Below are 57,469 nucleotides of genomic sequence, written 5' to 3'. Positions count from 1 at the left end.
ATGAAGACCGCCATGTCGCGCGCGACGGGGGCAATCGCATTCGAGCCGCAGACGATGGCCGTGGTGAGCAGGATCGACGAGGTGTTGACCACGGTGGAGGGCAGCGCCACGCCCGCCGCGATGAACAGTTCCTCGATGCGCCGGCGCAGAAGGGTGCCGGCCGGCTGGAACACCCAGTCGTAATGCGGCAGGTCGGCGAGGCCGACGACGGGTTTTTCCAGCAGGGGATGGCCCTTGCGCACGATGAGACAGGCCTTTTCGATGCCGATCTCGGTGACGTTGAAGAGGCGCGGATTGAGATCGTCCGGCACGCGGGCGATGATGAAATCCTGCCTTGCTGCCAGCAACTCCCGGGCGAGCACGTTGCTCGTCTCGACGCGCACATTCACCTCGATGCCGGGATAGGCCGCACTCACCTGCTGGATCGCCGGCACGGCAAGGCTGATCGCCGGCGCCGTCACCGAACCGAGGAAGACCGAGCCGCCGGTGCCGGATTTCAGCGCGGAAAGCTCGCGGTCCACCTCGCGCAGTTCGAGCAGAATGGTGCGTGCCCGGCGCGCGAAGGCGCGGCCGAAGGCCGTGAGCGCCACGCCGCGCGAGACGCGCTCGCACAACTGGGCCTTGAGGATCGTCTCCATTTCCGTCAGCATGCGCGAGGCCGCGGGTTGCGAAATATTCAGCGCATCGGCTGCGGCGCTCACCTGCTTGTGCTCCTCGATCGCGACGATCATGCGCAGATGGCTGAGCTTCAGGCCGCTGCGCAGCAGGCCGACGCCCTGCAGGTTGTCGGCGCTGTCATCGGAAAAGAGGCGTTCGTCGATATCGTCCTCCAAACGCATGGTTACTCCAATCCATAAAATAGTATATTTGCCCCATAATATATCAGTTCTGATATCGATTTAGAAGCTTATTGCATTTGACAGTTATGGCAATTCGTACGACCTTGCGCCAATGTGCGCTGGGGTCCTTGGGAGTGGGGACCGGCGGGTCTTGCGCCCGGCCAGTCTGGACCGTCGTCTGAATGCGACCCCGTCGCGCACAGAACAATGCCTGGCCGCAATATCGGCCAGTGCGCACAAGGGAGAGACCTTTCAATGAAAATGATCACTTCGCTTCTCGCCGCCGCCGCCATCAGCGTCGCGTCGTTCGTGGCGCCGTCCTTCGCCCAGGACAAGGGCATGGTCGGCATTTCCATGCCCACCAAGACCTCGACCCGCTGGATTTCCGACGGCGAGACGATGGAAAAGCTCTTCAAGGAAGCCGGCTACACGCCGGACCTGCAGTTTGCTGACGACGATATCCCGAACCAGCTCGCCCAGATCGAAAACATGGTCACCAAGGGTGCCAAGGTTCTCGTCATCGGCGCCATCGACGGCACGACGCTCTCCGACATTCTCCAGAAGTCGGCCGATGCCGGCGTGAAGGTCATCGCCTATGACCGCCTGATCCGCGATTCGGGCAATGTCGACTACTACGCCACCTTCGACAACTTCCAGGTCGGCGTTCTCCAGGCCACCAGCCTCGTCGACGGCCTCAAGGCGAAATTCCCGGACACCAAGCCGTGGAACGTCGAGCTCTTCGGCGGTTCGCCGGACGACAACAACGCCTTCTTCTTCTATGACGGCGCAATGTCGGTCATCCAGCCGCTGATCGACAGCGGCGACATCGTCATCAAGTCCGGCCAGACCGGCATGGAAACCGTCGGCACGCTGCGTTGGGACGGTGCCGTGGCCCAGGCCCGCATGGAAAACCTGCTGTCCTCGACCTACACCGATGGCCGCGTCGATGGCGTTCTGTCGCCCTATGACGGTCTTTCGATCGGTATCCTGTCGGCCCTGAAGGGCGTCGGCTACGGCTCGGGCGACCAGCCGATGGCGATCGTCACCGGCCAGGACGCCGAACTGCCGTCCGTCAAGTCGATCCTCGCCGACGAACAGTATTCGACGGTCTTCAAGGACACGCGCGAACTGGCCAAGGTCACCGTCAGCATGGTCAACGCGATCCTCGAAGGCAAGGAGCCGGAAGTGAACGACACCAAGACCTATGACAATGGCGTCAAGGTCGTTCCGTCCTACCTGCTGAAGCCGGTTGCCGTCGACAAGTCCAATGCCGAGAAGATCCTCGTCACGGACTCGGCCTACTACACGGCCGACCAGCTGAAGAACTGATCGTTCTCCATTCTCCGGGGTTCGCGCCAGCGTGCGCGAACCCTCTTTTCTCCGGATCGCAGAGCGAATAGGCTCGGTTTACCGCCGCATGGTGGAGGACCGGCTGCTGGAAACTGATAAATGAGCAAGACCCTTCTCGAAATGCGTGGCATCACGAAGACGTTTCCGGGCGTAAAGGCGCTCGACAACGTCAACCTGAAAGTCCGCGAAGGCGAGATTCACGCCCTTGTCGGCGAAAACGGCGCCGGCAAATCCACCCTCATGAAAGTGTTGAGCGGCGTCTATCCGGCCGGCTCCTATGAGGGCGAAATCCATTTCGACGGCGAAGTCCGCCGTTTCTCCACGATCTCCGACAGCGAGCATCTGGGCATCATCATCATCCACCAGGAGCTGGCGCTGGTGCCGCTCCTGTCGATCGCCGAAAACATCTTCCTCGGCAACGAGGTGGCGACCAACGGCATCATCGACTGGAAGCTCGCTTTCCGCCGCACGCAGGAACTGTTGAACAAGGTCGGCCTCAGGGAGCCGCCGGGCACGCTGATCACCGATATCGGCGTCGGCAAGCAGCAGCTCGTCGAGATCGCCAAGGCGCTCTCCAAGAAGGTGCGCCTGCTCATCCTCGACGAGCCGACCGCCTCGCTCAACGAGAAGGATTCCGATGCGCTGCTGAAGCTGCTCGTGGAGTTCCGCGCGCAGGGCATGACGTCCATCATCATCTCGCACAAGCTGAACGAGATCAAAAAGGTCGCCGACCAGATCACCATCCTGCGCGACGGTGGCACGGTGGAGACGCTCGACTGTCATCACGAGGATATTTCCGAAGACCGCATCATCAAGGGTATGGTCGGCCGCGAGATGGAAGACCGTTATCCGGCGCGCGAGCCGAAGATCGGCGAGACGCTGCTGGAAGTGAAGAACTGGAACGTCTTCCACCAGCACCACCGCGACCGCCAGTTCCTGCACAATATCAGCTTCAACGTGCGCGCCGGCGAGGTGGTCGGCATTGCCGGGCTGATGGGGGCAGGGCGCACCGAGACGGCGATGAGCATCTTCGGCAAGTCCTGGGGCCACAAGATCACCGGCGAGGTCGCGATGCGCGGCAAGCCGGTCGATGTCAGCACGATCCCCAAGGCGATCGATGCGGGTCTTGCCTATGTGACGGAAGACCGCAAGCATCTCGGTCTCGTGCTGATCGACAACATCATGCACAACACGACGCTCGCCAACCTCAAGGGCGTCTCCAAGGCGGCGGTGATCGACAATCACCAAGAGACCAAAGTCGCCTCCGGCTACCGCTCGCGGCTGCGCATCCGGTCCCACTCGATCTATCAGGAAGCGGTCAATCTTTCGGGCGGCAACCAGCAGAAGGTGGTGCTGTCGAAGTGGCTGTTCACCGATCCGCAGGTGCTGATCCTCGACGAGCCGACGCGCGGCATCGATGTCGGCGCGAAGTTCGAAATCTATACAATCATCAACCAGCTTGCCGCCGAGGGCAAGGGCATCCTCATGATCTCGTCGGAGATGCCGGAACTGCTCGGGACCTGCGATCGCATCTATGTCATGAACGAAGGACGCATCGTGGCCGAGCTCTCCAAGGCGGAAGCAAGCCAGGAATCCATCATGCGCGCCATCATGCGCTCCGGGGAGAAACACTGATGTCCACCGACACCGCGACAAAGACGACCCAGCCTTCGGTGGGGGAATACCTCAAGAAGAACATCCGCGAATATGGCCTCCTGGTCGCGCTCGTCGTGATCATGATCTTCTTCCAGGTCATCACCAACGGCGTGCTCTTCCGCCCGGTCAACATCACCAACCTGGTGCTGCAGAACTCGTTCATCGTCATCATGGCGCTCGGCATGCTGCTGATCATCGTGGCGGGGCATATCGACCTGTCGGTCGGCTCCATCGTCGCCTTCATCGGGGCGATATCGGCGATCATGCTGGTAAAATGGGGCGTGCCGGCGATCATCGTCGTGCCGGCCTGCATTCTCGTCGGCGCTCTCATGGGCGCGGCACAGGGCTATTGGGTCGCCTACCAGAAGATCCCGTCCTTCATCGTCACGCTCGCCGGCATGCTGGTCTTCCGCGGCATGACCTATGTCGTGCTCGGCGGCCGCCCGGTCGGCCCGTTCCCCAAGGATTTCCAGATCCTCTCCACCGGTTTCGTGCCGGACTTCCTGTCGATCACCGATCCCGCAACCAGCCTCATCAAGAACTATTTCGCGCTCGTCGTGGTCATCCTGCTCGTCGGCTACGCCATCTATGCGGGCCTTCGCGAGCGCAGCCAGAACGCGCTGCATGAGACCGAGAACGAGCCCTTCGCCTTCTTCGCCGGGCAGATGGTGATCATCAGCGCGGTCGCGATCTTCCTCGGCTTCCAGCTTTCCACCTATCGCGGCCTGCCGAACGTGCTCGTCATCATGGGCCTGCTCATCGTGCTCTACACGTTCGTCACGACCCGCACGACGATCGGCCGGCGCATCTATGCGATGGGCGGCAACGAGAAGGCGGCGAAGCTTTCCGGCATCAACACCGAGCGGCTGACCTTCTACACCTTCGTCAACATGGGCGCGCTTGCGGCACTCGCCGGCATGATCATCGCCGCCCGTCTCAACTCCGCGACCCCCAAGGCCGGCGTCGGCTTCGAGCTCGACGTCATCGCGGCCTGCTTCATCGGCGGCGCGTCGGCATCCGGCGGCGTCGGCAAGATCACCGGCGCGGTCATCGGCGCCTTCATCATGGGCGTCATGAACAACGGCATGTCGATCATGGGCATCGGCATCGATTACCAGCAGCTCATCAAGGGCCTGGTGCTGCTCGCTGCCGTGTTCTTCGACGTCTACAACAAGAACAAGGGCTGACCGGAAACCGGCCAACCCTCCGCATTGCATGTGTATCTGACGAGCCGCCGAGGCGGCCAGTGTGGTGGCGTCCGTCCACCGCAGGTGCGGAGCCTTGGCCAGAGCCGGCTCCAGGAAGGAAATGGAAATGCTGATTTCGCAGGTCGGAAATGCCGACGGTTCGATCACGGTCGTCGTGCGGGAAGAGGGCGGCCAGGGCCGCGCGGTCAAGGGTGCGGCAAGCGTCTATGCGCTCGCCATGGAAGCGGCCAATAGCGGCCGGTCGCTGAAGGCCGTCATCGATGCCAAGGGGCTGGGTGACGAGGTCGATCTGGAAGAGGCCTATGCCGATGGCCGGCTGCTTTCGCCGATCACCCATCCGGATGCCGCACACCTGCACTTGACCGGCACGGGACTTACCCATCTCGGCTCCGCCGCGACGCGCGATTCCATGCACAAGAAGACGACGGAAGCCGCCGAAGAAACGCTGACGGATTCCATGAAGATGTTCCGCATGGGCCTCGAAAACGGCAAGCCGAAAGCCGGCGAGAAGGGCGTGCAGCCGGAATGGTTCTACAAGGGCAACGGCTCGCAGGCCGTCGCACCCGGTGCTGCGCTCACTTCGCCCTCCTTCGCGCTCGATGGCGGCGAGGAACCGGAAATGGCGGGCATCTACATCATCGCCGCCGATGGCTCGCCCTTCCGCATCGGCTTTGCCGTCTCGAACGAATTCTCCGACCATGTGACGGAGCGCATCAACTATCTCTACCTCGCCCATTCCAAGCTGCGGCAGGCGAGTTTCGGCCCGGAAATTCGCGTCGGCGCAGCGCCGGACGATATCCGCGGCTTCTCGCGCATCCTGCGTGGCGGCACGGTCTTGTGGGAAAAGCCGTTCGTCTCCGGCGAGGCGAACATGTCCCACACTTTCGCCAACCTCGAATATCACCACTTCAAATACGGCCTGTTCCGCGCCCCGGGTGACGTGCATGTCCACATGTTCGGCACGGCGACGCTGTCCTTCGGCGACGGCATCCGCACGCAAGAGGGCGACGTGTTCGAGATCGGCGCCGACGGTTTTGGCCTGCCGCTGCGCAATCCGCTGGCGATCGCCAGGGAAGATGAGATCGAAATCCGCCAATTGTAATCGATGCGACGGCCGCTCGGCCGCCATGACACACAGGAGGCTCGACAGCCCATGACCATCCACCAGAACCTGATTGCCGGCGAATGGGTCGGCTCGGACGCGATCCGCAACATCAACCCGTCGAACACCGACGACGTGGTGGGCGAATATGCCCGCGCCTCTGTTGAGGACACCAAGGCGGCGATCGCGGCGGCGAAGGCAGCGTTTCCAGCCTGGTCGCGTTCCGGCATCCTTGAGCGCCACGCCATCCTGCGCAAGACCGCCGACGAGATCCTCGCCCGCAAGGACGAACTCGGCCGGCTGCTGTCGCGCGAGGAGGGCAAGACGCTGGCCGAAGGCATTGGCGAGACGGTGCGCGCCGGCCAGATCTTCGACTTTTTCGCAGGCGAAGCCTTGCGCCTTGCCGGCGAGGTGCTGCCCTCGGTGCGTCCGAATATCGGCGTCGAGATCACCCGCGAGCCGGTGGGCGTCGTCGGCATCATCACGCCGTGGAATTTCCCGATCGCCATCCCGGCCTGGAAGATCGCGCCGGCGCTCTGCTACGGCAACACCGTCGTCTTCAAGCCGGCCGAACTGGTGCCGGGCTGCTCCTGGGCGATCGTCGATATCCTTGTGCGCGCCGGCCTGCCGAAGGGTGTCTTGAACCTCGTCATGGGCAAGGGTTCCGTCGTCGGCCAGACCATGCTCGACAGTCCGGACGTGCACGCCATTACCTTCACTGGCTCGACCGGCACGGGCAAGCGCGTCGCTTCCGCCTCCGTAGAGCATAACCGCAAATACCAGCTTGAAATGGGCGGCAAGAACCCGTTCGTCGTGCTCGACGATGCGGACCTCACCGTCGCCGTCGAAGCCGCCGTCAACTCGGCCTTCTTCTCGACCGGCCAGCGCTGCACGGCCTCCTCGCGCGTCATCGTCACCGAAGGTATCCACGACCGCTTCGTCGCCGCCGTCGGTGAGCGTCTGAAGAGCGTCGTCGTTGACGATGCGCTGAAGGCCGGGACGCATATCGGCCCGGTGGTCGACGAGAGCCAGTTGAAGCAAGACACCGACTATATCGAGATCGGCCAGAAGGAAGGCGCAAAGCTCGCCTTCGGCGGCGAACTGCTGAAGCGCGACACGCCCGGCTTCTATCTCGCGCCCGCCCTCTTCACCGAGGCGACGAATGACATGCGCATTTCGCGCGAAGAAATCTTCGGCCCCGTCGCTGCGGTCATCCGCGTGAAGGACTACGAGGAAGCATTGGCCGTCGCGAATGACACGCCGTTCGGCCTCTCCTCCGGCATCGCCACGACGAGCCTCAAGCATGCGACGCATTTCAAGCGCAATGCGGAGGCCGGCATGGTGATGGTCAACCTGCCGACGGCGGGCGTCGATTTCCATGTGCCGTTCGGCGGCCGCAAGGGCTCGTCGCACGGCTCGCGCGAGCAGGGCAAATACGCCAACGAATTCTACACAACCGTCAAGACCGCCTACACCCTGGCGTGAGGCAAAGGTCGCCCGGCTTTTCGGGGCAGGCCCTTCAAGGACTGAGAGACATGAAGAAGAAAGCGGAATGGCCGCGCAGGCTGAGATCGCAGGAATGGTACGGCGGCACCAGCCGTGACGTGATCTACCACCGCGGCTGGATGAAGAACCAGGGCTATCCGCACGACCTGTTCGACGGTCGCCCGGTGATCGGCATCCTCAACACCTGGTCGGACATGACGCCGTGCAACGGCCACCTGCGCGAGCTCGCCGAGAAGGTGAAGGCGGGCATCTGGGAGGCCGGCGGCTTCCCGATGGAGGTGCCGGTGTTCTCGGCCTCCGAAAACACCTTCCGCCCGACCGCGATGATGTACCGCAACCTCGCAGCACTCGCGATCGAGGAAACGATCCGCGGCCAGCCGATGGACGGTTGCGTGCTGATGGTCGGCTGCGACAAGACCACGCCGTCGCTGATCATGGCGGCAGCCTCTGTCGATCTGCCGTCGATCGTCGTCACCGGCGGTCCGATGCTGAACGGTTATTTCCGCGGCGAGCGCGTCGGCTCCGGCACGCATCTTTGGAAGTTCTCCGAAATGGTGAAGGCCGGGGAGATGACGCAGGAAGAGTTCCTGGAGGCGGAAGCCTCGATGAGCCGCTCGTCGGGAACCTGCAACACCATGGGCACGGCGTCCACCATGGCCTCCATGGCGGAAGCGCTCGGCATGGCTTTGTCAGGCAATGCCGCCATTCCGGGCGTCGATTCCCGCCGCAAGGTCATGGCGCAAATCACCGGCCGGCGTATCGTGCAGATGGTCAAGGACGACCTGAAGCCCTCCGACATCATGACGAAGCAGGCCTTCGAGAACGCCATCCGCACCAATGCGGCGATTGGCGGATCGACCAATGCCGTCATCCACCTGCTCGCCATGGCCGGCCGCGTCGGCATCGACCTGACGCTGGACGACTGGGATCGCTGTGGCCGCGACGTGCCGACCATCGTCAACCTGATGCCGTCGGGCAAATACCTCATGGAAGAGTTCTTCTATGCCGGCGGCCTGCCGGTCGTTCTCAAGCGCCTCGGCGAGGCCGGCCTCCTGCACAAGGATGCGATCACGGTCTCGGGTGAAACGGTCTGGGACGAGGTCAAGGATGTCGTCAACTGGAACGAGGACGTCATCCTTCCGGCCGAAAAGGCGCTGACGCAATCGGGCGGCATCGTCGTCGTGCGCGGAAATCTTGCGCCCAAAGGTGCCGTGCTGAAGCCGTCGGCCGCCTCGCCGCATCTTCTGACGCATCGGGGCAGGGCGGTCGTGTTCGAGGATATCGACGACTACAAGGCCAAGATCAACGACGACGCTCTCGACATCGACGAAACCTGCGTCATGGTCATGAAGAACTGTGGGCCGAAGGGTTATCCGGGCATGGCCGAGGTCGGCAATATGGGCCTTCCTCCGAAAGTGCTGAAGAAGGGCATCACCGACATGGTGCGCATCTCCGATGCGCGCATGTCGGGCACAGCCTACGGCACCGTCGTGCTGCACACCTCGCCGGAAGCCGCCGTCGGCGGGCCGCTTGCGGTGGTGAAGAACGGCGACATGATCGAGCTGGACGTGCCGAACCGCCGCCTGCACCTCGACATTTCCGAGGAGGAGCTGGCGCGCCGGCTTGCCGCCTGGACGCCGAACCATGACCTGCCCGCGTCGGGATATGCCTGGCTGCACCAGCAGCATGTCCAGGGGGCCGATACCGGCGCCGATCTCGACTTCCTGAAAGGGTGTCGCGGCAGCGCGGTCGGCAAGGACAGCCACTAAGCTTTTTCGGGCGCGCCTTTCAAGGTCGCGCCCGATCTGTGCCGTTCCGGCACGGATTGGCCCACTTCGCTGGCCGAATGCAACCTTTCCTTTTCCTTTGCAGCCACCTGCCGTCCTGCGCGAGGAACCGCGGAGGTCGTCTTCCCCTTCCATTTCACGATACCGGTCCACTCCCGGGTCGGTCGCTGAATGGGAGGTTTCCATGTTCAGAGCATCAGACGGTGTATCGATTCCAAAACTCTCTGCGGCTGTGCTGGTCGCGGCGGTTCTTGCCGTGCCGGTTCACGCGGCCGATCGCGGCAATCGGGGCGGCCTCGGCGTGGGTGTTGGCGTGAGCCTCGGTAGCGTCCGGGCCGGCGTCGATGCCCGGGTCGGCGGTAGCAAGGGTCTTGCCGATGCCAATGTCGGCGCGCGGGTCGGTGGCAGGAATGGCCTGAAGGCCGATGCCAAGGCGAATGTCGGCGGTGCCCGCGGGCTTGCCGATGCGGATGTGAAGGCCGGCCTCGGCGGGCGCGATGGCGTGAATGCCGGCGTCAGGGCCAATGTCGGCGGATCGCGCGGCCTTGCGGATGCGGACGTGCGGGCGACCGTTGGCGGGCGGGATGGCCTTGCGGCGGATGTCGGTGCCACGGTCGGCGGCCGCGGCCTGCTGGATGCCGATGTGGATGTCAGCCTCGGCGACGACGACGTGCTCGGCCGGCCGGACCGCCGCGAGCCGCGCTCGCTCGGCGATGACGACCGGCGCGGCGACCCGGATGACCGCACGGTCGTTCGCGAATTCTCACGGCTTTCCGGCAACGATCGCATGCAGCTCATCAAGCGCTGTCGCGGCGTTGACAGCGGCGGTTATGATGCCGCCCTCGTGAAACTCTGCCGCCTGCTCGAAACGGCGTCGCGTTAAAGCGATTGCACAAGCCCTTAAAGCGGATTCGATTTGAGGGCTTGTGCAGCAGATTCAGGGCGTTACGGCGCCCTTTGGGAATCCTGATTCAACTGCCGTCAGCTCTGGCTTTGCGATTGGCTCTGGCCGGACGTTTCCACCGTGATGGCAACGCTCATCGTTTCCGCCGCCGTGCCCACCACCATGCCGGAAATGGGGGCGGCGTCGGTATAGTCGAGGCCGCTGGACAGGCGGACATAGCGTGCGTCCGGGCAGATCTTGTTGGCGGCATCGAAGCCGACCCAGCCGAGCCCCTGCAGGTGCACCTCCGCCCAGGCGTGGCTCGCTGTCTGCTCGGGCGTTTCCATCAGCAGGTAGCCGGAAATATAGCGGGCCGGCAGGCCGAGCGAACGCGCGGCGGAGATGAAGATATGCGCGTGGTCCTGGCAGACACCCTGCTTCTTCTCCAGCGCCTCTTCGGCCGTGGTGTCGGAGGCGGTTTCGCCCGGCTTGTAGGCGACGGCCTCGTGGATCGCTTCCATGAGCGCGTGCATGCGCGCCAGTTCGTTTTCGCCGCTGGCGGCCTTGGCCAGTTCATGGATCAGCGCGCCGGGCTTGGTCAGCGGCGTTTCGCGCAGATACAGCCAGAGCGGCACGAACCCTTGGTGCGGGCCGAAGACGCCGGCGCGGTCCTCCGTCTCCACCTCGCCCTCGGCGACGATGCGGATCGTCACCTGCTCGGCATTGGTGCTGACGAGGTCGACATGGTTGCCGAAGTGATCGGTGTAGCCGGCCTCCAGGCGGGCGCCGTGCACCGTCGTCTTCCAGTCGCGCACGCGTTGGCCGGGCTGGGTCTTGGGCGTCAGCCGCAGCCGTTGCAGCGAATACTGCACCGGGTCGTCATAGTGATATTCCGTCGTGTGGCTGATCTTCAGTCGCATTGGTTGCCCCGTCAGCCTATCGGTAGAAGCGGTAGCCTTCGGAGATTTCCTCTCCGAGGCGGTTGTTGTGCACGATGAACTCCTCGATGAATTCATGGAGACCCTGTTCCATGATGTCGTCGATGTTGCGGCTCCTGAGAAGCATCAGCGTGGCGGAGGCCGTCTCGTGCGCCGCGTGGTTGTCGCCGTACAGCTTCGCGAGATAACCGAGATTGCTGACGATCTTGTCGTAGCTATAGGCGAGCGAGCGCGGCATGCGGTCGTTGAGGATCAGGAAATCCGAGATGTTGGTCGCGGAATAGTCGCCGTCATAGACCCAGCTGTAGGAGCGGTGCGCCGAGACCGAGCGCAGGATCGATTCCCACTGCATGTTGTCGAGCGAGGAACCGACCTTGGCGATCGCCGGCAGGAGCACGTAATACTTCACGTCGAGGATGCGCGCGGTGTTGTCCGCCCGCTCGATGAATGTGCCGATGCGCGAGAAATTGTAGATGTCGTCGCGCAGCATGGTGCCGTGGAAGGCACCGCGGATGAGGGCGGTGCACCGCTTGATCGTACCGATCACCTCCGGCATGTCGGCGGGCTTTACGCGTTTGGAGAGCGCCAGCTTCAGCTCGATCCAGCACTCGTTGGTTGCTTCCCAGGTTTCCCGCGTCAGCGCCGTCCGCACCATGCGGGCATTGTTGCGCGCCGATTCAATGCAGGACATCACGCTCGACGGGTTGGCGGGGTCGCGCAGCAGGTAGTCGATGGCGTCGGCGCCCGTGAGCTTGCCGTGCACCTCGTCGAAATCCTCGCGCACGCCGGCACTTTGCAGCACGCCGTCCCAGTCCTCGTCGCTGGAGCCGCTGCGCGTCAGCGCCATGCGCAGGCCCGCATCGATGAGGCGGGCAATGTTTTCGCCCCGCTCGATGTAGCGGAACATCCAGTATAGGCCGTTTGCAGTTCTTCCCAGCATCGGCGTCAGTCCTCCAGTACCCAGGTGTCCTTCGTGCCGCCGCCCTGGCTGGAGTTCACCACCAGCGAGCCTTCTTTCAGCGCCACGCGGGTCAACCCGCCCGGAATGATCTTCACCTTGTCGGAAACGAGCACGTAGGGCCGGAGGTCGACGTGCCGGGGCGCGATGCCCTTGTTGACGAGGATGGGGACTGTGGAGAGCGACAGCGTCGGCTGCGCGATGTAGTTGGACGGCCGGGCCTTCAGCTTTTCGGCAAAGGCCGCGCATTCCTTCTTCGAGGCGGTCGGGCCGACGAGCATGCCGTAGCCGCCCGAGCCGTGCACCTCCTTGACGACGAGCTCTTCGAGATGTTCGAGCACGTATTTCAGGCTGTCTTCTTCCGAGCAGCGCCAGGTCGGCACGTTTTCGAGCAGCGCCTTGCGGCCCGTGTAGAACTCCACGATCTCCGGCATGTAGGAATAGATGGCCTTGTCGTCGCAAATTCCGGTGCCCGGCGCATTGGCGATCGTGATGTTGCCGGCCTTGTAGACGTCCATGATGCCGGGGATGCCGAGTGCGGAATCCGGCCGGAAGGTGAGGGGGTCGAGGAAATCGTCGTCGACGCGGCGGTAGAGCACGTCGATCGCTTCGTAGCCGCGGGTCGTGCGCATCTTCACCGTGCCATCGACGACGCGCAGGTCCGAGCCCTCGACCAGCTCCACGCCCATCATGTCGGCGAGGAAGGAATGTTCGTAATAGGCGGAATTGAAGATGCCGGGGGTCAGCACGGCGATGCGCGGCTTGCCGGAACAGCCGGGCGGCGCGAGGGAAGCGAGGCTCTGGCGCAGGGTCTTCGGATAGTCTTCCACCGGGCGCACCTTGTTCAGGTGGAACAGCTCCGGGAACATCTGCATCATGGTTTCCCGGTTTTCCAGCATGTAGCTGACGCCGGAGGGCGTGCGGGCATTGTCTTCCAACACGTAGAACTGGTCTTCGCCGGTGCGCACGATATCGGTGCCGACGATGTGGGTATAGACGCCGCCCGGCGGCTTGAAGCCGATCATCTGCGGCAGGAAGGCGACGTTGCGCTCGATCAGCTCGCGCGGCACGCGGCCCGCCTTGATGATCTCCTGCTTGTGGTAAATATCGTCGAGGAAGGCGTTGAGGGCGATGACCCGCTGTTCGATGCCCTGGGCGAGCCTGCGCCATTCTCGGCCGGAAATGATGCGGGGGATGATGTCGAAGGGAATGAGTTTTTCAGAACTGTCTTCGTGTCCGTAGACCGCGAAGGTGATGCCGGTTTTTCGAAAGAGGTTTTCGGCGTCCCTCGATTTGGCAATCAGGCGAGCCCGATCCTGCCCCTCGTACCAGTCATGGTAGTTTTCATATGGCTGCCGCGGGTTGGAGTCCGCGCTCATCATTTCGTCAAATGCCAAAGGCGTGTTCCCTATTTTTCGCCATTTGAGTACAACATCAGGGGCAATGCAAGAACCATGCTCAATTAGCGCTGAAGAATTCTCACACCGCTTTGAGCAGGGCTAAACCGGCCGGCAGGACGGTTTTCCAGTGGGAACGAACCGGCCGATGCATTACCAGCGCCGGCGTCCTGCGTGCGATGTGCCGAAAACATGGGCAGATGCCGAAAAGCTGCACCGTCGCGCCTTTCGTTGAACCTAATCATCAAGGAAATTCCTTTGACCATCACGGGGGCGGCGCCTATCGCTCGCCCACCGATTGTCCTTCTGCCGGAAGTCCCATGTCCCTTGATCGCCTGGCTCCGGCCATCTTCGTCCTGCTCTGGTCGACCGGCTGGGTCGTCGCGAAGTTCGGCGCCATCGTTTCCGAGCCGCTGACATTTCTCAGCATCCGCTATATCGCCGCCGCAATTCTCTTCGGCGGGCTGTGCGTCATCTCCGGCGTCGCCTGGCCGCGCGACAGGCGCACCATCGTGCATGCCGTGGTCTCCGGCGCCTTCCTGCACGGACTCTATCTGGGGGCGGTCTGGTGGGCGATCGGGGAGGGCGTGCCGGCGGCGCTCTCCTCCATCATTGCCGCACTCCAGCCGCTGATGACGGCTTTGGCCGCGCCCTATTTCATCGGCGAGCGGCTGAGCGGCACGCAGAAGGCGGGCCTCTGTCTCGGCTTCCTCGGCGTCCTGCTCGCGGTGCTGCCGAAATTCTTCGGCCAGGGGGCCGCGGAAATCCCGGCTTTCGCGCTTGTCATCAACATGCTCGGCATGGCCGCCGTCACCTATGGCACCATCTACCAGAAGCAATATCTGCCAACGGGGGACATCCGGGCGATCGCAACCCTGCAATATGCCGGGGCCTTGATCGTCACCGTGCCGCTTGCGCTGGGCCTGGAAAGCCTGCATGTCGATTTCGGCTGGGCGTTCGTCGCGGCACTCGCCTGGTCGGTGCTCGGCATCTCGATGGGGGCGGTCCTGCTGCTGCTCTACCTGCTGCGCCGCGGCCAGGTTTCGCGCGCGGCGTCCCTCATCTATCTCGTGCCGCCGATCGCCGCCCTCCAGGCCGCCGCCATCTTCGGCGAGGAACTGACGATCCCGATGATCCTGGGCACGCTGATCGTCGTGGCGGGCGTCTACCTCACCAACCGCAAGGACCCCGCGCCCGCGGAGTGAACAAACGAAAACGGCGGGCCGAAGCCCGCCGTTTCCTCATTTCCTAACGCTGTAGCTTACGCCTGTTCGCGGCGCTGACCTTCCGAACGGCGCGGCTTGCCGCTCTGGTTCGGGCGGCCCTGGCCGTTGCCGGCGCCGTGGTTGCGGTTCTGGCGCTCGCCCTGCTTCTGCGGCGGGCGGTTGCCATGCGCGCGCTTGCCGGCTGCGGGTGCGCCACCGTCGGCCTGCGCACCTTCGCCGAACGGCTTGCGCGCCGGACGCTGGCCTGCACGACCCTGGCTGGCGCGATGGCCGCTGCCCGAGCGGGGCTTGCGCGACTTGCCGCCGGGACCTGCGGTGATGACGGCAGGCGCTTCACCGCTTGCGACGGTGATCTGGATGCCCATCAGCTTTTCGATATCGCGCAGCAGGTGCGCTTCGTCCGGCGTGCAGAAGGCGATGGCGATGCCGTCGCGGCCGTTGCGGGCCGTGCGGCCGATACGGTGGACATAGGCGTCCGGTACTTCCGGCAGGTCGTAGTTGTAGACGTGGGTGACGCCTGGAATGTCGATGCCGCGGGCAGCGACGTCGGTGGCGACCAGCACGCGGATCTCGCCGTCACGGAAGGCCTTGAGGGCGCGCTCGCGCTGGCCCTGGCTCTTGTTGCCGTGGATGGAGGCGGCCTTGAAGCCGATGTGGTCGAGATGCTTCATCAGCTTCTCGGCGCCATGCTTGGTGCGCGAGAAGACGAGCGACAGGCCGTCTGGATTGTCGGTGAGCGTCTTGCGCAGGATCTGCGCCTTCTGGTCCTTGCCCGGAACGTGGTGGACATACTGTTCCACCTTGTCGGCAGCTTTGCCGGGGGGCGTGACTTCGACCTTCTTCGGGTTGACGAGATATTCGCCGGCAAGTTCGCCGATCAGCTTCGGCATGGTGGCCGAGAAGAGCAGCGTCTGGCGGTTCTTCGGCACCATCTTGGAGATCTTGCGCAGATCATGGATGAAGCCGAGGTCGAGCATCTGGTCGGCTTCGTCGAGCACGAGGTAGCGCGCCTGGGTCAGCGTCACGGCCTTGCGGTTGACGAGATCGAGCAGGCGGCCGGGCGTGGCGACGAGGATGTCGGTGCCGCGGGAAAGCATTTCCGACTGCTTGTTGATGGAAGCGCCACCGACGACGGTGACGACGCGCAGCGGGGTCTTCTTAACGAAGTCGCGCAGGTTGTCGGCGATCTGGTTCACCAGCTCGCGAGTCGGCGCGAGAATGAGGGCGCGGATGTTGCGCGGGTCGGGACGACGGGTGTCGGCGAGAAGCTTTTCGATCATCGGCAGGCCGAAGGCGGCCGTCTTGCCGGTGCCGGTCTGGGCGAGGCCGATCAGGTCCGAGCCTTCCATGACGAGCGGGATGGCCTTTTCCTGGATCGGCGTCGCTTTTTCAAAACCGAGCGTGGTGAGCGTGTCGACGATGGTCTTCGAGAGGCCGAGGTCGTGGAAAGTGGTCAAGTCAAATACCTTTCGGGGCGCCAAACGACTTTTCCATAGGCAGTCCGGGACGCAAACCGCGTCACACTTTTGCTCGAACTGCTTTGGACCGGAATCGCACCATGCGCTTCCGGTTTCGTCTGGCGTCAAGAACCCCGCGTGAATTGGGAACTTGTGGGTTGGTTGGGTAGTCGTCTGCGCAGGCATCCGCAAATGGGAGGCGGATCGTTCTCTTGCGCTAGTCCTTCTCAGCATCCCGATATCGGGACATCTTTGGCTCGCTCACGCGGCGGCCGAAGGGCGACGCTGGGGCTCATGTCGTTGTTTTGCGTCGGAAAGTCAAGCCCTAGTTTTTCGCAGGTGCGAAAAGACCGGCCTCACGCCATGCGCAGATCGAAGTCGGCAGAGGCGCAGATCGCGCCGTTGATCAGGATCTCGATACGGTGCGCACCGGGGTAGTAGCGCCTGGTGGTGATCGCCCGGATCGCGTGGTCCTTGGCGATACTCTGGCTGCCTCCGGCCGGCAGGTCGAGCTGCTTCCACTTGAAGACCTTCGGCGCCAGCGTGCCGTTCGCCTTCACATGGTGGATCGCGTAGTCGATCATCAGCCGCTGCGGCGCGGCCTCGGCATTCGTCACGACGATCGAGAAGCCGAGCTTGTCGCCGAAGTCGACGACCGGTGTGGCGAGCGCCAGCGTGGCTTCTATGCCCTTGGCGGCTGCGAAACCGAAATTGGCGAGCGCCTTCGCGTCGCCCTTCTTGAGCAGGGTGCGCGAGGCATGGCGCAACAATTGCCGCCGCTCGGCCGAGGCGCCGGCGATATGCCGCTCGACGAAATCGGTGACGAGGGCAGGGTGGTCCTTGGCGATGTCGTTGAGGCTGTTGGCGACGGAGCGGCGCACATAGTCCTCCGGATCGTCCAGCAGGGCAACGAGGATCGGCAGGATCGGCTGCGGGTCCTTGACGAGTGCCGGCAGGCGCATCGCCCAGGGCAGGCGCGGGCGGGTGCCCTCGCTGGCAAGCCGGCGAACATGGTGGTTGGGATCGGTCGTCCAGCCGGAAATTTCCGCGAGCGCCCGGTCCTGTTCGGCATGGATGAAGCGGCGGATGCCGAACTCCGCGGTGAAATGCGGCGTCAGCGCCTTGAGGAGCGCGAGCGACAGGTCGAAATGCTGGAGACCATGCTGGGCGGCAAACTGGTTGACCGGCAGCAGCGCCCAGCCGCTCAGGCCGGGATTGCCATCCTGCGGCAGCGCCTTGCGCAGGATATCCGCCGCGGCGTCATAGTCCGTGGGCAGCGTCTCGGCCAGCGCATCCTTGATACGCTCCGCGCGCTGCATCAGCTCCAGCGCGGCCATGCCGTCGGTTGCCAGGCGCGTGAAGCGGGCGGCGTCGAAATCCGGCGCGTGGCGGGAAATGTGGCCCGCCATGTCCTTCACCAGGCCGGGATGCAGCAGGTTCTTCAGCGGTTCGGCCACGGTCTTCTCCTGTCGTTTCGGGCACCCTAGCGGGCCTCTAAGGCACGGCGATAGGGGTACCTTCGCCTTTCCAACAGCTTCGTGCCGCGAGCCACCCGGAACATGCGGCGGACCTCTTGCGTTGGGTCAATGCGCATCCTGGCCACAATCTTGCAGGATGCTTTCCTACGCAGATTCGTCTGCCTATCCATGAACCTCGCTACGGGAGTGAAACATGACCGCTACGACCTGGATTCTCGCCGCCGATGGCAATCAGGCCCGCTTGCTCAAGGGGGTAAACCTGCTGAAGGATGGCCAACAGAGCCCGGAGCAGGAAGTCTATCGCTCTGAGACGAAGAAGGCGCAGGACATCATGACCGACAAGCCCGGTCGCAGCCACTCGTCGGTCGGCCCCGGCCGCTCCGCCATGGAATATTCGAGCGACCCGGTGCGGGAAGAACAGCAGAAATTCACCGCCGAAGTCGCGGGCCGGATCGACGACTACGCCGCCGAAGGCGCCTTCGACCGTCTTGTCGTGTGCGCGGCACCGCAGACGCTGGGGGATTTGCGCAACAAGCTTTCGGATAAATCCCGCACGCTGACCATGGCCGAGATCGACAAGAACTTTTCCAACCTGCCGACGGAGAAACTGATCTCCTCCGTCCGCTCCATCATGTTCGACGCTTAAAAGTCGGTCGGAACGCCGCCCTCTTCCTTGCGCCTGGCGACGAACGCATCCAGTTCGTCCTCGATCGCCGGGTCGAGCGGCGGCCGTTCATAGGTGTTGAGCTTTTCCTTGAAAACCCGGTTGGCATGGTCGTAGGTGGTCGGCCGGCCGGCTTCCGTCCAGGTCTCGAAATTGCGCCAGTCCGACAGGATCGGCGCGTAGAAGGCGGTCTCGTAGCGCGCCAGCGTGTGCGGCGTGCCGAAGAAATGCCCGCCAGGGCCGACATCGCGCACGGCATCGAGGCCGAGCGCATCGTCGCTGACATCGAGCGGCTGGAGATATTCCGCCACCATTTGCAGCATGTCGACGTCGAGGATGAATTTTTCGAAGGAAGCCGTCAGGCCGCCCTCGCTCCAGCCCGCCGAATGCATGATGAAATTGCCGCCGCCCTGGGTCAGCGCCCAGAGCGAGAAGGCGGATTCATAGGCCGCCTGCGCATCGAGCGTATTCGAGGCATTGGTGTTCGAGGTGCGGTAGGGGATGTTGTATTTGCGGGCGAGCTGGCCGCCGGCCACCACCGCCTTCATATATTCCGGCGTGCCGAAGGCGGGCGCGCCCGTCTTCATGTCGACATTCGAGGTGAAGCCGCCATACATGACCGGCGCGCCGCGGCGCACCATCTGGGTGAAGGCGATGCCGGCCAGCGCTTCCGCATTCTGCTGCACGACAGCGCCCGCGATCGTCACGGGCGCCATGGCGCCCGCGAGCGTGAACGGCGTCACCACGACGACCTGGTTGCGCGAGGACATTTCGATGATGCCCTGCAACATCGGCCCGTCGAGGCGGAGCGGGGAAGAGGTGTTGATGATGGTGAACAGCGAGGGTTCGCGCTCCATCTGCTCCATGGAAATGCCGCGGCCGATGCGGGCGATCTCGATGCCGTCGAGGTTGCGCTGCTTGCCCAGCGAATAGACGTGGAACGCCTTGTCGGTCAGCTTCACCATGTCCGACAGGCAGTCGAGATGGCGGATCGAGGCGTGGATGTCGATCGGTTCGACAGGATAGCCGCCCGTCGTGTGGATGATGTCGTAGGACTGCGCGAGCTTCACCAGCTTGCGGAAATCCTCCTGGTTGCCGGCGCGCCTACCGCCGTCGCGATCGGCGACGAAGGGGGCGGAGGCGATCTGCGCGAAGACCAGATTGTTGCCGCCGATCTCGACGTTGCGGATCGGGTTGCGGGCATGCAGCGTGAAGGCCGGTGGCACGCTCGCCATCATGTCGAGGATGAGCCCGCGGTCGAAGCGCACGCGGTCGGTGCCTGGCGTTACGTCGGCGCCGGCCGCCTTCATGCGTTCGCGCGCTTCCGGCAGGATGACGTCCATGCCGATCTCTTCGAGGATGGTCAGCGAGGCCTGGTGCACGGCCTCCAGCGCATCCTCGGACAGCACGGTGGACTTGGCGGTCGTGTTGACGAGATTGAGATATTTCGAGCTGGCCGGCGCGCGCCGGCTGCGCTCGGCACCCCGTCCGCCGCTTCGGCGTCGGCGTTCGACGGGTGTTTCGGCGGCCTCGGCCTCCGGTTGTTCGAGGTGATTTTCGAGTTTGATCACGTCGCCCATGTGCAAGAGAACCCCGGTCTGGTTTGTCTTTTCTTCTTGTCGCATATCCCGCCGTGCGATGCCCCCGTCATTTGCGACAGGGAAATGCTCTCTTGGATAAGAGGGCGCTTGCAGCCGCCATGAGTGATTTCCGGCAACGAACGGTTAACCATCCGTTCAAGGATTGCTGGTACTCCCCAAGGGGTATGAATCTCTCCCTCCGTCCCGCTTCGGGGAGCGCTTGGCGTGGCTGAATCTCAAGACGAATTGCTGGTGGCGGCCTGTGAGCGCGTTCGCGAACACCCGCATCCGGCTTACGTCAAAAGCAGCGAGCTGCGCTACCTGGCGGTAAACGACGCCTATGCCCGCCTGTTCGGCCATACAGCCGCGGAGATGATCGGCCTTCGCAGCGACGAGATCGGCGAAGCGCTCGGCCACGGCGACCGGGACGATCCCGAACGCCGCTGCTTGATTTTCGGCAATCCCGAACGGGCCCGCTACATCCACCCCTTCGGTGGCGGCAGTTTCGAGATCGCGTTGAAACGCGAACGCATCTCTCCCACGCTGTCGATCCTCGTCGGCCTCTTCACGCCCTCGATCGAGGCGCTCGCCATGACGCTGCGCCCCGCTGCCAATGCGAACGCCGATGCCGTGCGGCCATCGAATGCTGCCGTCTACGACGATGACGGGCAGGAGCACCCGTCCGATCACGTTCAGGGCGCGCTCGATGCGCTCGGCGCGGGTGTTGCCGTCTTCGATGCCGACAACCGGCTGAGCTATGCCAACCGCAGCATGCGGGAATTCTACCGGGTGCTCGTCGGCGAGCTTGCGGATGGGCCGGTGAGCCTGACGACGCTCACCGAGGCGCTGCACGATATTGAAGTGGGGCGCACGCCCGCGGCGGAGCGCGAGCGCTGGGTTGCCGCGCGGCTCGCAAGCTACGACCTGCCGGTCTACGAATCCGTCGCGCGTCTTGCGGGCGGCTGGATGCGCCTCGTCACGCAGCGCCGCCCGGATGGAGCGCTCGTGGCGCTGCGGCTGGACGTGACGGCGCTCAAGGAGAGCGAAGGGCGGCTGAAGCAGCATTCGCAGGAGATCAGCCTCTACCGGGCGCTGCTCGACGAGCTCCCGGTCGCAAGCTTCATGCGCGACGAGAGCCAGCGCATGATCTTCGCCAACCGGGCCTATGTCGAGATGACCGGCAAGCAGCCGGAGCAGCTGCTCGGCCTGACGACGCTCGAAATGTACCCGGAACAGGGGCAAGAATTCCACGAGCAGAACCAGTTCGTGCTCGATACCGGCGAACTCGTCGAATCCGAGATCAATTATGTGCGTCCGGACGGCTCCACGCTGCCGACGATCTCCCGACTCTACCGTGTTACGACGCTCGACGAGAAGAGCTACCCGATCGGCTCGATCACCGACACGACGGTGCTGAAGAAGCGCGAGGACCAGCTGATCGAGGCGCAGCGCGCGGCGGAGGCGGCGCGCTCCGACCTCGAAAGCATCGTCGCCTCGCTTCCCGTCGGCATCGTCGTCGTGGATGAGACGGGCATCATCGAACTGGTGAACGGCGCTTTCGAAGACCTGTGGGACGGCGCGCTGCCGCCGGTCAGGGGCGAGGCGCTCGGCGTGCTCCTGCGCTTCCAGCAGGCGCAGGGCGGCACCTGCGAGGACGGCGATTGCGACCGGGGCTACGAACAGTGCCTGTCCGGCATCCGCTCCGGCGAGATGCCGGTGCGCGAAGTCGCCTATGCCAACGGCCGCACCGTGATCGAGGCGGGCTGTGCTATTTCCGGCGGCCGCTGCCTGCTCACCTATATCGACATCACCGAGCGGCGCGAGCGCGAACGCGAGGTGCTGGAAACCCGCGGCGCGCTGGAAGAGGTCGGCAGCCTCGTCAAGGATGCGGTCTCCTCCATGAGCCAGGGCCTGCTGATCATCGAGGAAGACCGGGTGGTGCTCTCCAACGAGGCGCTCGCCACGATGATCGCCATGCCGCGCGAGCTGTTGCAGCCGGGCGCACTGGTCAAGGACGTGCTGCAAAGCTGCATCGACCGCAAGATCGCCGGCTTTGTTGGCGAGGAGCCGGTCGATGCGAGCAAGTTCCGAACCATTCTTTTCACCGGCAAGCCGGCCTCGCTGACGGTGTTCAGCGGCTATCAGCGCTGGCTGCGCCTCGATGTGACGCCGACGGGCCGCGGTCGCTCCGTCATGGTCTTCTCCGATATCACCGACCTCAAGAGCCGCGAGGAGGAGCTGCGCCAGCTCGTCACCCGCGCCGAGACCGCCGACAAGGCGAAGTCGGAATTCCTGGCCAATATGAGCCATGAAATCCGCACACCGATGAACGGCGTGCTCGGCATGGCGGAGCTGCTCGCCAAGTCGAACCTCGATACGCGGCAGAAAACCTTCATCGACATCATGGTGAAGTCCGGCAATGCGCTGCTGACCATCATCAACGACATCCTCGATTTTTCGAAGATCGACGCCGGCCAGATGACGCTGCGCGATGTCGCCTTCAACCCTGTCGAGGCGATCGAGGACGTAGCGACGCTGCTTTCGGCCAAGGCCGCGGAGAAGGATATCGAGCTCGTCGTGCGCGGTGCGGCCAATATGCCGGCCGCCGTGATGGGGGATGCCGGTCGCTTCCGCCAGATCGTCACCAACCTCGTCGGCAATGCCGTCAAATTCACCGATCGCGGCCATGTGCTGATCGACCTCGCATGCCACACGAAGGCCGATGGCGGCATCGAGATCGTCATCCGCGTCGAGGATACCGGTGCCGGCATCCCGACCGAGAAGATGGAATCGATCTTCGAAAAGTTCTCGCAGGTCGATGCCTCCTCGACCCGCCGCCACGAGGGCACCGGCCTCGGGCTTGCGATCACCGATGGCCTGACGCGGCTTTTCGGCGGCACACTGGAGGCGATGAGTGAGGTCGGCAAGGGCTCCGTCTTCACCGCGCGCCTGCCGATGACGCTCGCGGTCGCTTCGCTGCCGGCGCGCATCGTGCCGGCGAAAACGCCGGACGCGCGCATCCTCGTCGTCGATGCGCATGATCTTTCCCGCAAGGCCTCGCACGACATGCTGCTGGACTGGGGTTTCGATGCGACCGCCGTGGCCTCCGAGACCGAGGCGCTCGCCGTGCTCGCCGCGGCGACCGGCATGGGCCTTTCCGTGGATGCCATCCTGCTCGATTACCAGCCGGACCACGCGCCCGATTTCATCCGCGCGCTTAGGGAAAGCCCGGCGACGGCCGATGTCTCCGTCATCGTGCTCACCTCCATGAACCTTTCGTCGGAGGACAGGCTGCTGTCCTCGCAGGATATCCAGGCTCATCTCATGAAGCCCGCCCGCGCCGACCTGTTGCGCGAGACGGTCTCGGAAGTGCTGCGCGCGACGCGCGGTGTCCGGCCGGCCGCAACCGCGCCCGAGGGCAAGGTCCTGCCGCTCCGCCCCCTTGTGGCGCCGGCCGCTCCCGCCGTTGCGGAGGGCGAGGTGCTGGACGTGCTCGTGGCCGAGGACAACGAGGTCAACCAGATCCTCTTCACGCAGATGCTGCTCGCCTCGGGCCTGAAGTTCCGGCTTGTCGGCAATGGCGAAGAGGCTGTCGCGGTCTTTCGTGCCGTCCGCCCCCGTATGATCCTGATGGATATTTCCATGCCTGTCATGAACGGCCTGCAGGCGAGCCGGGCGATCCGCGAGATCGAAAGCGGCAGTGGCCATCGCGTGCCGATCGTCGCCGTCACCGCCCATGTGCTCGATGGCGACCGCGAGGAATGCCTTGCCGCCGGCATGGACGACTATCTGGCGAAGCCGATCAGCATCGAAAAGCTTGAAGAAAAGCTCGACCGCTGGCTGAAGCGCGGCAAGACGCAGGCCGCGACCGGCACCCTGCACTGAGGCTTCAGGCCGCCGGCTTTTCCCCGCAGAGCATTTCACGTTTGCCGGCAAAGCCCGGACGGCGCTCCACTATGAAACCCGCGGCCGCCAGGTTGCGTCGCACGAAGCCCGCGGCTGCATAGGTCGCGAAACGCCCGCCCGGCGCGGTCAGGCGAAAAACCTCCGCCATCAGCTCGGCCGACCACATGTCCGGATTGCGCGACGGTGCGAAACCATCGAGATACCAGGCGTCGAAGGGCATCTCCTCCCGGCCGAGGCTTTCGAGGGCCGCGCCGCAGATGACGGTGAGGCGGACGTTAGGTTCCAGGTCGATCTCGATGCGGCCGGCCGGCGTTTCCGGCCAGTTTTCGGTGAGGATGGCGCGTTCGCGGTCGATCTCCAGCCAGTGCGAGAGCGCCCGGTCGATATCGGCGCGCGCCATCGGGAACCGCTCGAAGGAGGTGAAGGAGAGGCTCGCGCCGTCCGGTGCCGTGTCCCGCCATTGCCGCCAGGTCTCGCAGAGATTGAGACCCGTGCCGAAGCCGAGCTCGGCGATGCGGAAGGGTTTTTCGCGCTGCCAGCGGTGCGGCAGGTCGTTGCCGGCGAGGAAGACGTGGCCGCATTCCAGCCGGCCTTCGCTGCGGCAATAAAAGTGGTCGTCAAAGGCCCGGGAATAGGGCATATCGCCCTTGTGCCAGTCGAGGACCGCTTCGTTTTGCGGGACGTTTTCAGGATCGTGCTCAGCCATGACGGATGCCGATAGTCGCGTGAAGGCCGCCGGTCAACCGGGCGTGGACCTGCTCGTCGTCGGCGGCGGGATCATGGGCCTGTGGACCGCGCTTTTCGCCGCCCGCGACGGGTTTTCCGTACGCCTCGTCGATCGCAAGGCGATCGGTGCGGGTGCCAGCGGTGGCGTGCTCGGCGCGCTGATGCCGCATCTGCCGGACCGCTGGAACGCCAAGAAGGCCTTCCAGCTCGCCGCCCTCATCTCGCTCGAAACGGAGATTGCCGAACTCGAAGCCGAGACGGGTTTTTCCGCCGGCTACCGCCGCTCCGGCCGCCTCATTCCGCTCCCGAAGCCGCACAATCGCGACATCGCACTCGGCCATTCGCGGGATGCGCTTTCGGTCTGGAACACTCCCGACCGTACGTTTTCTTTCGAAGTGCTGGACGCCGCCCCCGTTGCCGGCTGGCCGGCCGAAGCGGCGATGGCGCACGGGCTCGTGCATGATCACCTCGCCGCCCGTCTTGCGCCGCGCAGCCTGCTGGCGGCCTTGCGTGCGGCGCTCGAAACTCTGCCGAATGTCACGATTGCAGAGGGCGTCGGCGTTGAGGCGATCGAGCCCGCCGCCGGTCTTGCCCGCTTCGATGACGGCACAAGCCTGCGCTTCGGCCATTGCGTTCTGGCCGCCGGCGTCGAGACCTTCGGATTGCTCGCGCCCCTCAACCCGCCGCTCACCAAGCCCATCGGCGCCGCTGTTAAGGGGCAGGCGGCACTGCTGAAGGCCGCTGTCGATCCGGCACTTCCGGTGATTTTCGCCGACGGCCTCTACATCGTGCCGCATGAAAACGGCCTCGTCGCCATCGGCAGCACCAGCGAAAACAGCTTTGCCGATCCGCTGGCAACCGACGGCCTTCTCGATACCGTCATCGACAAGGCGCGGCGCATGGCGCCGGTTCTGGCGGAGGCGCCTGTCGTCGAGCGCTGGGCGGGACTGCGCCCCAAGGCGATCGGCCGGGAGCCGATGGTCGGCCGTCATCCGGATCATGTGAATGTCAGCCTGATGACGGGCGGCTTCAAGGTGAGTTTCGGCATGGCGCATGCGCTGGCGCGCCAGGTCCTCAACGAAATCAAGGGCGGCACGCTTGACGTACCGCCCTCGTTCACCGTCGCAACCCACCTGGAGGAGGCCGGACGGGATTAGTCCGACCTTACATCCAGTAGGGCGGCACGCCGTAATAGTCGCTGATCACCTTGCCGTTGCGGCGGTTCCAGTCGTATTCCGCGTCGCTTTCATAGTGCGGCGCTTTTTCGACCTGTTCCTTCGTCACATCGACGCGGTAGCCGCCGAGGCCTTCGTCATAGTTGAGCTTGCCCCAGGGCAACGGATAGTGATCGTGACCGATGCCCAGGAAGCCGCCGAAGCTGAGCACGGCATAGGAGACGTGCCCGCTGCGCTTGTCGAGGATCAGGCGTTCCACCGAGCCGATATGCTTGCCGTCGGCGCCGTAGACACTGGTGCCTTCGACCTTGTCGCTGGAAATCAGGTCCTGGGTTTCGCGAATGTTTGCGTCCTGCATAGCCATAGGTGTTTCTCCTTGGTTGTGATGGACAGAAAACGGCGCAAGGCGGTATTGGTTCCTCAATGCCCATTCCCGAGGTGACAGAATGACCGAGAAGACTTATGCGCGCGACCTCATCGGCTATGGCCGCAACCTGCCCAAGGTGCGCTGGCCGGGCGACGCACGCATCGCCGTGCAGTTCGTGGTAAATTACGAAGAGGGTGGCGAAAGCTGCATCCTCGACGATGATCCGGCGTCGGAATCCCTGCTCTCGGAAATCGTCGGCGCGCAGCCCTGGCAGGGCCAGCGCAACCTCAACATGGAATCGATCTACGAATATGGTTCGCGCGCCGGCTTCTGGCGGCTGCATCGCCTCTTCACCAGCCGCAACGTGCCGGTCACCGTCTACGGCGTGACGCTCGCCATGGCGCGCAACCCGGATGCCGTCGCCGCCATGAAGGAAGCGGATTGGGAAATCGCCAGCCACGGCTACCGCTGGCTGGAATACAAGGATTTTTCCGAGGAGAAGGAGCGCGAGCACATCCTGGAAGCCGTGCGCCTGCACAAGGAACTGACCGGCTCCCACCCGCTCGGCATGTATCAGGGCAAGCCGTCGTCCAACACGCTGCGCCTCGTCATGGAGGAGGGCGGTTTCGTCTATTCCTCTGATTCCTATGCCGACGATCTGCCCTATTTCGTGCCGGGCCTCGACGGCCAGCCGTTCCTGATCATCCCCTATACGCTCGATACGAACGACATGCGCTTTGCGACGCCGCAGGGCTTCAACGCCGGCGACCAGTTCTTCAACTACCTGAAGGACGCCTTCGATGTGCTCTACCAGGAGGGCAAGGAGGGTAGCCCGAAGATGCTCAATATCGGCCTGCACTGCCGCCTGGTCGGCCGCCCCGGCCGTGTCGCGGCGCTCGCCCGCTTCGTGGATTACGTGCTGGAGCACAAGAAGGTGTGGATCCCGCGCCGCATCGATATCGCGCACCACTGGATCGAGAACTACCACCCGACGAAGAGCAAAGGCGCATGATCGATCGCGCCGATTTCCTCGCCCGTTTCGGCGGCGTCTTCGAGCACTCGCCCTTCATCGCCGAGCGGGCGCTCGATGCAGGTGCCGTCGTGCCGCCGCTGACGGCGGACGGGGTGCATGCCGCTCTCACTGATGCCTTCCGCAAGGCAAGCGCGGCCGAACAACTCGGCGTGCTGAAAGCCCATCCGGACCTCGCCGGCAAGCTGGCGATTGCCGGCGGGCTCACCGAGGACAGCCGGAAGGAGCAGGCCGGCGCCGGCCTCGACCGGCTGAGCCAGGACGAACATGCGCGTTTCACCGCGCTCAACGCCGCCTATGTGGAAAAATTCGGTTTCCCCTTCATCATCGCGGTAAAGGGGCTTACCAAGGACGATATTCTCGCGGCCTTTGAAGCCCGCGTCGGCAACACGGCCGACGAGGAATTCGAAACCGCGAAAACCCAGGTGGAGCGCATCGCGCTCCTCAGATTGAAAGCTGCTCTCCCCGGAGATTGACAATGCCCGACGACCGAATGACCGCCCTTCCTCTCCCCGGGAGGGCAGTCTGATGGCTGAAAGACTGACCATCCAGCCGCTGACACGGGAGGCCTTCGCGCCTTTCGGCACGGTGATCGAAGCCGATCCCGCCGCGATGCGCCATATCAACGGCGGCACGACGGAACGTTATCACGCGCTCGCTGAGGCCGAGGCCGTGGGCGAGGATGCGAAGGTGATCATCAACCTCTTCCGTGGTGCCCCGCGCGCCTTCCCCTATGCTGTCGACATGATGGAGCGCCATCCCTTCGGCAGCCAGAGTTTTTCGCCGATCGACGACCGGCCCTGGCTGGTGATCGCGGCCGAGGACGAGGGCGGCCGTCCGGGCAGGCCGCAGGTCTTTCGCGCCGGCGGGCGGCAGGGCGTCAACTACCGCCGCAATGTCTGGCACCATCCGCTGATGACGCTCGGCGCGCCAAGCGATTTCCTCGTGGTCGACCGCCTCGGCGGCGGCGTCAACCTGGAAGAGTTCTTCTTCGAGACCCCGTTCATCATCGAACAGCCCTGAGGGAAACCATGAACAAGCCCGGCCGCCTGACGACCCATGTCCTCGACACCGCACTCGGCAAGCCGGCGGCCGGCCTGAAGATCGACCTCTACTGGATCGAGAACGAGGAGCACCAGCATATCGTGAGCGCGGTGACGAACGACGACGGCCGCGTCGATGCGCCGCTCGTCGAAGGCGTCGGCTTCATGGCCGGCACCTATGAACTGGTGTTCCACGCCGGTGATTACCTGCGCGCGAGCGGTGCCGCCGTCACCGAACCCGCCTTCCTCGACCGCATCCCGCTGCGCTTCGGCGTCGCCGATCCGTCGAGCCATTATCATGTGCCGCTGCTGCTCTCGGCGTACAGCTACTCGACCTATCGCGGCAGCTAGAGCGCCGCCTTCATCGCCTTGCCCGCCACATAGGTTTCGCGCACCGCGCGGTCGTCGCCCATTGTCTGGAGCAGGAAAAGTTCGTCGGTGAGCGAGCGCACCACCTCCATCTTCAGCGCCATGGCGGGGGTGGCGGCAGCGTCGAGCACCACGAAATCGGCGTCGGTGCCCACCTCCAGCGTGCCAATGCGGTCGGCGAGCGACAGGGCTTCGGCATTGCCGAGCGTCATGTGGTAGAAGCTGTCGAACGGGTTCAGCCGCTCGCCGAGCAATTGCTGGATCTTGTAGGCCTCGTCCATCGTCTTCAGCATGGAATAGCTCGTGCCGCCCCCGATATCGGTGGCGACGGCGATGCGCACCGGTTTCTCCCGCCGCGAAAGGCTCTTGAGCGGGAACAGGCCGGAGCCGAGGAAGAGGTTTGAGGTGGGGCAGTGCACCGCCACGGCACCCGCCTCGCTCATCGCATCGGCCTCGCGCTCCGACAGGTGGATGCAATGGCCGAACAGGCTCTTGCGCCCGAGCAAGCCGTATTTCGCGTAGACATCCGTATAATCGATCGCATCCGGATAGAGTTCGCTGGTGAAGCGGATCTCGTCGTGGTTTTCGGAGAGATGCGTCTGGATGTGCAGGTCCGGGAACTCGCGAGCGAGCGCCGCCGTCATCTCCATCTGCGCCGGCGTCGAGGTGATGGCGAAGCGTGGGGTGATGGCGACGTGGTTGCGGCCCTTGCCGTGCCATTCGGCGATCACCGCGCGGGTCTCGTCATAGCCCATCTGCGGCGTATCGAGCAGGCCCTGCGGCGCATTGCGGTCCATCATCACCTTGCCGCCGACCATGCACATGCCGCGCGCCAGCGCTTCCGCGAAATAGGCGTCAGCCGAGGCTTTGTGCACCGAGCAATAGGCGACCGCCGTCGTCGTGCCGTGGCGGATCATCTCGTCGTAGAAATGCCGGGCGATGCGGGCGGCGTGCGCGCTTTCGACGAAGCGGCATTCTTCCGGAAACGTGTAGGTGTTCAGCCATTCCAGCAGGTTGGCGGCATAGGAGCCGATCACCTGCATCTGCGGGAAATGCAGGTGCGTGTCGATGAGGCCGGGCAGGATGAGGTGCGGGCGGTGGTCGATTTCTTCAACGTCATCGGGTTCGGCGGCGCGCACTTGCGCATAGGGGCCGACGGCTGCGATCCGGCCGTCCTCGATCAGCAGGCCACCGTCCTCTTCGTAGCGATAGCTCGTCGTGTCGTCGATCGCGTCCGGCCGGCGGAGGAAGGAGAGCAGGCGCCCGCGGATGAGGGTTTTCGTCATGGGCGGTCAGCTTCCTTCTGCGGCGGTTTCGAACCAGGCGGTGATGAGCGCGCGCTCCTCCTTCGTCATGCCGGTGACATTGCCCGGCGGCATGGCGTGGCTGCGGCCCGCCTGCAGATAGATCTCGCGGGCATGGAGGGCAATCTGGGATTCGCTTTCGAAGATCACGTCCTTCGGCGCAGCGCGCAGCCCCTCCCAAACGGGTTCCGCCGCATGGCACATCGAACAGCGCGTCGAGACGAGATCGCGCACTGCCGGAAAATGGTCGTTCGAGGCGAAGCGCTGCGCCGACGGCGCAAGGCCGGCGCTCTCGCCGGTCAGCACCTTCGGCACGGTGGACAGCCACATGATGAGGACGAAGAGGAGGGCGGTGACGAACCAGGTCCAGGTCGGCTTGCCCTTGCGGGCATGGGTCGTGTTGAACCAGTGCCGGATCGTCACGCCCATCAGGAAGACCAGCGCCGCGATGATCCAGTTGAAGGCCGTTGCGAAGGCGAGCGGATAATGGTTCGACAGCATGAAGAAGATGACGGGCAGCGTCAGGTAGTTGTTGTGCGTCGAGCGCTGCTTGGCGATGACGCCGTATTTCGGGTCCGGAATGCGCCCGGCGATCAGATCCGCCACCACCACCCGCTGGTTCGGCATGATGATGAAGAAGACGTTGGCCGACATGATCGTCGCCGTGAAGGCGCCGAGATGCAGGAAGGCGGCGCGGCCGGTGAAGACCTGCGTGTAGCCGCAGGCCATGGCGACGAGGATGAAATAGAGGACGATCATCAGCCCCCAGGTGTTTTTCCCCAGTGGCGACTTGCAGAGCAGGTCGTAGAGAATCCAGCCGAGGCCGAGCGAGGCGAGCGAAATGAGGATCGCCACCGGCGTCGAGACGTCCAGCACGTTGCGATCGATCAGGAAGAGGTCCGCGCCGCCGTAATAGACCAGACAGAGCAGCGCGAAGCCTGAGAGCCAGGTCACGTAGCTCTCCCATTTGAACCAGGTCAGGTGCTCCGGCATTGCCGCCGGCGCCACGAGGTATTTCTGGATGTGGTAGAAGCCGCCGCCATGCACCTGCCATTCTTCGCCATAGGCCCCCGGCGGCAGGTGCGGCCGCCGCACCAGGCCGAGGTCGAGCGCGATGAAATAGAAGGAGGATCCGATCCAGGCGATGGCGGTGATGACATGCAGCCAGCGGACCGCGAAAGTCAGCCATTCCCAGGCGATGGCATATTCATACATGCGTGCGCGTTCCCTTCCGTCCTGTCTCCCGCTGTGCACATTGCGCAATATTCCCGGGCGAGGGAAGGGACCCTATAGGGACGGGCCTCAGGATATGGCGGTGATCTCCAGTTCCTGCGCGCCGACGCTCACCACCTCGCCGACCGCCTTGCCCATGAGGAGGCGCGCCACTGGCGACACATAGGAAATCGAGCCGGCCTTGGGGTCCGCCTCGTCCTCGCCGACGATGCGGTAGGTCTGGGTGCGGCCGTCGTCCCGGCTGAAGGTGACCGTGCTGCCGAAGGCGACGGTCTCGCTCGAAGCCGGGTTGGGCATCACCTGCGCCGTGTGAACGCGCTCCGCGAAGTAGCGCAGGTCGCGCAGCGGGCCTGCCGTCTGCCGGCGCCGCTCATTGATGTCCTCGACGGTGTTCGCGGCTTCGCAGGCCGCGCGCGCTTCGGCAAGCTGCGTTTCGAGCGCCTTCAGGCCGGCCGGCGTCACCAGGTTCGGATGCGGCGAAATCGGCCGATCGGGCAACTGGGTTTCCGATGCCGCTTCGGCACTCTCTTCCTTCATGAAGGCAACGCTCAAGATAAAACTCCACTTCCAGGCTCTTGGTTCGAGCCACCTTACGCCTCTGTCGGCAGCGTCGCCAGAATCCACTCGCGAAACGCGCGGATCTTCAAAATGTTGCGGCGGTTTTCCGGGTAGGCCAGCCAGTAGTCGCGGCCGTCGTTGCAGGTGAGGGTGAACGGCTGGTAAAGCAGGCCGGCGGCGACCTCCGCCCGGAAATGGCCGGGATTGAGGATCGCCACCCCCTGGCCGGCCATCGCCACCTGCGCGTCGATCGTCTGCACGCCGAGTTCGTTGCGGGGATAGCGTTCCAGGCCCGGATTGTCGATGCCGGCGGCCGAAAACCAGAGGGGCCACCAGATATCCGGTGCGCTGATGATCGGCAGTTTCAGGAGATCGGCCGGCTCATGCACGCCGCCGATCGTCTCTGCCAGCGCCGGGCTCAGCATCGGCCCGAAGTCCATGCGCATGACGCGGTGGCATTCGAGGCCCGGCCAGTCGCCCTTGCCCCAGCGGATCGAGACATCCGCCTCCTCCCTGGAAAAGTCGATCACCTCCTGCGAGGTGGAAAGCCTGACGGCGATGTTGGGATGCTTGAGCTGGAAATCGCCGAGCGTGCGGCTCAGCCATTGCGTGGCGAAGGTGGGCGTCGAGTGGATGTGCAGCTTCTGCTCCGCGGCCCCGCGCAGGTCCGCCACCGCCTCCGCGAGCTTGGCGAGCCCTTCGGCGACCTTCGGCGCGAGCCGTTCGCCGGCCTCGCTCAGCATCACCTGCCGTGGCTGGCGCAGGAACAGCGTCTCGCCCAGCGTCTCCTCCAGGAGCTTGACCTGATAGCTGACGGCGGTCTGCGTCATGCCCAGCTCGTCGCCGGCGCGGGTGAAACTCGCATGCCGGGCGGCGGCCTCGAAGACGCGGAGCGCATTCAGCGGAAAGTTGCGCGACATCTTCATGGCCAAGTTCTCTTCATGCATGCAGACAAAGGTTCGATTGGAATTTCATCACCTTTCGGCGCACCCTGCAAGCAATGGAACAGGATTTACGAGGATTTCCCAATGACATGCATCACCGAAGACACGCCGACGGGCGCGCTGGAATTCCGCAGGCCAGGGATTTTGTATAAGCTCTCTCTCGTCTTTCGCAGGAAGAAGAGAGGCCGCCCTCCGAGGCTCGATCCGTGCGCGCTGTCCGACCATCTGAAGCGCGACCTTGGGTTTCTCGACGGCCGTTAAGCCGATTTGTTGCGCCAGGCGGCGAAGGCGAGCAGCACTTCCGAGGCGGTCATCGCGGCGATGACCTCCGGCCGTTTGTCATCGACATCAGTGCCGCCGATCGGCAGGACCAGCCGGTCGGCCTCCGCGCGATCCATGCCCTGCTCCTCCAGATGGTGGACGAAGGCGCCGCGCTTCGACTTCGAGCCGACCATGCCGATATAGGCAAGGTCAGTGCGTTTCAGCGCTTCCTGCCCGATCAGGAAGTCGAGGGCGTGGTCATGCGTGACGATGACCACGGCGGAGCCCGCAGGGATATCCGCGATCAGCGATTCCGGCATGGCGACCATGCGGCGGTGAACCTCCGAGGTCAGCTGGTTGAGTTCGGTTTCGCGCGCCTCCACGGCGAAGACTTTGAGCGGCAGCAGCGTCAGCGCTTCAGCAAGTGCCCGGCCGACATGGCCGGCGCCGAACACCCAGACCTGCGGCTTGCGCCGTTCCTCGTCCGCCACGCGCTTGTCGAGTGCCGCGCGCGCCGCCTCGTCGGCGAAGGTGAAGGTGAGCTCGACGCGCCCGCCGCAGCATTGGCCGATATCGGGGCCGAGGGGGATGTCGAGCGTCGCCTCGCCACCGGCGCTGCCCAGCATCTTTCGCGCGTTCTCGATCGCCATATGTTCGAGCTGGCCGCCGCCGACGGTGCCGTGGATTTCGGTTGGCGCCACCAGCATGAACGTGCCTTCGTCGCGCGGTGCGGAGCCTTTGACGGCGGTGACTTCGACGATGACGACACGGTGTTCCCGGGCCAGAAAGCCCTCTAGACTGTCCTGCAGAAAGTTCATTTCATCCTTCTTTGCGGGCTTTCAGGCGCTCTATGGCCATCAGCACGCGTTCCGGCGTGGCCGGGGCATCGAGTTTCGGGCATTGGCGGTAGCCGGTGGTGCTGGCGACGGCCATGGAGAGCGCCTCCAGAACGGAGACCGCCAGCATGAAGGGCGGCTCGCCGACGGCCTTGGAGCGGCCTATGGTCGGCTCGGCAGCTTCCGCCCATTCGGCGAGCTTGACGTTGAAGATTTTCGGGCGGTCGGAGGCGAGCGGGATCTTGTAGGTCGAGGGGGCGTGCGTGCGTAGCCGGCCCTTGCCGTCCCACCACAGTTCTTCCGTCGTCAGCCACCCCATGCCCTGCACGAAGGCGCCCTCGACCTGGCCCTTGTCGATCGCCGGGTTCAGCGAGCGGCCGACATCGTGCAGGATATCGACGCGGTCGACGAGATATTCGCCGGTCAGCGTGTCGATCGAGACTTCCGAGACCGAGGCGCCATAGGCGAAATAATAGAAGGGCGTGCCCATGCCCTTCGCCCGGTCCCAGTGGATTTTCGGCGTCTTGTAGAAGCCTGCGGCGGAGAGCTGCACGCGCGCCATATAGGCCTGCTTGACGAAGTCCGCGAAGGGGATGAGCGCATCGCCGACGCGCACGTGATGCGGCACGAAGGCGACGTCTTCCGGTGCCACGCCCCATTTTTCGACTGCGAAGGCGACGAGGCGCTGCTTGATCTGGCGGGCCGCGTCATAGGCCGCCATGCCGTTAAGATCCGAGCCGGAGGAGGCGGCGGTCGCCGACGTGTTCGGCACCTTGGCCGTCGTCGTCGCGGTGATTTTCACTTGCGAAATATCGACCTGGAAGGCATCGGCGAGCACCTGCGCGACCTTGGTGAACAGGCCCTGGCCCATCTCCGTGCCGCCATGGTTCAGGTGGATCGAGCCGTCCTGATAGACATGCACCAGCGCGCCGGCCTGATTGTACCAGGTCGCTGTAAACGAGATGCCGAACTTGACCGGGGTCAGCGCGATGCCCTTGCGGATCACGCGGCTTTTTTCGTTGAAGGCGAGGATTTCCGCGCGGCGTGCCTGATAGTCGGACGAGGTTTCCAGCTCTTCCACGATGCGGTGGATGATGTTGTCTTCGACCGTCTGGTGATAGGGCGTCAGCACGCGGTCGGAGCCGGGCAGGCCGTAGAAATTCGCCTTGCGCACCTCCAGCGGGTCTTTACCCAGCGCGTAGGCGATCTCCTCGATGATGCGCTCGCCACCGACCAGCCCCTGCGGCCCGCCGAAACCGCGGAAGGCCGTATTGGAGACGGTGTGCGTCTTCAGGGGCTGCGAGGTGAGCAGCACGTGCGGGTAGAAATAGGCATTGTCCGCATGGAACAGCGCGCGGTCGGTGACGGGGCCGGAGAGGTCGGAGGAATAGCCGCAGCGCGCGGCATAGTTCGCCTTCATCGCCTGGATGCGGCCCTTGTCGTCGTAACCCGCCTCGTAATCGACGAGGAAGTCGTGCCGCTTGCCGGTCGCCGTCATGTCCTCGTCGCGGTCGGGGCGGAATTTGACGGCGCGGTTCAGTTTCTTCGCCGCGACGGCGGCGAGGGCGGCGAACTGGTTGGACTGCGTCTCCTTGCCGCCGAAACCGCCGCCCATGCGGCGCACCTGAACGGTCACGGCATTGGAGGGCACGCCGAGCACATGACCCACCATGTGCTGCACCTCGCTCGGATGCTGGGTGGAGGACCAGACGGTGACCTCGTCGTCCTCGCCGGGAATGGCGAGCGCGATATGGCCTTCGAGATAAAAATGATCCTGCCCGCCGACGCGCATCTGGCCCTTCAGCCGGTGCGGCGCCGTTTCCAGCGCGCCTTCCGCATCGCCGCGTTTCAACGTCAGCGGTTCGGTGACGAGGGCCGCGCCATGGGCGAGTGTGTCCGTGACGTCGGTCCAATGCGGCAGGTCGCGGTAGTCGATCTTTGCCAGCCGCGCGGCGCGGCGGGCCGCCTCGCGGGTCTCGGCGACGACGCAGAAGATCGCCTGGCCGTGGAACTCCACCTTGCCCTCCGCCAGCACCGGTTCGTCATGGCGGCCGGAGGGGCTGATATCGTTGACGCCGGGCATGTCGGCGCCGGTCAGCACCAGCACGACGCCGGGATAGGCCTTCACGGCGGAAAGGTCGACGGCGAGGATGTCGGCATGCGCCCGGTCGCTCATACCGAGCGCCGCATGCAGCGTGCCCTCGGGCTCCGGCATGTCGTCGATGTAATCGGCAGTGCCGGCGACGTGCTTGTGCGCCGAATCGTGGCGCAGCGATGCGTGCATGGGCGCGGAGATCGTCTTGCGGTCTTCGAAGGTGGACTGGTCCATCAGCGGGGTCCTGCGGTACCGGATGCCGCTACGAAAGCGGCGGGCGGCGTGCCGTGCGGGTGGATTCTCGGGTCAAGCCCGAGGATGACGGGATAGAGGGTGGTGCGAGGGGCAGGAAGAAGCGCCGCCTTATCCGGAAGCGCGCTTTGCAGGCGCCTCCATTTCCTCCCCTCCGTCATCCTCGGGCTTGACCCGAGGATCCACCTTCCGCATGTGCTCGCTCTCATGCGACCTCCTCGAACCGCCGCACCTGCGCGATTTCTCCGGAGGTTTCGAGATAGAACCGCGTCAGCAGGTTCTTGGCCGCCAGCATGCGGTAGTCGGCCGTGGCACGCCAATCGGTCAGCGGCTTGTAGTCCGCGTCGAAGGCGGCCCGGGCGTCATCGATGGTGGCCTCAGTCCAGGACTTGCCGAGGAGCGCAGCCTCGACGTTGCTCGCCCGCTTCGGCGTGCCGGCCATGCCGCCGAAGCAGAGGCGGGCGTCGGTGACGGTGCCATCCGGCGAAAGCGTGACGCGGAAGGCGCCGCAGAGCGCTGAAATGTCCTCGTCGCGGCGCTTCGTGATCTTGTAGACGGCAAAGTGGGTGTTCGCGGGCAGGGCGGGCACGAAGAGGCTTTCGACGAACTCGCCGGCGCGGCGGTCCTGCTTGCCGTAGTCGATGAAGTAGCTTTCGAGCGGCAACTCGCGCCGGCCGTCTTTGGAGCGCAGGGTGAGCGTGGCGCTGAGCGCGATCAGCGGCGGCGGGGTGTCGCCGATGGGGGAGCCGTTGGCGATGTTGCCGCCGATCGTGCCCATGTTGCGCACCTGTTCGCCGCCGATACGGTCGATCAGCGGACGCAGCGCCGGGATCACGCGACAGAGTGCGGCGAAGGCCTGGCTATAGGTGACGCCGGCGCCGATGCGGATACCCTCCACCGTCTCCTCGATCGATTGCAACTCGGCAAGGTGGTTGATGAAGACGACGGGGTTGAGGTCACGGAACTGTTTCGTCACCCAGAGGCCGACATCGGTGGAGCCGGCGACGACGGTCGCCTTCGGTTCTTCAGCGAGGATGCCGGCGAGATCGTCGAGCGAGGCGGGCACGATCACCCGGCCGTTGCCCTCGCTGATGCGAATGGTTTCCGTCGGCGCCATGGCAGTTAGCTTCGCCAGCACCGCCGCCCGCGTGCGCTCGATGGGATCGAACACGGCGCTCGGCCGCGCGGTGGCAATCGCCTCGGCGGCGCGCACGATCGGCTCGTAGCCGGTGCAGCGACAGAGATTGCCTTGCAGCGCCTTTTCGATACGCGCGCGGTCCGGCGTCGGATCGGCAAGCCAGAGGCCGTAGAGCGACATGACGAAGCCGGGCGTGCAGAAGCCGCATTGCGAGCCGTGATAGTCCACCATCGCCTGCTGCACGGGATGCAGCACGCCATCCGACCCCGCCAGATGCTCGACGGTGACGACATGGGTCGCATTCATCGAGCCCAGCAGACGGATGCAGGCATTGACACTCTCATAGGCGAGCCGGCCCTCGACCACGCGCCCGACCAGCACGGTGCAGGCGCCGCAGTCGCCCTCCGCGCAGCCTTCCTTGGTGCCGGTGAGGCGGCGGCGCAGCCGCAGCCAGTCAAGCAGCGTGCCCGTCGGCGGCACATGGCGGAGCGCAATGTCCTCGCCATTCAGGATGAAGCGGATGCTGCCGGTGTCCGTGTGCATCTTTATCCTTATTGGGCGGTCCAGCCGCCATCGACGGATATATGGGTGCCGTTGATCGATTTTGCCGCATCGGACGCGAGGAAAAGCGCGATGGCCGCCACCTCGTCGACGCCGACGAATTCCTTGGTCGGCTGGAATTTCAGCATGACGTCGGACTTCACCTGCGCTTCGCTGATGCCGCGCGCCTTTGCCGTGTCGGGGATTTGCTTTTCGACGAGCGGCGTCAGCACGTAGCCGGGGCAGATCGCGTTGGCGGTGATGCCGTTTTCGGCGATTTCCAGCGCCACGGTCTTGGTCAGGCCCATGATACCATGTTTCGCCGCGACATAGGCGGCCTTGAACGGCGAGGCGACGAGGCCGTGCGCGGAGGCGACGTTGATGATGCGGCCAAAACCCTTGCGCTTCATGAGCGGAATGGCGTTGCGGATGGTGTGGAAAGAGCTCGACAGGTTGATTGCGATGATCTGGTCCCACTTTTCCGGCGGAAAGTCCTCGATCTTCTCGACATGCTGGATGCCGGCATTGTTGACGAGGATGTCGACGCCGTCGAATTGTTCCACGGCCGTCTGGATGAGGTCGGAGATTTCGTGCGGCTTGGTCATGTCGGCCGGGTGGTAGATGACGCGGCCCTTGCCGAGGCCGTCGAGCTTGGCGCGGGCCGCCTCGATCTCGTCGGCCGCGCCAAAACCGTTGATGACGACATTGGCGTCGCTTTGCGCAAAGGCGGTGGCGATGGCGAGGCCGATGCCGCTGGTGGAGCCGGTTACGACGACACTCTTCATGCTTTTCAACTCCCGATATGCTGCTTCGCGTCAGCCTACGCCTAAAAACAACGCGATGACAATTGCGTTTTCCGCGCTGTAGAGTGGCGTGGGGCGGGTAACGCGATTTGCGTTTTATTTTCCTTTGACATTCGTTTTGATGTCGTATTGAAGATTCCGAAGGGTCTGGGAGCGACCTTCAGCTGGGAGGCAAGCATGGGCGGATATGTTCTTGCGATCGATCAGGGCACGACCTCGAGCCGGGCGATCGTCTTCGACGGCAACCAGAAGGTCGTCGGCTCCGGCCAGAAGGAATTCACGCAGATCTTTCCGCAATCCGGCTGGGTCGAGCACGATCCGGAAGAAATCTGGGACAGCGTCGTCTGGTCGGTCAAGGCCGCGTTGAAGAAGGCCGACGTCAAGGCCGCCGACATTTCCGCCATCGGCATCACCAACCAGCGCGAGACGGTCGTCGTGTGGGAGCGCGAGAGCGGCAAGCCGATCCACAATGCCATCGTCTGGCAGGACCGCCGCACCGCCTCCTATTGCGAGAAGCTGAAGAAGCAGGATCTCGAAAAGACCTTTACCAAGAAGACCGGCCTGCTGCTCGACCCCTATTTCTCCGGCACGAAACTGTCGTGGATGCTCTCTAACGTGAAGGGTGCGCGGGCGCGGGGTGCCAAGGGCGACCTCTGCTTCGGCACGATCGACACCTTCCTGATCTGGCGGCTGACCGGCGGCAAGTCGCATGTCACCGATGCCACCAATGCCAGCCGCACGCTGATGTACAACATCGCGGCCAACGACTGGGACAGCGAACTGCTCGACATCCTGCGCGTGCCCAAAGCCATGCTGCCGGAGGTGCTGGATTGCGCGGCGGATTTCGGCGTGACGGAAAAGGCGCTGTTCGGCGCGGAAATCCCGATCCTCGGCGTGGCCGGCGACCAGCAGGCCGCCACCATCGGCCAGGCCTGCTTCGAGCCGGGCATGATGAAATCCACTTACGGCACCGGCTGCTTTGCGCTGCTCAACACCGGCGCCGACATGGTGCGCTCGAAGAACCGCCTGCTCACCACAATCGCCTACCGCCTCGACGGCGAGACGACCTATGCGCTGGAGGGCTCGATCTTCATCGCCGGTGCCGCCGTGCAATGGCTGCGCGACGGGCTGAAGGTCATCAAGGCCGCACCTCATACCGGCGATCTCGCGGCACAGGCCGACCCGACGCAGAACGTCTATCTCGTGCCAGCCTTCACCGGGCTTGGCGCGCCGCATTGGGACCCGGAGGCGCGCGCCGCGATCTATGGCATGACGCGCAACACCGGCCCCGCGGAGTTCGCCCGCGCAGCACTGGAGGCCGTCTGCTACCAGACGCGCGACCTGCTCGACGCCATGCACAAGGACTGGAAGGCCAACGGCAAGGAGACGGTCCTGCGCGTCGACGGCGGCATGGTCGCCTCCGACTGGACCATGCAACGCCTTGCCGACATCCTGGACGCGCCGGTGGACCGCCCGACCATCCTGGAGACGACGGCGCTCGGTGCGGCCTGGCTTGCGGGGCAGCGTGCCGGTGTCTGGCCGGACCGCAAGGGTTTTGCCAAGTCCTGGGCGCGCGATACGCGCTTCGAGCCGAAGATGGACGAGAAGACGCGGGCCACGAAGATCAAGGGCTGGAAGGATGCGGTGCGGCGGACGCTGAGCGACGGGTAAACCGGCGCGACACCCGCCTGCCGACCTGCCTATGAAACACACCGAAAATGTTCGATTTTAGCGACAGCCGGCAACGGGATGTTGAGAAACGTGCGGTAGGCTCGGGGTGTGGGGACGATAAGGGTTAGGAGAGGCTGCCATCACGGATGAGCGTGCCGCCATCGTTCCGAGGCCATTGGCGTAGAGGAGCGAGCATTGGAGCCAGTTCAGCTCCCCAATGAATCTGCGGAAGAGTTTCGGCTGCTCTACCGCAAGCTGGCGCTCGCGCTCGAAGCGTCGCAGATGGGCATATGGGAACACAATCTCGTCACCGACGCGGTGGTCTGGGATAAGCGGCTTTGTGATCTCTACGGCATCGAATTCGGCTCGGTCGTCACCTGGATCGATCATGTCCATCCCGGCGACCGCGAGCGCGCCTGCGCCGATTTCGATCGGGCCATAGAAAACAAGAGCGGCTATTCCTCGCAATTCCGCATCCTGCTGCCGGACGGCCAGATGCGCCATGTGCGTTCGCGCGCCCATTATTACGAAAACCAGGACGGAACGCCCTTCTTCATCGGCGCGGAATGGGATGTCACCGCCGACGTGATGATGCAGGAAGAGTTGATGCGCCGCGCCGAGCAGCTTGAGGAGAGCCACCGGCTGCTGGAGCATTCCGCCCTGCACGATTTCCTGTCCGGCCTGCCGAACCGTCGCGGCCTGGAGCGGTTCCTGGCCGCGCGCAAATCGCCCCGGACGGTGCCGATCGCCGTGCTGCATATCGACCTCGACCATTTCAAGGACGTCAACGATCGCCTCGGCCACGATGTGGGCGATCAGGTGCTGCGGGCGTTTTCCGCGCGGCTGATGACAGCCGTCGTTTCCGTCAGCGGTTTTGCGGCGCGTACCGGCGGCGACGAATTCATCGTCATCCTCGACAACACGTCGCTCGGCCATGCGCAAGACTTCGCCGAAGTGGTCGTGGAGGCGGCGGAGGCGACCAAGCAGGATGTGAATATCGGCGGCATCAACATCGGTGCTTCCGTGGGCGTCGCTTACGGCAAGGCGCCGTTCGAGCAGTTGCTGGAGCAGTCGGATCTTGCGCTCTACCAGGCCAAGGAGGCGGGCCGGCGCCGCTACCATGTCTTCAAGGCACTCATGAAGAAAACCCAGCGGCCGGTCGCTCTCGGGTCGCGGTTGAACTGAGGTTCTTCGCCACGGTCACGCGTTGCGCGGCACCATTCCGTCGGAAAATCAAAAATATTCCGTTCCGCCCTGTCGGCTGAGACGCTACTTCTACGTCTTCCAACCAACGGGAGTTCACCATGCTGTATGCCGTTCTTTGTTATGATAGCGAAAGTGAAGTCAGCGCCTGGAGCAAGGAGCTGGACGACAAGGTCATGGCCGATCTCGGCGCCGTCAACCAGCGCTATGCGGAGGCGGGCAAGCTCGGTCCCGTCGCGCGGCTGATGCCGACGACGGCGGCGGTCACGGTACGCAAGGGTGCGACGGACGATATCGTCATGGACGGGCCTTTTGCCGAAACCAAGGAACAGTTCCTCGGCTTCTTCGTCATCCAGGTGGAAACGCTGGAGGAGGCGATCACTTTTGCGCGCGAGCTTTCCGCCGCCAATCCGGCCAACGGCACCTATGAAATCCGGCCGTTGCAGTTCTTCAATCCGGGAGGTCCCATAAAATGACAGAGCTTGCCTGGATCGATCTGGCGCTGACGTCGGCACGGCCGCAGGCCATGGGGGCGCTTCTGCGCTACTTCCGCAACCTCGACCTTGCGGAGGAGGCTTTTCAGGAGGCCTGCCTTCGCGCGCTGAAAAACTGGCCCGAAAAAGGTCCGCCGCGCGATCCGGCAGCATGGCTGATCTTCGTCGGCCGCAACAGCGGCATCGACCAGGTGCGCAAACGCGCCAAGCACCAGCCGCTTCCGCCCGAGGAGGTTCTGTCCGATCTGGAGGATACGGAGAGCGACCTTGCGGACCGGCTGGACGGCGCGCATTACCGCGACGATATTTTGCGCCTGCTCTTCGTCTGCTGCCATCCGGATCTACCGGCGACACAGCAGATCGCGCTGGCGCTGCGCATCGTCTCCGGGCTTTCGGTGAAGCAGATCGCGCGCGCCTTCCTCGTCTCGGAAGCGGCGATGGAGCAGCGCATCACCCGGGCGAAGGCGAAGGTGGGGGCGGCGGGTATTCCCTTCGAGACGCCGGATGCGGTGGCGCGGGCCGAGCGGCTCGGCATCGTCGCGGCGATGATCTACCTCGTCTTCAACGAGGGCTATTCGGCCGGCGTGCCGGAGCGGGCGGATGCGCCGTTCTGCGCGGAGGCGATCCGGCTTTGCCGGCTGCTGCTCACGCTCTTCCCCTCCGAACCGGAGATCATGGGGCTGACGGCGCTGATCCTCATCCAGCATTCGCGGCTTGAGGCGCGTTTCGACAAGCAGGGCCAGATCGTGCTGCTGGAAGACCAGGACCGTTCGCTCTGGGACCGCGGGCTGATAGACGAGGCGCTGGTGCTGATCGACAAGGCGATCCGGCATCGCACGCCGGGCGCCTTCCAGATCCAGGCGGCAATTGCGGCTCTGCATGCCCGCGCCAAAACGGCGGCGGAGACGGACTGGTTGCAGATCGACCTGCTCTACCAAACGCTCGAACGCCTCCAGCCGTCGCCGGTGGTGCGGCTCAACCGGGCGGTCGCCGTTTCGAAGCGCGAGGGGCCGGAGGCGGCGCTGGCGCTGGTCGAGCCGCTGGCGGAGAAACTAAACGGCTATTTCTATTTCCATGGCCTGCGCGGCGGCCTTCTGAAGCAGCTCGGCCGCTACCGAGAGGCGCATGAGGCCTTCGACCGCGCCATTGCGCTCGCCACCACGCCGGCCGAGGCGGCCCATATCCGCCAGCACCTCGACAGCGTGCAGCGCGAGATGGTGAATGCGGAAAAATAATCCGGCGTAGCTGTCGGTTCTGCCGCCCGCCGGCCGTCCTTGATACGAACCAACCGATCACACCAAAGAGGAAACGGACCATGACCGAGACCAACGAAATCAAGCCCGCCAACAACCGCGAACTGGTGCTGACCCGCGTGCTGAACGCCACGCCGGCCCAGCTCTTCAAGGCCTGGACGACGCCGGAAATCCTGAAGGAGTGGTTCATGCCGAAGCCCTATGCGCTGGCGCTCGTCGACATGGAGCCGCGCGATGGCGGCAAGTTCCGCACGGTGATGACCGGCCCGGACGGCTTTCACATGGATAGTACCGGCGTGTTCCTGAAGGTGGAGAAGGACAAGCGCATCATCACCACGGATGCCTTCGGCCCGGACTGGAAGCCGACGGAAAAGGCCTTCTTCAGCGCGGAAATCCTGTTCGACGACCTCGGCAACGGCCAGACCCGCTACACGGCCATCGCGCGCCACTGGAATGTCGAGGATGCCGAGGCGCATGAAAAGATGGGCTTTCACGAGGGCTGGGGGCAGGTGGCGACCCAGCTCGAAGAGGTTGCCTCGAAGCTCTGAACGGACGAACGGGGCGGGAAACCGCCCCGTTCCCTTTCGGTAAACACACTGTTTCCCCATCCGCCCTTTCAAACCGCCGCCGCGGGACATATCTCGGGTCAAATCCCTCCTGCGCGGAACATCCCATGGAACTTGGCCTCTATACATTCGCCGACGTCGATCCCAATGCCGCCGACAAGGGGCGGGAAGGGGAGCGGCGGCTGAAGAATCTTTTTTGGAAGAGATCGAGCTTGCCGATCAGGTGGGGCTCGATGTGTTCGGGTTGGGCGAACATCACCGGCCGGATTATGCCGCCTCGGCACCCGCCGTCGTGCTGGCGGCTGCCGCCGCGCGGACCAAGAACATCCGGCTGACGAGCGCCGTGACGGTGCTGTCGTCGGACGATCCGGTGCGTGTGTTCCAGCAATATTCGACCGTCGATCTCATTTCCGGCGGCCGGGCGGAGCTCATGGCGGGGCGCGGCTCCTTCATAGAATCTTTCCCGCTCTTCGGCTATGCGCTCGATGATTACGACCAGCTCTTCGAGGAGAAGCTGGACCTGCTGCTGGCGCTGAACGAGAGCGAAAAAGTCTCCTGGAACGGCACGATGCGGCCGCCGTTGCCGGGGCTTGGCGTCTATCCGCGCCCGGCGCATGGCAGGTTGCCGATCTGGATTGCCGTCGGCGGCACGCCGCAATCGGTTGCCCGCGCGGGGGCCTATGGCCTGCCGCTGGCGCTCGCCATCATCGGCGGCACGCCGTCGCGTTATGCGCCGCTTTTCGATCTCTACCGCGAGGCCGCGCGCCGCGCCGGGCAGGACGAGGCGAAGCTGAAGACCAGCATCAACGTGCACGGCTTCATCGCCGATACGACGGAGGCTGCGGCCGATGCCTTCTACGGGCCGCAGGCCGAGGTGATGAACCGTATCGGCCGCGAACGCGGCTGGGGGCCGACCAGCCGGGCGCAGTTTGACCAGTCGACCGGCCCGACGGGGCATCTCTTCCTCGGCGATCCGGAGACGGTGGCGACGAAGATCGCGGCACACCAGCGGATTTTCAAGAACGACCGCTTCCTGCTCCAGATGGCCATCGGCCAGATGCCGCATGACAAGATCATGCGCGGCATCGAGCTTTACGGCACGAAGGTCGCTCCGCTTGTGCGCGAGATGCTGGCGGAGGCGCCGGCGGCCGCTTCGGCCTGACAAGCACTCGCGGGCGTGATAAGACCGCCCGCGAAAGAGAGATGCGATGACCCTGGAAAACGATGAAGACCTCAACGGCCTGAAGGCGATCGGGCGGATTTGCGCCAATGTGCTCCAGCACATGTCGACCTCCATCCAGCCGGGCATGACCACCGCCGAACTGGACCTCATCGGCCGGCGCATGCTGGAGGCGGCGGGCGCAGTTTCTGCACCGGAGAGCTGCTACAGGTTTCCGGGCGCCACCTGCATCAGCATCAACGAAGAGGTGGCGCATGGCATTCCGGGCGACCGGGTGATCAAGCAGGGCGACCTCATCAACATCGACGTCTCCGCCGAACTCGACGGCTATTTCGCCGATACCGGCGCGTCCTTCACCGTCGGGCGCTCGACGCCGGCCGTGGAGCGTCTCTGCCGCGATGGCAAGCGTGCGCTCTGGGTCGGCCTCAAGGAAGTCAAAGCCGGCAAGCCGCTCGCCGAAGTCGGCAAGGCCATCGGCGAATTCGCGCGCAAGAACCGCTATACGCTGATCGCCAACCTCGCCAGCCACGGCGTCGGCCGCTCGCTGCACGAGGAGCCGACGGAAATCGCCACCTGGCCCGATCCGCAGGAAAAGCGCCGCATGACGGACGGTCTGGTCTTCACCGTCGAGCCGTTCCTGTCGCTCGGCGCCAACTGGGCCGAAAGCGGCACGAAGGACGAGTGGACGCTCTACAGCGAGCCGAGCGCCCCGACGGTGCAGTTCGAGCATACGGTCGTCGCCACCCGCAGCGGGCCGATCGTGGTGACGCTGCCAGGTTAAGCCTTCACCGGCGCTGATCCGTCGATCAATAATTGTCGTTTGCCGGTCTCATGTTGCAGTGCAATGGTCGCGGCATGACGATGACACAAAGTACGCCCGTTCTGTCGCGCGAACCCGTCCGGGCGGCCATTGCTGGCGCGCTCGCCATGGCCGTCGCCATGGGGCTCGGCCGCTTCTTCTATACGCCCGTGCTGCCCGGCATGATGGCCGGCCTCGGGCTCAACGCCGCCGATGCCGGCATCATCGCGGCGGCGAATTTTGCGGGCTACCTGCTCGGCGCGGTGCTCGCCGCCTATGGCTGGGCGGCCGGAATCGAGCGGCGCTTGGCGCTCGGCTCGCTTGTCGCAACGGTTCTGCTGCTCCTCGCCATGAGCCTGCTGTCCGGCGTTGCGGCGCTTTCCGTCGTGCGCTTCCTCGCGGGGCTCGCCAGCGCCTTCGCCTTGATCTTCACCACCGGCATCGTGCTTTCCGTCGGTCTCGCGCATCGGGATCCGCGTGTGCAGATGGCGCATTTTTCCGGCGTCGGCATTGGCATCGCGGTGTCGGCCGTGCTCGTCTACCTGCTGTCGCTCGTCCACGTCTCGACGATTGCGCCTTGGCGCGTCGACTGGCTTGCAGGCGCCGTGCTCGGTGCCATCGGCCTCGCCGTCGTCATGCTGCTGCTGCCGCGTCCGGCAGGCGGTGCGGTTGCGGTGCGCGAGCCGCCGATCGTCTGGAGCCGGCCCATGGTGGCGCTGACGGTAAGCTATGGACTGTTCGGCATCGGCTATGTCGTGACGGCCACCTTCATCGTCGCCATCGCGCGGGAGGGCGCGCAAAGCCCGCTGCTCGAATGCCTCACCTGGCTCGTCACCGGCGCTTGCGCGGCGATCTCCCTCATGGTCTGGAAGCCGATGGAGCGGCGCTACGGCGTGGCGAGGGCCTATCTCGCGGCGATCCTCGTCGAGATGGTCGGCGTCGCGGTCACGGTCACGCTGCCCTTTCCGGCCTCGGCGCTCATCGGCGGGGCGCTGCTCGGCCTCACCTTCATCGTCATCACGGCCTATGGCTTGCAGCTCGGCCGGGTTCTTGCCAGCGAAAGCCCGCGCCGCGTGCTGGCGCTGATGACGGCGGCGTTCGGGGTGGGGCAGATCCTCGGGCCGCTGGGCGCGGGCTTTCTGGCAGCGCGCACGGGAAGCTACGTGCTGCCGAGCCTTGCCGCCGCCGGCACGCTGCTTCTGGCCGCCGCCATCACCGTCGCCGGTGGGGCGCTTTCCATTAAATCTCGGTAATACAAGCCGCGAACGATTGTTGCGATGCGCAAACTCCTCTAGGTTCTGCGCGAACCGGTGGCGCTGCCGCCCTATGCAAACGAGAGTTTCGCACCTTGTTCCACTCCTTCTTCCCGCAGCCGAAGTTGTTCTTTACCTCAGGCATCGTCTGGGCCGCCGTGTGTATCGCCGTCTGGTATACGGTGGGGCCGCAAATCGGCGCCGCAATCGGCCTGCCGCCGCTCGGCCCGAACGAGAAGGCCGCGATCGGCCTCGCCTATTTCGTTTCGCCGGATAACCTCTGGTTCTACCTCTATTTCACGATCTTCGTGCTGATCTTCGGCCTCGCCTGGAAGGTGATCGCGCGCGACCATCCCTGGACGAACTGGTCGATCTGGGGCTCCGCCTTCATCATCTTCATCGCCTATTTCTCCGTTCAGGTATCGGTGGCGCTGAACAACTGGCGCGGGCCGTTCTTCGACCTGTTCCAGGGCGCGCTGTCGAAACAGGGCAACGTCACGGCCGAGCAGCTCTTCTCGTTGCAGCTGCGCTTCCTGGAAATCGGCATGGTCGGCGTCGCGCTCAACGTGATCACGGCGTTCTTCACCAACCACTATGTCTTCCGCTGGCGCACCGCCATGAACAATTACTACATGTCCATGTGGCCAAAGCTGCGCCACATCGAAGGTGCCTCGCAGCGTGTGCAGGAAGACACGATGCGCTTTGCCAACATTCTCGAAGGGCTGGGCGTCACCTTCATCAACTCGATCATGACGCTGGTGGTGTTCCTGCCGCTGCTGTTCCGCATGTCGGAATTCGTCGGCGACCTGCCGATACTCGGCGCCGTGCCGCATTCGCTGTTCTGGCTGGCGATCGGCTGGTCGCTGTTCGGTACGGTGCTGCTGGCCGTCGCCGGGATCAAGCTGCCGGGCCTGCAGTTCCGCAACCAGCGCGTCGAGGCGGCCTATCGTAAGGAACTCGTCTATGGCGAGGACCATGCGGACCGTGCCGACCCCGTCAGCGTGCGCGAGCTCTTCTCCAACGTGCGGCGCAACTATTTCCGCATGTACTGGCACTATTGCTACTTCAACGTGGCGCGCTTCGGCTATGGCCAGCTCGACGCGATCTTCCTGAACTTCATTCTGATCCCGACCATCGTGGCCGGCCGCATCACCATGGGCACCTGGCAGCAGATCGCCACCGCCTTTGGCGAGGTGAGCAACTCCTTCCAGTATCTCGTGAACTACTGGTCGACGATCGTCGAGCTGCTGTCGATCCACAAACGTCTGAAGGCCTTCGAGGCGGCGATCGACGACAAGCCGCTGCCGGAGATCGACCAGCGTTATCTGGCACGCCAGACGGAAGAAGACGCCGAGCCCGCCTGACCGGCTTCTGCGCGGATAATCTATATCTAGAGGGCGGCTCCGGCTGCCCTCTTTTCTTTTGCGAGAATGTCCATCGCCTCGACATAGCTGACGCAGGCGACGTCCTTTTCTCCGCAGGTCTCCGTTAGGAACCGGTCGAGTGCCCGCCAATAGGCGCCAGCATTCATCTCGACGAAGTGGAAGCCGAGCTGGAGGGGGATGCGGTCGCCGTCATATTGTTTGGCGAAGGCGTCGCGATAGGCCTTTAGCGTGCTTTCCTCGAAGGCGGCGCTCTTCTCCGGTTTCTCCTTGCCCTTGGAATGGCGGACATAGAGATTGTAGTCCATGGCGATGACGGGGCGCTGTGCGTCGCCTTCCGGAACGAGGGGGAGCGCGAAGCGGGCGAGCGCGCCGCTTGCCACGGGCATCGCCGGCCCCTTCGAGACGAGGCTGGCGTCGTAGGTGAAGCCGTTGGCTTCCAGCGCCTTGACCAGCCCGTTGCCGGCGGAAAGATAGGGCGCGCGAAACCCCTTGATGTCTTCTTTCACGAAGCGCTGCCAGTCGGCAGGCTCGCGCTCGCCGACGCCGGCATTCTGCCAGCCGTTCTTCAGCGCCTCGTGGAAGAAGGCGAACTCGGCCTTCCAGTCGTCCGCGCTCCACTTGCCGCCGTCGAAATGGCCGCAGCCGTGGCTGCCGATATCGTGGCCTTCCAGCTTCGCCAGCCAGATTTCGCCTAGCCGCAGGATCGTGTCCTCCCGGTCCGGCGCAAAGCCGACATTGGAGCGGCCGCGCTTTTCATGCGGTGCCTGGTATTTGGCGCGCTCGTCCTTCGGGAAGAGGAAGGTGCAGGAGAGGAAATAGGTGAAATGCGCGCCGGTGCGTTTTGCCATGGCGCGGCTCTTCTCCCAGAGCAGGTTGTCATGCGCGCCGTCGAAGGAGACGATGACGAGCTGCTTGCGCTTGGTCGTCCCGATCGTGTCGTCCTTGGCGAGCGCCGGACCGGCGATGAGGCCGGCGGCGAGAAGGGAAGGGAGGATTCGGGACGATATTGCGAAAGACATGGGCACCTGCGGCAATTTGCAAAGGGTCTGTCATGGTTTCCGAATGCGGCAATCCTTTGATCGGGCTGGAATTGTCCGGCCTTGACGGCTATTCCAGACGGGATCGGCCACGCGCCGCCTTTTTTCCAGGGACATTTCCATGACGTTGCTCATCGCCGGTCTCGTTCTCTTCATCGTCACCCATCTCATCCGCCCCTTCGCGCCCGGCCTGCGCGATGCCGGCATCGCAGCACTCGGCAAGCCCGCCTGGATGGCACTGCACGGCATCGTGTCGCTCGCAAGCCTCGTCCTCATTGCCTACGGCTTTGTCGAGGCGCGGGCGAATGGTGGCGCGATGCTTTATTACCCGCCGACCTTCATGGCGCATATCGCGCTGACGCTGATGCTGATCGCCTCGATCTGTCTCGTCGCCGGCTTCCTGCCGGCCGGCCATATCCGCACGAAGCTGAAATTCCCGATCCTCGTCGCCATCAAGATCTGGGCGCTCGCCCATCTTCTGGCGAACGGCGAAAGCTATTCGGTCCTGCTCTTCGTGACGATCCTCGCCTGGGCGGTCATCCTGCGCATATCGCTGAAGAAGCGCATCGCCGCGGGCGAGACGAAACTGCCGGTCTTCGTCTCGGCGAAAAACGACCTGATTGCCGTCGTCGTCGGCCTCGCGCTTTACGTCGTCATCGTCTTCTGGCTTCACGAGTGGGTGATCGGCGTCGCGCCGATGGCGTGATCGGCGCGCTGATCCCGGGCTTTTCGCGCCTGCCCCCTTACTTTGCGGCCAAAATGGAGTAGAAGGCGCAAACTCCAATCGTCAGCAAGAGCCGGGCAGGGAATGGTAAATCAGGACGACAGCTTTATCCGCGAGGTCAACGATGAACTCCGCTCCGACCAGATGCGTCTGGTCTGGAGGCGTTTTGGTCGTATCCTCATCGGCATCGCCGTGCTGGTCGTTCTCGGCACGATCGGCAAGGTGAGCTACGATTACTGGCGCGACAGCGAGGCGTCTGCCGCCGGCGACAGCTTCCTCGCCGCCCTCACGCTTGCCCGCGAAGGCAAGAACGAGGAAGCGCTTGCCGCGCTGACCGCGCTGGAAAAGGACGGTTTCGGCTCCTATCCGGTGCTTGCCCGCATGCGCTCAGCCTCGCTTCTGGCGACGACGGATGCCGCAGGCGCCGTCAGCGCCTTCACCGCGATTTCCAAGGACACCTCGGTGCCGCAGGCGCTGCGCGATGCAGCCCGCCTGCGCGCCGCCTACCTGCTCGTCGATACCGGCACCTACGACCAGGTTTCCGCCGAGGCCGAACAGCTCGCCACGCCGCAGAGCGCGCTGCGCCACTCGGCCCGCGAGGTTCTCGGCCTCTCCGCCTACAAACACGAGGACTATGCCCGCGCCAAGGAATGGTTCGACGCGATCCTCGCCGACAGCGAAAGCCCGCGCAACGTCGCCAACCGCGCGCAGATGCTGCTTGACCTGATTGCTGCAAGCGGCAAGCTGTCCTCCTAAACCGGCCTTCGCCGGTCACCGAAACGGAACACATCATGAGCTTTACCGTCGCCATTGTCGGACGCCCCAATGTCGGCAAGTCCACCCTGTTCAACAGGCTCGTCGGCAAGAAGCTCGCTCTCGTCGACGACACGCCCGGCGTCACCCGTGACCGCCGTCCCGGCGATGCGCGCCTCATCGACCTGAAATTCCGCATCATCGACACCGCCGGCCTCGAAGAGGCCGCGCCCGAGACGCTGCAGGGCCGTATGCGGGCACAAACGGAAGCGGCGATTGACGAGGCGGACCTTTCGCTCTTCGTCGTCGATGCCAAGACGGGTCTCACGCCTGTCGACACGGCGCTCGCCGACATGCTGCGCCGCAAGGGCAAGCCGGTCGTGCTCGTCGCCAACAAGTCGGAAGCCCGCGGCTCCGATGGCGGCTTCTACGATTCCTACACGCTTGGCCTCGGCGAGCCGACGCCGATCTCTGCCGAACACGGCCAGGGCATGCTGGACCTGCGCGACGCGATCGTCGCCGCGATCGGCGAGGAGCGCGCCTATCCCGAGGACGACGAGGCCGAAACCGATGTCGACGTGCGCGCGGAAGCCGCTGCCGAAGGCGCGGAGCAGGACGAGGATTTCGAGCCGGAATATGACGAGACGAAGCCGCTGCGCGTCGCCATCGTCGGCCGCCCGAATGCCGGCAAATCGACGCTGATCAACCGCTTCCTGGGCGAGGACCGGCTGCTGACCGGCCCGGAGGCCGGCATCACGCGCGATTCGATTTCCGTCGAATGGGACTGGAAAGGCCGAACGATCAAGATGTTCGACACGGCCGGCATGCGGCGCAAGGCGCGTGTGCAGGAGAAGCTGGAAAAGCTCTCCGTCGCCGATGGCCTGCGCGCCATCCGCTTTGCCGAGACCGTGGTCATCATGTTCGATGCGACGATCCCCTTCGAAAAGCAGGACTTGCAGATCGTCGACTTTGTGCTGCGCGAAGGCCGCGCCGCCGTGCTCGCCTTCAACAAGTGGGACCTGATCGACGACCCGCAGGCCGTGCTCGCGGAACTGCGCGAAAAGACCGACCGGCTGCTGCCGCAGGCACGCGGCATCCGCGCCGTGCCGGTCTCCGGCCAGACGGGCCGCGGCCTCGACAAGCTGATGCAGGCCGTCATCGATACGGACCGTACCTGGAACCGCCGCATCTCCACCGCCAAGCTCAACCGCTGGCTCGATGCGCAGCAGATCCAGCATCCGCCACCGGCCGTCTCCGGCCGCCGCCTGAAGCTGAAATACATGACGCAGGTGAAGGCGCGCCCGCCGGGCTTCATGATCTCCTGCACACGCCCCGATGCGCTGCCGGAATCCTATATCCGCTACCTGACGAACGGCCTGCGCAACGACTTCAACCTGCCCGGCGTGCCGATCCGCATCCACTTCAAGGCATCGGACAATCCGTTCGCCAGCAAGGCGAAGAAGCGGCGCTGATTTTCGGGTCGGGCCTCATGTGCCCGCGGATCGCGCTCGGCGGGAAGCCGAAGCGGGCGCGGAAGCGCGTGGCAAACCGCGATTGCGATTCGTAGCCGACGGTTTGCGCAATGCTGAGGACGGAAAGCTCCGTCGATTGCAGGAGCTGCATGGCGAGCGACATGCGCACATCGATCAGCAGCGACTGAAAAGACCATCTTTCAGCAGCAAGCTTTCGCCGCAGCGTCGCCTCGCTGACATTCAGCGCCCGGCAGAGATCGGTACTTGTCCAATTCGCGTGTGGTTCTGCGGAGAGAATAGCGCGCACACGGTCGCTGACACCCGCGGGCTTCGGCGCAACGAAACGCCCTCCCGCGAGATCGAGCCAAAGCAGCAGTTCTGAAAGCCGGTGGCGGGCAATTTCGACGGGGATGCTGGCGGGTTCCGTGATTGCCTGCGCACAATCCGCGAAGGCATCCTGAAAGCCGCGATGCGGCTGGTCGATCGTGAAGGCGCGCTCGAAAGGGCGGCCTTTGCCGGGTGTTGCGGCAAAGGCGGCCACGGTTTCCGGTTCGAAGGCGATCCAGCGCGCGACATAGGCGCTCGCACCATCCGCGGCATTGATCACGTCGAACGTCTCGCCCTGGGCGAGCGCAATGCAGCCGCCGGCCGGAACGCCCCATTCCTCTTCGCCGGCGCGCAGGATTTTGGTGCCGTGTTCGACGAGGATGAGAAGAGGGCGGGTGATCAGGATGTTGGCATAACGCAGCCGGTTATACTGCACGATGCGGGCAGAAGCGCCGATTTCCGGGCGTATGGCGATGTTCATCCGGTTCATCCTGTCGTCCCGCCCGAGCCTACCCCCGTTGGCTAGGCCCGGGCAAGGACATGGAGTTTGTCAGGGAAAAGTGGGAACCGGTTTTCCCGAAAAGACAAACGAAAAAAAGGAACTAGGTCAGCCTGGTTCAGTCTGAACCAGGCTGACCTATCAGCGCTTGCCCTTGGCGGAGATTGTTGCGGTGGCAAGCGTGTTCATGTTGCTGACGAAGCCGACCATGGCGGGCGTGGCGTCGTCCGGCACCGGCAGCCTCTCGATGCCGAGCGCCTTGATCGTGATCGTGTAGTCATGCTCCGGCCCTTCCGGCGGGCAGGCTCCGAGAAAGCCGGGTGTGCCCATGTCCGTTGGCGTCATGCGCGTGCTGTGCGGCAGCGCGGCCTTGCCGTTGCCGGCACCCGCAGCAAGCGAGTTTGCGTCGGCAGGCAGGTCGATGACAACCCAGTGCCACCAGCCGGAGCCGGTCGGCGCATCCTTGTCGTAGATCGTCACGACGAAGCTTTTGGTCCCTGCCGGTGCGTTCGACCAGCGGATATCCGGCGAGATGTTTCCGCCGGTGCAGCCCATGCTGTCGGCAAACTGTTCCTTCTGCACGGCGCCGGAGGCGAAGGCAGCGCTGGTAACGGTGAAATCGGCCGATAAGCCGGCTTGCGGGCAAAGGGAGAGCGCGGCGGCGAAGGCCGCCATGAAGCGTGATGTCGTCATGGTTTCTTTCCGTCTTGGAGGGCAACGGGGAGAAACTAGGACGATTCATGGCAACGGTCGGTGCGAGATCGATCGATTTTGGCGCCGATCCGATCAATCAGCAGTCCGGCAACTTGTCCTTCGCCACCAGCGCGCCGTGGTGCTGGATGACGTTGGCTGCGACATCGGCGGCGAACCGGGCTGCGTCGTCCGGGCGTGCGCCCGTTGCCAGGCGGGCGAGGAAGGCGCCGTTGAAGCTGTCGCCGGCGCTTGTCGTGTCGACGATTTTTTCGACCTTTGCGGAAGGCGCGTGGCTGCGCGCGCCGTCGAAGACCAGCGTTGCACCCTCGCTGCCATCCTTCACGACGATCTCGCCGACGCCGAGCGCGCGGTAGCGGGCGATCGTCTCTTCCAGCCCGGCGTCGCCGAAATGGGTGGTTTCGTCGTCGAGGCTCGGCATGACCAGCGTGGCGGCGCGTGCGCCTTCGGTGATCGCCGTGCGCATGCGTTCGGTATCGTCCCACAGGCGCGGGCGGATGTTGGGATCGAAGACGATGCGCTTGCCGGCGGCCTTGCCGCGGCGAAGTTCGGCGAGCAGGGTCTCGACATCGTCGGCCGGCAGGATCGCCAGCGTGATGCCGGAAAAGACGACCACGTCGGAGGCCTCGATGGCGGCGCGCAGCCGGTCGCCGTCGCGGGCAAGCAGCTTTGCCGCGGAGACGGAGCGCCAGTAGGAGAAGCTGCGCTCGCCGTCCTTCAGGTGGATCATGTAGAGGCCCGGTGAGCGGCCTTCGATCCGCGCGACATGGTCGGTGCCGATGCCGTGGCCGGCCATGAAGGCGAGCATTTCGTCTGAAATCATGTCGGTGCCGACGGCGGAGAAATAGTCGACGCTCCAGTCGGCCGGCAGGAATTGGCGAGCGTAGTAGGCGGTGTTGAAGGTGTCGCCGGCGAAACTCTTGCGCATCAGGCCGCCGTCCGCCTGCATCAGTTCCACCATGCACTCGCCGATCGAGAGCAGCCGTCCCGCCATGTCGAAATCCTCCCGGCTAATTCCGCCGGAAAGAGGAAATACTGTCAAAGAGTTGGCGGGGCAAGACGATGCCGGCGCTTTCCGCCTGCCGTTGCCGTTCCACGCGGCCGATGCCGGGAATATGCACACCATATTCGCCCGAAAGCCGCTCCACATGCGCGGCGAGGCGGGCGGAAAAACCATCGGCGAGAAGCTGCGGCGCCATTGCCAGCACGAAGAGGCCGGCGCCGGGCGAGGTCTCGCCCGCCTGGAAATCTGGTGCGTCGACCGACCAGTTCGCTCCGGTAAGGCCGGCGGCGAGCACTTCCACCATCAGCGCGATATTGGCCCCGCGCTCTCCGCCGAAGGCGAGCAGCGCGCCTTGCATAGCCGCGAAGGGATCGCTGGTCGGCTCGCCATCCTGGTCGAGCGCCCAACCCTCGGGAATAGCCTCGCCGCGCGCCGCCGCCTCGCGGATTTTTACGAAGGCGGTAGCGCTGGAGGCCTGGTCGATCAGCAGGAAGCGTCCGTCGTGGAGGGGGGCCGCGAAGGCCAGCGGATTTGTGCAATAGACCGGCAGGCGGCTGCCCGACCCGGCAAGCAGCGCCGGACCGTTGGTCGCGGCGATGGCGACAAGGCCCTCTTGCGCCAGCCGGGCGGCGTACCAGCCGAGTTCACCCGTCGTGTAGCTGTTGTGCGCGGTGAAGATCGCGATGCCGAGCGCCTTCGCCTTCGTCACCAGTTCCTCATGCGCGACGGAAAAGCCGTGCTGCGCCACGCCGCCCATCGCATCGCATTTCAGGATGGCCGGCACCGGCGAGGTGAGGAGGGGCTCTGCGCGCGCGACGATCCGCCCGTCGACGAGGCTCCTGAGATAGTCCGTCAGGTGGGCGAAGCCGACCGCCCGTTTGCCCGCCATTTCGGCATCCACCGTGGCGCCGGCAAGGGCTGCGGCCCCCGCCTCGACCATGCCGACGCGCATCAGCGCCGTTTTGGCAAGCTCGATGGCTTCAGCGGGGGAAAGGGTGACGTCATCGGTCATGCGGTCAGCCTTCTCTCTGGAAATCGCCGGCATCATCCCGACCGATCCGCCCTTCGTCAACCTTCGAAAAATCGCGGGTTGTGCCGTTTACGCCCTAAGGTGCGCGCGTTACATCTTGTTGAACGCAATTGGAAACCGGAGCGAGAACGCATGGCAAAGCCCCGCAAGAAGGCCGACGACTGGTGGCGCGGCGCGGTCATCTACCAGGTCTATCCCCGCTCGTTCCAGGACACGACCGGCGACGGCATGGGGGACCTGCGGGGCGTTACCAAGCGGCTCGGGCATATCGCCTCGCTCGGTGTCGATGCGATCTGGCTCTCGCCCTTCTTCAAGTCGCCGATGGCGGATATGGGTTATGACGTTTCGGATTATTGCGACGTCGACCCGATGTTCGGCACGCTTGCCGATTTCGACGCGATGCTTTCCGAAGCCCACCGCCTCGGCCTCAAGGTCATCATCGACCAGGTTATCTCGCACACCTCCGACCAGCATCCCTGGTTCGTCGAAAGCCGCTCCAGCCGCACGAATGCCAAGGCCGACTGGTATGTCTGGGCCGATCCGAAGCCGGACGGCACGGCGCCCAACAACTGGCTGTCGATCTTCGGCGGGCCGGGCTGGGAATGGGATGGCGTGCGCAAGCAATATTACATGCACAATTTTCTCATGTCGCAGCCGGACCTCAACTTCCACAATCCGGATGTGCAGGAGGCGCTTCTGAAAACCGTGCGCTTCTGGCTCGATCGCGGCGTGGATGGTTTCCGGCTCGATACGGTGAATTTCTACTTCCACGACAAGAAGCTGCGCGACAACCCGCCCCATGAACCCGATCCCGACGGGGTCGGCCTCGATGCGCCGGACGTCAACCCCTATGGCATGCAGACGCACCGCTACGACAAGACGCAGCCGGAGAATGTCGAGTTCCTCCGGCGGTTTCGCGCGCTGCTCGATGACTATGAGGGCCGCATGACGGTTGGCGAGGTGGGCGATGGCGCACGTTCGCTGAAAACGGTTGCCGAGTATACGAGCGGCGGCGACAAGCTCAACATGTGCTACACGTTCGACCTGCTGGGGCCGGATTTCACGGCGGAACATGTGCGCAAATGCGTGCAGAGTTTTCAGCGCGCGGTGACGGACGGCTGGGTCTGCTGGGCCTTTTCCAACCACGACGTCAACCGGCATGTCAGCCGCTTTATCAAGGCGCCGGAGGAACGCGAGCGCGTTGCCAAGCTCGCGGTCACCCTGCTTTCGACGCTGCGCGGTTCGATCTGCCTCTACCAAGGCGAAGAGCTCGGCCTTACCGAGGCGGACCTCGCCTTCGAGGACCTGCGCGACCCCTATGGCATCCGCTTCTGGCCGGCCTTCAAGGGCCGCGACGGATGCCGCACGCCGATGCCCTGGCAGCGCAGCGAGGCCCATTCCGGCTTCAGCACCGGAAAACCCTGGCTGCCGGTGCCGGAGGAACATTCGCGCCTCTCCGTCGACGCGCAGGAAAAAGTCTCCGGCTCCGTGCTCAACCAC

49 protein-coding genes and 1 pseudogene (2 of these 50 running past the window's edge) are annotated in these 57,469 nt (G+C 64.4%); 28 read left to right on the top strand and 22 right to left on the bottom strand.

The window, feature by feature from the left end; genetic code table 11:
* Positions 1–839, bottom strand: the 5' portion of a protein-coding gene (locus J2Y63_RS22140) for a LysR family transcriptional regulator (RefSeq protein WP_435267838.1). 169 nt of this gene lie to the left of the window's left edge; only the first 839 of its 1,008 coding nucleotides appear in the window; it begins with the start codon at positions 837–839; its stop codon lies off the left edge, out of view.
* A gap of 255 nt (positions 840–1,094) precedes the next feature.
* Between J2Y63_RS22140 and chvE the strand changes: the two genes are divergently transcribed.
* From chvE to J2Y63_RS22105, 7 genes are all read left to right on the top strand, one after another.
* Positions 1,095–2,168 (top strand): multiple monosaccharide ABC transporter substrate-binding protein, encoded by a 1,074-nt coding sequence (gene chvE, locus J2Y63_RS22135; protein ID WP_256117669.1) that lies wholly within the window; start codon positions 1,095–1,097, stop codon positions 2,166–2,168.
* Between the two features lie 120 nt (positions 2,169–2,288).
* Positions 2,289–3,824, top strand: coding sequence for a multiple monosaccharide ABC transporter ATP-binding protein (mmsA, locus tag J2Y63_RS22130; RefSeq protein WP_256117668.1), 1,536 nt, complete (start codon positions 2,289–2,291; stop codon positions 3,822–3,824).
* Entirely contained in the window at positions 3,824–5,032 is a 1,209-nt protein-coding gene (mmsB, locus tag J2Y63_RS22125; RefSeq protein ID WP_435267837.1) for a multiple monosaccharide ABC transporter permease, read from the top strand. The genes mmsA and mmsB overlap by 1 nt, the downstream gene beginning before the upstream one ends.
* A 127-nt stretch (positions 5,033–5,159) precedes the next feature.
* Positions 5,160–6,155 (top strand): AraD1 family protein, encoded by a 996-nt coding sequence (gene araD1 / locus J2Y63_RS22120; RefSeq protein ID WP_435267836.1) that lies wholly within the window; start codon positions 5,160–5,162, stop codon positions 6,153–6,155.
* A 51-nt stretch (positions 6,156–6,206) separates the two neighbouring features.
* Positions 6,207–7,640, top strand: a complete 1,434-nt coding sequence (locus J2Y63_RS22115; protein WP_435267835.1) for an aldehyde dehydrogenase family protein — start codon at positions 6,207–6,209, stop codon at positions 7,638–7,640.
* 50 nt (positions 7,641–7,690) lie between these two features.
* Complete coding sequence (gene araD / locus J2Y63_RS22110) at positions 7,691–9,430, top strand: L-arabinonate dehydratase (RefSeq protein WP_435267834.1); 1,740 nt, start codon at positions 7,691–7,693, stop codon at positions 9,428–9,430.
* 202 nt (positions 9,431–9,632) lie between these two features.
* Positions 9,633–10,331 carry a polysaccharide biosynthesis GNAT family N-acetyltransferase UppQ gene (locus tag J2Y63_RS22105; protein ID WP_435267833.1) on the top strand — a complete coding sequence of 233 codons (699 nt, stop codon included), beginning with the start codon at positions 9,633–9,635 and terminating at the stop codon, positions 10,329–10,331.
* Between the two features lie 98 nt (positions 10,332–10,429).
* Here J2Y63_RS22105 and J2Y63_RS22100 read toward each other — a convergent pair whose 3' ends face one another.
* Genes J2Y63_RS22100 through J2Y63_RS22090 form a run of 3 tightly spaced genes read right to left on the bottom strand, consistent with a single transcriptional unit; the run spans position 10,430 to position 13,624 of the window.
* Complete coding sequence (locus J2Y63_RS22100; protein WP_256117660.1) at positions 10,430–11,251, bottom strand: transglutaminase family protein; 822 nt, start codon at positions 11,249–11,251, stop codon at positions 10,430–10,432.
* A gap of 16 nt (positions 11,252–11,267) precedes the next feature.
* On the bottom strand, positions 11,268–12,209 hold the full coding sequence (locus tag J2Y63_RS22095) for an alpha-E domain-containing protein (RefSeq protein ID WP_256117659.1): 942 nt from the start codon (positions 12,207–12,209) through the stop codon (positions 11,268–11,270).
* Between the two features lie 5 nt (positions 12,210–12,214).
* Complete coding sequence (locus tag J2Y63_RS22090; protein WP_435267832.1) at positions 12,215–13,624, bottom strand: circularly permuted type 2 ATP-grasp protein; 1,410 nt, start codon at positions 13,622–13,624, stop codon at positions 12,215–12,217.
* A 320-nt stretch (positions 13,625–13,944) separates the two neighbouring features.
* On the opposite strand from J2Y63_RS22090, the gene J2Y63_RS22085 reads away from it, so the two are divergent.
* The gene (locus tag J2Y63_RS22085) at positions 13,945–14,829 is read left to right on the top strand and encodes a DMT family transporter (protein ID WP_435267831.1); all 885 of its coding nucleotides are present in this window, start codon (positions 13,945–13,947) and stop codon (positions 14,827–14,829) included.
* Positions 14,830–14,885: 56 nt separating this feature from the next.
* Here J2Y63_RS22085 and J2Y63_RS22080 read toward each other — a convergent pair whose 3' ends face one another.
* Together J2Y63_RS22080 and J2Y63_RS22075 are read right to left on the bottom strand one after the other, a co-directional pair.
* The gene (locus J2Y63_RS22080) at positions 14,886–16,307 is read right to left on the bottom strand and encodes a DEAD/DEAH box helicase (protein WP_256117656.1); all 1,422 of its coding nucleotides are present in this window, start codon (positions 16,305–16,307) and stop codon (positions 14,886–14,888) included.
* 356 nt (positions 16,308–16,663) lie between these two features.
* On the bottom strand, positions 16,664–17,764 hold the full coding sequence (locus J2Y63_RS22075) for a DNA alkylation repair protein (protein ID WP_435267830.1): 1,101 nt from the start codon (positions 17,762–17,764) through the stop codon (positions 16,664–16,666).
* A gap of 214 nt (positions 17,765–17,978) precedes the next feature.
* Here J2Y63_RS22075 and J2Y63_RS22070 point away from each other — a divergent pair, with 214 nt between their 5' ends.
* Positions 17,979–18,431 carry a host attachment protein gene (locus J2Y63_RS22070; RefSeq protein WP_435267829.1) on the top strand — a complete coding sequence of 151 codons (453 nt, stop codon included), beginning with the start codon at positions 17,979–17,981 and terminating at the stop codon, positions 18,429–18,431.
* On the opposite strand, the gene J2Y63_RS22065 is transcribed toward J2Y63_RS22070, so the two are convergent.
* Positions 18,428–20,029, bottom strand: a complete 1,602-nt coding sequence (locus J2Y63_RS22065; protein WP_435267828.1) for a trimethylamine methyltransferase family protein — start codon at positions 20,027–20,029, stop codon at positions 18,428–18,430. The genes J2Y63_RS22070 and J2Y63_RS22065 overlap by 4 nt on opposite strands.
* A gap of 225 nt (positions 20,030–20,254) precedes the next feature.
* Between J2Y63_RS22065 and J2Y63_RS22060 the strand changes: the two genes are divergently transcribed.
* Positions 20,255–23,914, top strand: a complete 3,660-nt coding sequence (locus tag J2Y63_RS22060; RefSeq protein WP_435267827.1) for a PAS-domain containing protein — start codon at positions 20,255–20,257, stop codon at positions 23,912–23,914.
* A gap of 4 nt (positions 23,915–23,918) precedes the next feature.
* On the opposite strand, the gene mnmD is transcribed toward J2Y63_RS22060, so the two are convergent.
* Positions 23,919–24,641, bottom strand: coding sequence for a tRNA (5-methylaminomethyl-2-thiouridine)(34)-methyltransferase MnmD (gene mnmD, locus J2Y63_RS22055; RefSeq protein WP_435267826.1), 723 nt, complete (start codon positions 24,639–24,641; stop codon positions 23,919–23,921).
* On the opposite strand from mnmD, the gene J2Y63_RS22050 reads away from it, so the two are divergent.
* Positions 24,640–25,818: an NAD(P)/FAD-dependent oxidoreductase gene (locus J2Y63_RS22050; protein ID WP_435267825.1), complete on the top strand. Its 1,179-nt coding sequence runs from the start codon at positions 24,640–24,642 to the stop codon at positions 25,816–25,818. The two genes, mnmD and J2Y63_RS22050, sit on opposite strands and share 2 nt — an antisense overlap.
* A 7-nt stretch (positions 25,819–25,825) precedes the next feature.
* Here the strand turns inward: J2Y63_RS22050 and J2Y63_RS22045 are convergent, their stop codons facing one another.
* On the bottom strand, positions 25,826–26,200 hold the full coding sequence (locus tag J2Y63_RS22045; protein ID WP_256117643.1) for a PRC-barrel domain-containing protein: 375 nt from the start codon (positions 26,198–26,200) through the stop codon (positions 25,826–25,828).
* A gap of 82 nt (positions 26,201–26,282) precedes the next feature.
* On the opposite strand from J2Y63_RS22045, the gene puuE reads away from it, so the two are divergent.
* From puuE to uraH, 4 genes are read left to right on the top strand one after another with little or no spacing between them, the layout of a single operon-like run.
* On the top strand, positions 26,283–27,215 hold the full coding sequence (puuE, locus tag J2Y63_RS22040; RefSeq protein WP_435267824.1) for an allantoinase PuuE: 933 nt from the start codon (positions 26,283–26,285) through the stop codon (positions 27,213–27,215).
* Entirely contained in the window at positions 27,212–27,709 is a 498-nt protein-coding gene (gene uraD, locus J2Y63_RS22035) for a 2-oxo-4-hydroxy-4-carboxy-5-ureidoimidazoline decarboxylase (RefSeq protein WP_435267823.1), read from the top strand. The genes puuE and uraD overlap by 4 nt, the downstream gene beginning before the upstream one ends.
* Before the next feature lie 52 nt (positions 27,710–27,761).
* Positions 27,762–28,256 (top strand): ureidoglycolate lyase, encoded by a 495-nt coding sequence (locus J2Y63_RS22030; RefSeq protein ID WP_435267822.1) that lies wholly within the window; start codon positions 27,762–27,764, stop codon positions 28,254–28,256.
* 8 nt (positions 28,257–28,264) lie between these two features.
* Positions 28,265–28,627 carry a hydroxyisourate hydrolase gene (gene uraH / locus J2Y63_RS22025; RefSeq protein WP_435267821.1) on the top strand — a complete coding sequence of 121 codons (363 nt, stop codon included), beginning with the start codon at positions 28,265–28,267 and terminating at the stop codon, positions 28,625–28,627.
* Here the strand turns inward: uraH and guaD are convergent.
* From guaD to J2Y63_RS21985, 8 genes are all read right to left on the bottom strand, one after another.
* Positions 28,624–29,931: a guanine deaminase gene (guaD, locus tag J2Y63_RS22020; RefSeq protein WP_435267820.1), complete on the bottom strand. Its 1,308-nt coding sequence runs from the start codon at positions 29,929–29,931 to the stop codon at positions 28,624–28,626. The two genes, uraH and guaD, sit on opposite strands and share 4 nt — an antisense overlap.
* Positions 29,932–29,937: 6 nt before the next feature.
* Entirely contained in the window at positions 29,938–31,164 is a 1,227-nt protein-coding gene (gene puuD, locus J2Y63_RS22015; protein ID WP_435267819.1) for a urate hydroxylase PuuD, read from the bottom strand.
* 87 nt (positions 31,165–31,251) lie between these two features.
* Complete coding sequence (greA, locus tag J2Y63_RS22010) at positions 31,252–31,734, bottom strand: transcription elongation factor GreA (RefSeq protein WP_435267818.1); 483 nt, start codon at positions 31,732–31,734, stop codon at positions 31,252–31,254.
* Positions 31,735–31,772: 38 nt separating this feature from the next.
* A complete protein-coding gene (locus J2Y63_RS22005) occupies positions 31,773–32,666 on the bottom strand; it encodes a LysR substrate-binding domain-containing protein (RefSeq protein ID WP_256117627.1) in 894 nt (297 codons plus the stop codon).
* 275 nt (positions 32,667–32,941) lie between these two features.
* On the bottom strand, positions 32,942–33,763 hold the full coding sequence (gene xdhC, locus J2Y63_RS22000) for a xanthine dehydrogenase accessory protein XdhC (protein ID WP_435267817.1): 822 nt from the start codon (positions 33,761–33,763) through the stop codon (positions 32,942–32,944).
* Between the two features lies 1 nt (position 33,764).
* Complete coding sequence (gene xdhB / locus J2Y63_RS21995) at positions 33,765–36,110, bottom strand: xanthine dehydrogenase molybdopterin binding subunit (RefSeq protein ID WP_435267816.1); 2,346 nt, start codon at positions 36,108–36,110, stop codon at positions 33,765–33,767.
* A gap of 223 nt (positions 36,111–36,333) precedes the next feature.
* A complete protein-coding gene (gene xdhA / locus J2Y63_RS21990) occupies positions 36,334–37,809 on the bottom strand; it encodes a xanthine dehydrogenase small subunit (protein ID WP_435267815.1) in 1,476 nt (491 codons plus the stop codon).
* 8 nt (positions 37,810–37,817) lie between these two features.
* Positions 37,818–38,591, bottom strand: a complete 774-nt coding sequence (locus tag J2Y63_RS21985; protein WP_435267814.1) for a 3-hydroxybutyrate dehydrogenase — start codon at positions 38,589–38,591, stop codon at positions 37,818–37,820.
* A gap of 195 nt (positions 38,592–38,786) precedes the next feature.
* Here J2Y63_RS21985 and glpK point away from each other — a divergent pair, with 195 nt between their 5' ends.
* The 9 genes and pseudogenes from glpK (at position 38,787) to sbmA (ending at position 48,392) form a co-directional block, all read left to right on the top strand.
* Positions 38,787–40,280 carry a glycerol kinase GlpK gene (gene glpK, locus J2Y63_RS21980; RefSeq protein ID WP_435267813.1) on the top strand — a complete coding sequence of 498 codons (1,494 nt, stop codon included), beginning with the start codon at positions 38,787–38,789 and terminating at the stop codon, positions 40,278–40,280.
* A gap of 195 nt (positions 40,281–40,475) precedes the next feature.
* Positions 40,476–41,465 (top strand): sensor domain-containing diguanylate cyclase, encoded by a 990-nt coding sequence (locus tag J2Y63_RS21975; protein ID WP_435267812.1) that lies wholly within the window; start codon positions 40,476–40,478, stop codon positions 41,463–41,465.
* A 119-nt stretch (positions 41,466–41,584) separates the two neighbouring features.
* Positions 41,585–41,959 carry a YciI family protein gene (locus J2Y63_RS21970; RefSeq protein WP_256117613.1) on the top strand — a complete coding sequence of 125 codons (375 nt, stop codon included), beginning with the start codon at positions 41,585–41,587 and terminating at the stop codon, positions 41,957–41,959.
* Entirely contained in the window at positions 41,956–43,212 is a 1,257-nt protein-coding gene (locus J2Y63_RS21965; RefSeq protein ID WP_435267811.1) for an RNA polymerase sigma factor, read from the top strand. Before J2Y63_RS21970 ends, J2Y63_RS21965 begins: the two co-directional genes overlap by 4 nt.
* Positions 43,213–43,292: 80 nt before the next feature.
* Entirely contained in the window at positions 43,293–43,778 is a 486-nt protein-coding gene (locus J2Y63_RS21960; protein WP_435267810.1) for an SRPBCC family protein, read from the top strand.
* A 125-nt stretch (positions 43,779–43,903) separates the two neighbouring features.
* Positions 43,904–44,958 (top strand): annotated as a pseudogene (locus J2Y63_RS21955) (LLM class flavin-dependent oxidoreductase).
* 46 nt (positions 44,959–45,004) lie between these two features.
* Positions 45,005–45,757, top strand: a complete 753-nt coding sequence (gene map, locus J2Y63_RS21950; RefSeq protein WP_435267809.1) for a type I methionyl aminopeptidase — start codon at positions 45,005–45,007, stop codon at positions 45,755–45,757.
* Between the two features lie 74 nt (positions 45,758–45,831).
* Positions 45,832–47,028, top strand: coding sequence for a YbfB/YjiJ family MFS transporter (locus J2Y63_RS21945; protein ID WP_435267808.1), 1,197 nt, complete (start codon positions 45,832–45,834; stop codon positions 47,026–47,028).
* A gap of 95 nt (positions 47,029–47,123) precedes the next feature.
* Entirely contained in the window at positions 47,124–48,392 is a 1,269-nt protein-coding gene (gene sbmA, locus J2Y63_RS21940; RefSeq protein ID WP_435267807.1) for a peptide antibiotic transporter SbmA, read from the top strand.
* 26 nt (positions 48,393–48,418) lie between these two features.
* Here sbmA and J2Y63_RS21935 read toward each other — a convergent pair whose 3' ends face one another.
* The gene (locus tag J2Y63_RS21935; RefSeq protein ID WP_435267806.1) at positions 48,419–49,432 is read right to left on the bottom strand and encodes a polysaccharide deacetylase; all 1,014 of its coding nucleotides are present in this window, start codon (positions 49,430–49,432) and stop codon (positions 48,419–48,421) included.
* Between the two features lie 139 nt (positions 49,433–49,571).
* Here J2Y63_RS21935 and J2Y63_RS21930 point away from each other — a divergent pair, with 139 nt between their 5' ends.
* The 3 genes from J2Y63_RS21930 to der all read left to right on the top strand — a co-directional run bounded on the left by J2Y63_RS21930 (position 49,572) and on the right by der (position 52,399).
* A complete protein-coding gene (locus J2Y63_RS21930) occupies positions 49,572–50,156 on the top strand; it encodes an NnrU family protein (protein ID WP_435267805.1) in 585 nt (194 codons plus the stop codon).
* 102 nt (positions 50,157–50,258) lie between these two features.
* Complete coding sequence (locus J2Y63_RS21925; protein WP_256117602.1) at positions 50,259–50,930, top strand: tetratricopeptide repeat protein; 672 nt, start codon at positions 50,259–50,261, stop codon at positions 50,928–50,930.
* Positions 50,931–50,965: 35 nt separating this feature from the next.
* The gene (der, locus tag J2Y63_RS21920; RefSeq protein ID WP_256117600.1) at positions 50,966–52,399 is read left to right on the top strand and encodes a ribosome biogenesis GTPase Der; all 1,434 of its coding nucleotides are present in this window, start codon (positions 50,966–50,968) and stop codon (positions 52,397–52,399) included.
* Here the strand turns inward: der and J2Y63_RS21915 are convergent.
* The 4 genes from J2Y63_RS21915 to J2Y63_RS21900 all read right to left on the bottom strand — a co-directional run bounded on the left by J2Y63_RS21915 (position 52,350) and on the right by J2Y63_RS21900 (position 55,951).
* Positions 52,350–53,207: an AraC family transcriptional regulator gene (locus J2Y63_RS21915; RefSeq protein ID WP_435267804.1), complete on the bottom strand. Its 858-nt coding sequence runs from the start codon at positions 53,205–53,207 to the stop codon at positions 52,350–52,352. The two genes, der and J2Y63_RS21915, sit on opposite strands and share 50 nt — an antisense overlap.
* Before the next feature lie 159 nt (positions 53,208–53,366).
* Positions 53,367–53,918, bottom strand: a complete 552-nt coding sequence (locus tag J2Y63_RS21910; RefSeq protein ID WP_435267803.1) for a YbhB/YbcL family Raf kinase inhibitor-like protein — start codon at positions 53,916–53,918, stop codon at positions 53,367–53,369.
* A gap of 97 nt (positions 53,919–54,015) precedes the next feature.
* Positions 54,016–54,930: a sugar kinase gene (locus J2Y63_RS21905; RefSeq protein ID WP_435267802.1), complete on the bottom strand. Its 915-nt coding sequence runs from the start codon at positions 54,928–54,930 to the stop codon at positions 54,016–54,018.
* Between the two features lie 16 nt (positions 54,931–54,946).
* On the bottom strand, positions 54,947–55,951 hold the full coding sequence (locus tag J2Y63_RS21900; RefSeq protein ID WP_435267801.1) for an Ldh family oxidoreductase: 1,005 nt from the start codon (positions 55,949–55,951) through the stop codon (positions 54,947–54,949).
* A 150-nt stretch (positions 55,952–56,101) separates the two neighbouring features.
* Here J2Y63_RS21900 and J2Y63_RS21895 point away from each other — a divergent pair, with 150 nt between their 5' ends.
* Positions 56,102–57,469, top strand: partial view of an alpha-glucosidase gene (locus J2Y63_RS21895; protein ID WP_435267800.1) — the 5' portion only. Its footprint extends 276 nt past the window's final position; 1,368 of the gene's 1,644 nt are visible here — the first part of the coding sequence; its start codon is at positions 56,102–56,104; its stop codon lies beyond the right edge, outside the window.

Source organism: Shinella sp. BE166, assembly GCF_051201095.1.
Classification (GTDB): domain Bacteria; phylum Pseudomonadota; class Alphaproteobacteria; order Rhizobiales; family Rhizobiaceae; genus Shinella; species Shinella lacus.
This window is presented reverse-complemented; position numbering and strand designations above follow the sequence as displayed.

Coding starts and splice junctions, on each gene's coding strand:
- chvE (WP_256117669.1), top strand. CDS start 1,095: ATGAAAATGATCACTTCGCTTCTCGCCGCCGCCGCCATCAGCGTCGCG.
- mmsA (WP_256117668.1), top strand. CDS start 2,289: ATGAGCAAGACCCTTCTCGAAATGCGTGGCATCACGAAGACGTTTCCG.
- mmsB (WP_435267837.1), top strand. CDS start 3,824: ATGTCCACCGACACCGCGACAAAGACGACCCAGCCTTCGGTGGGGGAA.
- araD1 (WP_435267836.1), top strand. CDS start 5,160: ATGCTGATTTCGCAGGTCGGAAATGCCGACGGTTCGATCACGGTCGTC.
- J2Y63_RS22115 (WP_435267835.1), top strand. CDS start 6,207: ATGACCATCCACCAGAACCTGATTGCCGGCGAATGGGTCGGCTCGGAC.
- araD (WP_435267834.1), top strand. CDS start 7,691: ATGAAGAAGAAAGCGGAATGGCCGCGCAGGCTGAGATCGCAGGAATGG.
- J2Y63_RS22105 (WP_435267833.1), top strand. CDS start 9,633: ATGTTCAGAGCATCAGACGGTGTATCGATTCCAAAACTCTCTGCGGCT.
- J2Y63_RS22100 (WP_256117660.1), bottom strand. CDS start 11,251: ATGCGACTGAAGATCAGCCACACGACGGAATATCACTATGACGACCCG.
- J2Y63_RS22095 (WP_256117659.1), bottom strand. CDS start 12,209: ATGCTGGGAAGAACTGCAAACGGCCTATACTGGATGTTCCGCTACATC.
- J2Y63_RS22085 (WP_435267831.1), top strand. CDS start 13,945: ATGTCCCTTGATCGCCTGGCTCCGGCCATCTTCGTCCTGCTCTGGTCG.
- J2Y63_RS22070 (WP_435267829.1), top strand. CDS start 17,979: ATGACCGCTACGACCTGGATTCTCGCCGCCGATGGCAATCAGGCCCGC.
- J2Y63_RS22065 (WP_435267828.1), bottom strand. CDS start 20,029: ATGGGCGACGTGATCAAACTCGAAAATCACCTCGAACAACCGGAGGCC.
- J2Y63_RS22050 (WP_435267825.1), top strand. CDS start 24,640: ATGACGGATGCCGATAGTCGCGTGAAGGCCGCCGGTCAACCGGGCGTG.
- mnmD (WP_435267826.1), bottom strand. CDS start 24,641: ATGGCTGAGCACGATCCTGAAAACGTCCCGCAAAACGAAGCGGTCCTC.
- J2Y63_RS22045 (WP_256117643.1), bottom strand. CDS start 26,200: ATGGCTATGCAGGACGCAAACATTCGCGAAACCCAGGACCTGATTTCC.
- puuE (WP_435267824.1), top strand. CDS start 26,283: ATGACCGAGAAGACTTATGCGCGCGACCTCATCGGCTATGGCCGCAAC.
- uraD (WP_435267823.1), top strand. CDS start 27,212: ATGATCGATCGCGCCGATTTCCTCGCCCGTTTCGGCGGCGTCTTCGAG.
- J2Y63_RS22030 (WP_435267822.1), top strand. CDS start 27,762: ATGGCTGAAAGACTGACCATCCAGCCGCTGACACGGGAGGCCTTCGCG.
- uraH (WP_435267821.1), top strand. CDS start 28,265: ATGAACAAGCCCGGCCGCCTGACGACCCATGTCCTCGACACCGCACTC.
- guaD (WP_435267820.1), bottom strand. CDS start 29,931: ATGACGAAAACCCTCATCCGCGGGCGCCTGCTCTCCTTCCTCCGCCGG.
- puuD (WP_435267819.1), bottom strand. CDS start 31,164: ATGTATGAATATGCCATCGCCTGGGAATGGCTGACTTTCGCGGTCCGC.
- J2Y63_RS22005 (WP_256117627.1), bottom strand. CDS start 32,666: ATGAAGATGTCGCGCAACTTTCCGCTGAATGCGCTCCGCGTCTTCGAG.
- xdhC (WP_435267817.1), bottom strand. CDS start 33,763: ATGAACTTTCTGCAGGACAGTCTAGAGGGCTTTCTGGCCCGGGAACAC.
- xdhB (WP_435267816.1), bottom strand. CDS start 36,110: ATGGACCAGTCCACCTTCGAAGACCGCAAGACGATCTCCGCGCCCATG.
- xdhA (WP_435267815.1), bottom strand. CDS start 37,809: ATGCACACGGACACCGGCAGCATCCGCTTCATCCTGAATGGCGAGGAC.
- J2Y63_RS21985 (WP_435267814.1), bottom strand. CDS start 38,591: ATGAAGAGTGTCGTCGTAACCGGCTCCACCAGCGGCATCGGCCTCGCC.
- glpK (WP_435267813.1), top strand. CDS start 38,787: ATGGGCGGATATGTTCTTGCGATCGATCAGGGCACGACCTCGAGCCGG.
- J2Y63_RS21970 (WP_256117613.1), top strand. CDS start 41,585: ATGCTGTATGCCGTTCTTTGTTATGATAGCGAAAGTGAAGTCAGCGCC.
- J2Y63_RS21965 (WP_435267811.1), top strand. CDS start 41,956: ATGACAGAGCTTGCCTGGATCGATCTGGCGCTGACGTCGGCACGGCCG.
- J2Y63_RS21960 (WP_435267810.1), top strand. CDS start 43,293: ATGACCGAGACCAACGAAATCAAGCCCGCCAACAACCGCGAACTGGTG.
- map (WP_435267809.1), top strand. CDS start 45,005: ATGACCCTGGAAAACGATGAAGACCTCAACGGCCTGAAGGCGATCGGG.
- J2Y63_RS21945 (WP_435267808.1), top strand. CDS start 45,832: ATGACGATGACACAAAGTACGCCCGTTCTGTCGCGCGAACCCGTCCGG.
- J2Y63_RS21935 (WP_435267806.1), bottom strand. CDS start 49,432: ATGTCTTTCGCAATATCGTCCCGAATCCTCCCTTCCCTTCTCGCCGCC.
- J2Y63_RS21930 (WP_435267805.1), top strand. CDS start 49,572: ATGACGTTGCTCATCGCCGGTCTCGTTCTCTTCATCGTCACCCATCTC.
- J2Y63_RS21925 (WP_256117602.1), top strand. CDS start 50,259: ATGGTAAATCAGGACGACAGCTTTATCCGCGAGGTCAACGATGAACTC.
- der (WP_256117600.1), top strand. CDS start 50,966: ATGAGCTTTACCGTCGCCATTGTCGGACGCCCCAATGTCGGCAAGTCC.
- J2Y63_RS21915 (WP_435267804.1), bottom strand. CDS start 53,207: ATGAACATCGCCATACGCCCGGAAATCGGCGCTTCTGCCCGCATCGTG.
- J2Y63_RS21910 (WP_435267803.1), bottom strand. CDS start 53,918: ATGACGACATCACGCTTCATGGCGGCCTTCGCCGCCGCGCTCTCCCTT.
- J2Y63_RS21905 (WP_435267802.1), bottom strand. CDS start 54,930: ATGGCGGGACGGCTGCTCTCGATCGGCGAGTGCATGGTGGAACTGATG.
- J2Y63_RS21900 (WP_435267801.1), bottom strand. CDS start 55,951: ATGACCGATGACGTCACCCTTTCCCCCGCTGAAGCCATCGAGCTTGCC.